This is a genomic window from Pseudoalteromonas sp. L1, from assembly GCF_021728095.1.
GTDB lineage: Bacteria > Pseudomonadota > Gammaproteobacteria > Enterobacterales > Alteromonadaceae > Pseudoalteromonas.
On sequence record NZ_JAKKCT010000002.1, the window covers coordinates 403,700 to 461,370 of the forward strand.

Annotated in this window: 55 protein-coding genes (2 of these 55 running past the window's edge); 17 read left to right on the plus strand and 38 right to left on the minus strand. The window is 40.7% G+C overall.

What is annotated here, in order from left to right; translation table 11 throughout:
• The 4 genes in view from glgX to L3V38_RS08015 are tightly spaced (at most 11 nt apart) and all read right to left on the minus strand, a layout consistent with a single transcriptional unit that may run on beyond the window.
• Window positions 1-1,185: the 5' portion of a glycogen debranching protein GlgX gene (gene glgX / locus L3V38_RS08000; RefSeq protein ID WP_130152300.1), read on the minus strand. 858 nt of this gene lie to the left of the window's left edge; 1,185 of the gene's 2,043 nt are visible here — the first part of the coding sequence; its start codon is at window positions 1,183-1,185; its stop codon lies off the left edge, out of view.
• A complete protein-coding gene (gene glgB, locus L3V38_RS08005; RefSeq protein ID WP_237119016.1) occupies window positions 1,175-3,406 on the minus strand; it encodes a 1,4-alpha-glucan branching protein GlgB in 2,232 nt (743 codons plus the stop codon). Before glgB ends, glgX begins: the two co-directional genes overlap by 11 nt.
• Window positions 3,407-5,383, minus strand: a complete 1,977-nt coding sequence (gene malQ / locus L3V38_RS08010) for a 4-alpha-glucanotransferase (RefSeq protein ID WP_130152302.1) — start codon at window positions 5,381-5,383, stop codon at window positions 3,407-3,409.
• 11 nt (window positions 5,384-5,394) lie between these two features.
• The gene (locus tag L3V38_RS08015) at window positions 5,395-5,694 is read right to left on the minus strand and encodes an isoamylase early set domain-containing protein (RefSeq protein WP_062567102.1); all 300 of its coding nucleotides are present in this window, start codon (window positions 5,692-5,694) and stop codon (window positions 5,395-5,397) included.
• A 592-nt stretch (window positions 5,695-6,286) separates the two neighbouring features.
• On the opposite strand from L3V38_RS08015, the gene L3V38_RS08020 reads away from it, so the two are divergent.
• Both L3V38_RS08020 and L3V38_RS08025 read left to right on the plus strand, forming a co-directional pair.
• A complete protein-coding gene (locus L3V38_RS08020) occupies window positions 6,287-8,173 on the plus strand; it encodes an EAL domain-containing protein (RefSeq protein WP_130152303.1) in 1,887 nt (628 codons plus the stop codon).
• A gap of 44 nt (window positions 8,174-8,217) precedes the next feature.
• Window positions 8,218-9,138, plus strand: a complete 921-nt coding sequence (locus tag L3V38_RS08025; RefSeq protein WP_130152304.1) for a hypothetical protein — start codon at window positions 8,218-8,220, stop codon at window positions 9,136-9,138.
• Between the two features lie 2 nt (window positions 9,139-9,140).
• Here the strand turns inward: L3V38_RS08025 and L3V38_RS08030 are convergent, their stop codons facing one another.
• Entirely contained in the window at window positions 9,141-9,569 is a 429-nt protein-coding gene (locus L3V38_RS08030) for an Lrp/AsnC family transcriptional regulator (protein WP_130152305.1), read from the minus strand.
• Window positions 9,570-9,773: 204 nt separating this feature from the next.
• On the opposite strand from L3V38_RS08030, the gene L3V38_RS08035 reads away from it, so the two are divergent.
• From L3V38_RS08035 to L3V38_RS08060, 6 genes are all read left to right on the plus strand, one after another.
• On the plus strand, window positions 9,774-10,979 hold the full coding sequence (locus L3V38_RS08035; RefSeq protein ID WP_237119017.1) for an aspartate aminotransferase family protein: 1,206 nt from the start codon (window positions 9,774-9,776) through the stop codon (window positions 10,977-10,979).
• Window positions 10,980-11,026: 47 nt separating this feature from the next.
• Window positions 11,027-12,061: an arginine N-succinyltransferase gene (gene astA, locus L3V38_RS08040; protein ID WP_237119018.1), complete on the plus strand. Its 1,035-nt coding sequence runs from the start codon at window positions 11,027-11,029 to the stop codon at window positions 12,059-12,061.
• An 18-nt stretch (window positions 12,062-12,079) separates the two neighbouring features.
• Window positions 12,080-13,552, plus strand: coding sequence for a succinylglutamate-semialdehyde dehydrogenase (gene astD / locus L3V38_RS08045; protein WP_237119019.1), 1,473 nt, complete (start codon window positions 12,080-12,082; stop codon window positions 13,550-13,552).
• Between the two features lie 40 nt (window positions 13,553-13,592).
• Window positions 13,593-14,396 (plus strand): DUF1338 domain-containing protein, encoded by an 804-nt coding sequence (locus L3V38_RS08050; RefSeq protein WP_062567109.1) that lies wholly within the window; start codon window positions 13,593-13,595, stop codon window positions 14,394-14,396.
• Window positions 14,397-14,451: 55 nt separating this feature from the next.
• A complete protein-coding gene (locus tag L3V38_RS08055) occupies window positions 14,452-15,282 on the plus strand; it encodes a hypothetical protein (RefSeq protein ID WP_237119020.1) in 831 nt (276 codons plus the stop codon).
• Window positions 15,283-15,542: 260 nt separating this feature from the next.
• Entirely contained in the window at window positions 15,543-16,760 is a 1,218-nt protein-coding gene (locus tag L3V38_RS08060) for a type III PLP-dependent enzyme (protein ID WP_237119021.1), read from the plus strand.
• Window positions 16,761-16,850: 90 nt separating this feature from the next.
• Here L3V38_RS08060 and L3V38_RS08065 read toward each other — a convergent pair whose 3' ends face one another.
• The 4 genes from L3V38_RS08065 to L3V38_RS08080 all read right to left on the minus strand — a co-directional run bounded on the left by L3V38_RS08065 (window position 16,851) and on the right by L3V38_RS08080 (window position 22,969).
• Window positions 16,851-17,321: a hypothetical protein gene (locus tag L3V38_RS08065; protein WP_237119022.1), complete on the minus strand. Its 471-nt coding sequence runs from the start codon at window positions 17,319-17,321 to the stop codon at window positions 16,851-16,853.
• A gap of 77 nt (window positions 17,322-17,398) precedes the next feature.
• Entirely contained in the window at window positions 17,399-20,368 is a 2,970-nt protein-coding gene (locus L3V38_RS08070) for a TonB-dependent receptor (RefSeq protein WP_237119023.1), read from the minus strand.
• A 374-nt stretch (window positions 20,369-20,742) separates the two neighbouring features.
• Window positions 20,743-22,023, minus strand: a complete 1,281-nt coding sequence (locus L3V38_RS08075) for a flavohemoglobin expression-modulating QEGLA motif protein (RefSeq protein WP_237119024.1) — start codon at window positions 22,021-22,023, stop codon at window positions 20,743-20,745.
• Window positions 22,024-22,102: 79 nt separating this feature from the next.
• Window positions 22,103-22,969, minus strand: a complete 867-nt coding sequence (locus L3V38_RS08080; RefSeq protein ID WP_276574287.1) for a redoxin family protein — start codon at window positions 22,967-22,969, stop codon at window positions 22,103-22,105.
• Window positions 22,970-23,158: 189 nt separating this feature from the next.
• Here L3V38_RS08080 and L3V38_RS08085 point away from each other — a divergent pair, with 189 nt between their 5' ends.
• The 5 genes from L3V38_RS08085 (at window position 23,159) to L3V38_RS08105 (ending at window position 27,895) form a co-directional block, all read left to right on the plus strand.
• The gene (locus L3V38_RS08085; RefSeq protein ID WP_062567116.1) at window positions 23,159-23,419 is read left to right on the plus strand and encodes a DUF3081 domain-containing protein; all 261 of its coding nucleotides are present in this window, start codon (window positions 23,159-23,161) and stop codon (window positions 23,417-23,419) included.
• Window positions 23,420-23,426: 7 nt separating this feature from the next.
• A complete protein-coding gene (locus L3V38_RS08090) occupies window positions 23,427-23,723 on the plus strand; it encodes a hypothetical protein (RefSeq protein ID WP_130152314.1) in 297 nt (98 codons plus the stop codon).
• 80 nt (window positions 23,724-23,803) lie between these two features.
• Window positions 23,804-25,399, plus strand: coding sequence for an AbgT family transporter (locus tag L3V38_RS08095; protein WP_062567118.1), 1,596 nt, complete (start codon window positions 23,804-23,806; stop codon window positions 25,397-25,399).
• Window positions 25,400-25,620: 221 nt separating this feature from the next.
• Window positions 25,621-27,357: an amidohydrolase gene (locus tag L3V38_RS08100; RefSeq protein WP_237119025.1), complete on the plus strand. Its 1,737-nt coding sequence runs from the start codon at window positions 25,621-25,623 to the stop codon at window positions 27,355-27,357.
• A gap of 19 nt (window positions 27,358-27,376) precedes the next feature.
• Window positions 27,377-27,895 (plus strand): protein tyrosine phosphatase family protein, encoded by a 519-nt coding sequence (locus L3V38_RS08105; protein ID WP_237119026.1) that lies wholly within the window; start codon window positions 27,377-27,379, stop codon window positions 27,893-27,895.
• Between the two features lie 22 nt (window positions 27,896-27,917).
• Here L3V38_RS08105 and L3V38_RS08110 read toward each other — a convergent pair whose 3' ends face one another.
• The 23 genes from L3V38_RS08110 to dapA form a co-directional block, all read right to left on the minus strand.
• Window positions 27,918-30,164, minus strand: coding sequence for a DUF5916 domain-containing protein (locus tag L3V38_RS08110; RefSeq protein ID WP_237119027.1), 2,247 nt, complete (start codon window positions 30,162-30,164; stop codon window positions 27,918-27,920).
• Window positions 30,165-30,367: 203 nt separating this feature from the next.
• On the minus strand, window positions 30,368-31,669 hold the full coding sequence (locus tag L3V38_RS08115; protein ID WP_237119028.1) for a DEAD/DEAH box helicase: 1,302 nt from the start codon (window positions 31,667-31,669) through the stop codon (window positions 30,368-30,370).
• 67 nt (window positions 31,670-31,736) lie between these two features.
• Window positions 31,737-32,168, minus strand: a complete 432-nt coding sequence (locus tag L3V38_RS08120) for an excinuclease ABC subunit A (protein WP_237119029.1) — start codon at window positions 32,166-32,168, stop codon at window positions 31,737-31,739.
• A 124-nt stretch (window positions 32,169-32,292) separates the two neighbouring features.
• Window positions 32,293-33,519 (minus strand): beta-ketoacyl-ACP synthase, encoded by a 1,227-nt coding sequence (locus tag L3V38_RS08125; RefSeq protein WP_237119030.1) that lies wholly within the window; start codon window positions 33,517-33,519, stop codon window positions 32,293-32,295.
• A complete protein-coding gene (fabG, locus tag L3V38_RS08130; protein WP_130152321.1) occupies window positions 33,519-34,244 on the minus strand; it encodes a 3-oxoacyl-ACP reductase FabG in 726 nt (241 codons plus the stop codon). The genes L3V38_RS08125 and fabG overlap by 1 nt, the downstream gene beginning before the upstream one ends.
• Window positions 34,244-34,696, minus strand: a complete 453-nt coding sequence (locus L3V38_RS08135) for a hotdog family protein (RefSeq protein ID WP_237119031.1) — start codon at window positions 34,694-34,696, stop codon at window positions 34,244-34,246. The genes fabG and L3V38_RS08135 overlap by 1 nt, the downstream gene beginning before the upstream one ends.
• A complete protein-coding gene (locus L3V38_RS08140) occupies window positions 34,683-35,846 on the minus strand; it encodes a beta-ketoacyl-ACP synthase (RefSeq protein ID WP_237119032.1) in 1,164 nt (387 codons plus the stop codon). The genes L3V38_RS08135 and L3V38_RS08140 overlap by 14 nt, the downstream gene beginning before the upstream one ends.
• A 2-nt stretch (window positions 35,847-35,848) precedes the next feature.
• Window positions 35,849-36,400 carry a DUF3261 domain-containing protein gene (locus L3V38_RS08145; RefSeq protein ID WP_237119033.1) on the minus strand — a complete coding sequence of 184 codons (552 nt, stop codon included), beginning with the start codon at window positions 36,398-36,400 and terminating at the stop codon, window positions 35,849-35,851.
• The gene (locus tag L3V38_RS08150; protein ID WP_237119034.1) at window positions 36,388-37,629 is read right to left on the minus strand and encodes an NAD(P)/FAD-dependent oxidoreductase; all 1,242 of its coding nucleotides are present in this window, start codon (window positions 37,627-37,629) and stop codon (window positions 36,388-36,390) included. Before L3V38_RS08150 ends, L3V38_RS08145 begins: the two co-directional genes overlap by 13 nt.
• A gap of 3 nt (window positions 37,630-37,632) precedes the next feature.
• Window positions 37,633-39,852 carry a transporter gene (locus tag L3V38_RS08155; protein WP_237119035.1) on the minus strand — a complete coding sequence of 740 codons (2,220 nt, stop codon included), beginning with the start codon at window positions 39,850-39,852 and terminating at the stop codon, window positions 37,633-37,635.
• Window positions 39,849-40,361, minus strand: coding sequence for an outer-membrane lipoprotein carrier protein LolA (locus L3V38_RS08160; RefSeq protein WP_237119036.1), 513 nt, complete (start codon window positions 40,359-40,361; stop codon window positions 39,849-39,851). The genes L3V38_RS08155 and L3V38_RS08160 overlap by 4 nt, the downstream gene beginning before the upstream one ends.
• Before the next feature lie 5 nt (window positions 40,362-40,366).
• Window positions 40,367-40,792 carry an acyl-CoA thioesterase gene (locus tag L3V38_RS08165; RefSeq protein WP_062567131.1) on the minus strand — a complete coding sequence of 142 codons (426 nt, stop codon included), beginning with the start codon at window positions 40,790-40,792 and terminating at the stop codon, window positions 40,367-40,369.
• Window positions 40,785-42,329 (minus strand): aromatic amino acid ammonia-lyase, encoded by a 1,545-nt coding sequence (locus L3V38_RS08170; protein ID WP_237119037.1) that lies wholly within the window; start codon window positions 42,327-42,329, stop codon window positions 40,785-40,787. Before L3V38_RS08170 ends, L3V38_RS08165 begins: the two co-directional genes overlap by 8 nt.
• A gap of 1 nt (window position 42,330) precedes the next feature.
• Window positions 42,331-43,299 (minus strand): acyltransferase, encoded by a 969-nt coding sequence (locus L3V38_RS08175; protein WP_237119038.1) that lies wholly within the window; start codon window positions 43,297-43,299, stop codon window positions 42,331-42,333.
• Window positions 43,299-44,036, minus strand: a complete 738-nt coding sequence (locus tag L3V38_RS08180; RefSeq protein ID WP_237119039.1) for a glycosyltransferase family 2 protein — start codon at window positions 44,034-44,036, stop codon at window positions 43,299-43,301. The genes L3V38_RS08175 and L3V38_RS08180 overlap by 1 nt, the downstream gene beginning before the upstream one ends.
• Window positions 44,037-44,039: 3 nt before the next feature.
• Entirely contained in the window at window positions 44,040-44,393 is a 354-nt protein-coding gene (locus L3V38_RS08185; RefSeq protein ID WP_130152331.1) for a thioester dehydrase, read from the minus strand.
• Window positions 44,377-45,735, minus strand: a complete 1,359-nt coding sequence (locus L3V38_RS08190; protein WP_237119040.1) for a class I adenylate-forming enzyme family protein — start codon at window positions 45,733-45,735, stop codon at window positions 44,377-44,379. The genes L3V38_RS08185 and L3V38_RS08190 overlap by 17 nt, the downstream gene beginning before the upstream one ends.
• Window positions 45,725-46,288, minus strand: a complete 564-nt coding sequence (locus L3V38_RS08195) for a septation protein IspZ (RefSeq protein ID WP_237119041.1) — start codon at window positions 46,286-46,288, stop codon at window positions 45,725-45,727. Before L3V38_RS08195 ends, L3V38_RS08190 begins: the two co-directional genes overlap by 11 nt.
• Window positions 46,289-46,297: 9 nt before the next feature.
• Window positions 46,298-46,543: an acyl carrier protein gene (locus L3V38_RS08200; protein ID WP_130152334.1), complete on the minus strand. Its 246-nt coding sequence runs from the start codon at window positions 46,541-46,543 to the stop codon at window positions 46,298-46,300.
• 25 nt (window positions 46,544-46,568) lie between these two features.
• Window positions 46,569-46,826: a phosphopantetheine-binding protein gene (locus L3V38_RS08205; protein ID WP_062567139.1), complete on the minus strand. Its 258-nt coding sequence runs from the start codon at window positions 46,824-46,826 to the stop codon at window positions 46,569-46,571.
• Entirely contained in the window at window positions 46,823-47,599 is a 777-nt protein-coding gene (locus L3V38_RS08210) for a lysophospholipid acyltransferase family protein (RefSeq protein WP_237119042.1), read from the minus strand. Before L3V38_RS08210 ends, L3V38_RS08205 begins: the two co-directional genes overlap by 4 nt.
• A complete protein-coding gene (locus L3V38_RS08215; protein WP_130152336.1) occupies window positions 47,589-48,299 on the minus strand; it encodes a beta-ketoacyl synthase chain length factor in 711 nt (236 codons plus the stop codon). Before L3V38_RS08215 ends, L3V38_RS08210 begins: the two co-directional genes overlap by 11 nt.
• Before the next feature lie 108 nt (window positions 48,300-48,407).
• Window positions 48,408-49,322: a 4-hydroxy-tetrahydrodipicolinate synthase gene (gene dapA / locus L3V38_RS08220; RefSeq protein WP_237119043.1), complete on the minus strand. Its 915-nt coding sequence runs from the start codon at window positions 49,320-49,322 to the stop codon at window positions 48,408-48,410.
• 160 nt (window positions 49,323-49,482) lie between these two features.
• Between dapA and L3V38_RS08225 the strand changes: the two genes are divergently transcribed.
• Complete coding sequence (locus tag L3V38_RS08225) at window positions 49,483-50,136, plus strand: DUF6058 family natural product biosynthesis protein (protein ID WP_237119044.1); 654 nt, start codon at window positions 49,483-49,485, stop codon at window positions 50,134-50,136.
• A 34-nt stretch (window positions 50,137-50,170) separates the two neighbouring features.
• Here the strand turns inward: L3V38_RS08225 and dkgB are convergent, their stop codons facing one another.
• Window positions 50,171-50,986, minus strand: a complete 816-nt coding sequence (gene dkgB / locus L3V38_RS08230; RefSeq protein ID WP_237119045.1) for a 2,5-didehydrogluconate reductase DkgB — start codon at window positions 50,984-50,986, stop codon at window positions 50,171-50,173.
• A 213-nt stretch (window positions 50,987-51,199) separates the two neighbouring features.
• Window positions 51,200-51,466 (minus strand): hypothetical protein, encoded by a 267-nt coding sequence (locus L3V38_RS08235; RefSeq protein ID WP_237119046.1) that lies wholly within the window; start codon window positions 51,464-51,466, stop codon window positions 51,200-51,202.
• Between the two features lie 209 nt (window positions 51,467-51,675).
• Between L3V38_RS08235 and L3V38_RS08240 the strand changes: the two genes are divergently transcribed.
• Both L3V38_RS08240 and ykgO read left to right on the plus strand, forming a co-directional pair.
• On the plus strand, window positions 51,676-51,927 hold the full coding sequence (locus L3V38_RS08240; RefSeq protein WP_062567146.1) for a type B 50S ribosomal protein L31: 252 nt from the start codon (window positions 51,676-51,678) through the stop codon (window positions 51,925-51,927).
• Between the two features lie 12 nt (window positions 51,928-51,939).
• Window positions 51,940-52,077 (plus strand): type B 50S ribosomal protein L36, encoded by a 138-nt coding sequence (gene ykgO, locus L3V38_RS08245; protein ID WP_062567147.1) that lies wholly within the window; start codon window positions 51,940-51,942, stop codon window positions 52,075-52,077.
• A 21-nt stretch (window positions 52,078-52,098) separates the two neighbouring features.
• Here the strand turns inward: ykgO and L3V38_RS08250 are convergent, their stop codons facing one another.
• Entirely contained in the window at window positions 52,099-52,485 is a 387-nt protein-coding gene (locus L3V38_RS08250; protein WP_237119047.1) for a cytochrome b562, read from the minus strand.
• A gap of 210 nt (window positions 52,486-52,695) precedes the next feature.
• Between L3V38_RS08250 and L3V38_RS08255 the strand changes: the two genes are divergently transcribed.
• On the plus strand, window positions 52,696-53,715 hold the full coding sequence (locus L3V38_RS08255; RefSeq protein ID WP_237119048.1) for a substrate-binding domain-containing protein: 1,020 nt from the start codon (window positions 52,696-52,698) through the stop codon (window positions 53,713-53,715).
• Window positions 53,716-53,758: 43 nt separating this feature from the next.
• Here L3V38_RS08255 and L3V38_RS08260 read toward each other — a convergent pair whose 3' ends face one another.
• The 3 genes from L3V38_RS08260 to L3V38_RS08270 all read right to left on the minus strand — a co-directional run.
• On the minus strand, window positions 53,759-55,417 hold the full coding sequence (locus L3V38_RS08260; protein WP_237119330.1) for a sugar phosphorylase: 1,659 nt from the start codon (window positions 55,415-55,417) through the stop codon (window positions 53,759-53,761).
• Between the two features lie 123 nt (window positions 55,418-55,540).
• Entirely contained in the window at window positions 55,541-56,761 is a 1,221-nt protein-coding gene (locus tag L3V38_RS08265; RefSeq protein WP_130152342.1) for a glycosyl transferase, read from the minus strand.
• Window positions 56,754-57,671, minus strand: partial view of an HAD-IIB family hydrolase gene (locus tag L3V38_RS08270; protein ID WP_237119049.1) — the 3' portion only. It continues 825 nt past the right edge of the window; 918 of the gene's 1,743 nt are visible here — the last part of the coding sequence; its start codon lies off the right edge, out of view — the gene reads right to left on this strand; it ends in the stop codon at window positions 56,754-56,756. The genes L3V38_RS08265 and L3V38_RS08270 overlap by 8 nt, the downstream gene beginning before the upstream one ends.

Sequence of the window (57,671 nt, forward strand, 5' to 3'; positions counted from 1 at the left end):
CCAAGGCGCAGGGAAAGCACCAAGTTGATAGCCTCCAGGCCCAATATCCCAAGGCTCAGCAATTAACTTTACTTTATTAAGTACAGGGTCTTGGTTTATTGCCTGTAAAAATGAATGAGCTTGATTAAAACCATGTGGGTTGCGCCCTAAGATAGTCGCAAGATCAAATCGAAAACCATCTACGCCCATTATTTCAACCCAATAGCGTAAACTATCGAGTACCAATTGTAATGTGCGTGGAGAGTCGATGTTGAGCGTATTGCCACACCCCGTATCATTAATATAATGTGATGGTTTATCAGCCACTGTTCGGTAATAGCCTAGATTATCTAAGCCTCGCAGTGATAATAAAGGTCCATCCGTGCCAGCCTCGGCAGTGTGGTTGTAAACAACATCTAAAATAACTTCAATGTCTGCTTTATGAAGGGCTGCCACCATATCTTGAAATTCACTGACATCATCTTTAACCAAGTAATCTTTGTGGGGAGTAAAAAAGTTTAAGGTGTTATAACCCCAATAATTTTGTAACCCTTTGGCAGTAAGAAACTGTTCACTAATAAAGGCTTGTACAGGCAATAACTCCAAGCAAGTTATGCCCAACGTACGTAAATGCTCAATGAAACGAGGATGGCTCAACCCTAAAAACTTTCCCTGTAATGATTTGGGAATGTCTGGGTGTCTGCATGTTGCCCCTTTAACATGACACTCATAAATCACGGTTTTGCCCCAGCTGTGATTTGGCCTTTTACCCGAATATGGCGTAACTTCTCCGACACGCGATTTTGGCATATCAATGGCATTATTCACTTCACTTAAGGTGCCTACCGGCATTTGCCCATAGTGGCGTTCACTCCAAGTGAATTCACCGTAAAAGTCCTGCGCATATGGATCTAACAGGAGTTTGTGTTTATTAAAAAACAGTCCTTTATCAGGTGCATATTCACCATCGGCACGAAAGCCATATAACGCCCCTTTTTTTAATGGGCTTACCAAAAGTGTCCACACACCCCCTTCATTCATATTCATCGGTAGCGTTAATACTTCCGAGTGACCACTACTGTCAAACAGGCACAGTGACATATGCTTTGCCTGTGGCGCGTACACAGCAAAGTTTACACCTTCTTCAACAACGGCTGACCCCAAAGGCTGCGTAGAACCGACTTCCAATCGTACACTATGACTCATGATTCACCTTTTTAAGGTAAATTGTGGCAAGGCCTGGTAAAGAAATACTCAAACTTTGTTTAAAACCATGGCTTAGCGTCATTTGCGTACTTATTGTTTGATTTACCTCGCCTGTCACCTCTACACCTGAGCCAAAATAATCTTGCTTATCGGTGTTAAAAATAACCTGATAATCACCCGCTTTTGGTACGCCAACGATGAAGTCATGATAGACCTGCGGGGTTAAATTGCTGATCACGATTACAAAATCATCGGCTTGTTTTGCATAGCGAATGAAACTAAAAATACTTTGCTTTGCATTGTTGCTATCGAGCCAAGCAAACCCTGCAGGGGTGGTGTCTTGTTCGTACAGTGCGGGCGTGTTGCGATAGAGCTCATTTAACTCTTTAATGGTTTGCTGCACACCACGGTGACTAATATGTTCAAGTAAGTGCCAATCTAATGATTGGTCGTGATTCCACTCGTTACGTTGCGCTATTTCAGCCCCCATAAAAAGGAGCTTTTTGCCTGGGTGAGCCCACATAAAGGCATAATATGCTCTTAAATTAGCGAACTTTTGCCAGTCATCGCCGGGCATTTTTTCAATAAGCGACCTTTTGCCATGTACAACCTCATCGTGACTGAGTGGCAAAATATAATTTTCACTATAGGCATAAACCATTGAGAAAGTCATTTCATGGTGGTGATGCGCACGGTATAGTGGGTCTCGCTGCATGTAGTGCAGACTGTCATTCATCCAGCCCATATTCCATTTGTAGCCAAATCCTAAGCCATCATGATCAACTTGGCGTGTAACACCAGGCCATGCTGTTGATTCTTCTGCCACCATCATGATGCCAGGATTATTTGCGTAGCAGCGCATATTCACTTGTTTTAAACACTCAATGGCCCCGAGATTTTCACGGCCGCCATATTGATTAGCAACCCACTGTCCTTCTTCACGGCTGTAATCTAAGTAAAGCATTGACGCCACAGCATCAACACGCAGACCATCAATACCAAATTCATGCAGCCAATACATCGCATTCGCAATCAAAAAACTGCGCACTTCAGCCCGATCATAGTTGTAGATATAGGTATTCCAATCTGGGTGAAACCCTTGACGAATATCTGCATGCTCATAAAGGTGAGTGCCATCAAAACAATGCAAACCATGCGGGTCACTTGGAAAATGCCCAGGCACCCAATCTAATATAACTCCTAAGTTTGCTTGATGACATTGATTAACAAAATAAACAAAATCTTCAAAGCTACCATAACGGCTTGTTGGCGCAAATAAACCTACCGGTTGATAACCCCATGAACCATCAAATGGGTATTCACTAATTGGCATTAACTGTAAGTGGGAAAAACCAAGCTCTTTGGTGTAAGGGATCAGACAATCTGCAAGCTCTCGCCATGTTAGATATCGATTATTATCTTGACGCTGCCAAGAACCTACATGCACTTCATATATACTTATTGGCGCATCAATACTATTGCGCTTGGCACGATTTGCCAGTGCGTGCTTGTCAAGGTGCACCTCTGCCTTGATACACTGTAAAACAGAAGCAGTTCCAGGTGCCTGTTGCATTTTGAATGCAAATGGATCCGCTTTTTCAAGTACTTCACCACTAAGAGTGGTAATCGCAAACTTGTAACATTGGTCTACTTTAAGTGCAGGAATAAATAACTCCCACACACCACTTGCAGGATGAAACCGCATAAAGTGGCGGCTGCGTTGCCAATAATTAAAATCTCCAATGACTGAGACACTCGCGGCGTTAGGTGCCCACACTACAAAACGGACCCCTTGTACACCCTGCTGATCTGTAAAATGAGCACCAAAGTGTTTATAAGCATGCTCAAGGCTTCCCTCATTGAATAAATACATTGCCTGCTCGTCGAGTGTACTGACAAAGCTATATTCATCGTACTGTTGCTCGCCCCCTTGCTCATAGTTGACGTCAAGTTTGTACTCAGGAGCAGACTCTGTTTGGATTGTCGCAACAAACAAATCACTCTGCCCTTGTCTGTGTGCAGGCACTGTAAGTGAGTCGAGCACAACGGATACTGTTTTTGCTCCTGGTAAAAAGCAACGTACCTCATAACTTTCACTATTCACTTTATGTGGCCCTAAAAAGCTGAATGGATCTTTAAAGCAGCCCGCAGTTAAAGCCGTGATCTGTGCCTGATAAATCAGTGGTTGTTCAATGTGCTCTTGGCGGACACGACTTTGCATTTATTGCTTCCTTATGGAGATTAAATTGGCTAACAATGATGCTTTAGAATCGATGATATGCTTTGTCGGACGTGACAATAAACGCCGCCAATTTGGGTATTCTTGATCAGTGCCTGGGATGTTTACGGGCAATACTTGCTCGTCTAAATCATCTATTTGAATGGTAAATAACTGTGCAGGAGCCTTAGCAAGACATGTCGCTAATGCTTCATACACTTCTTGTGCCTGTGCATTAGAGCTTAACTCCTTAGCACTTTGACGATTAATAAAATGCAACATCCTTTGCTTTTCAATGTCTCGCGCTGTAGTGAGTTCATAGCTCTCGGCCTCATCTATCAATCCATATTGCTGTTTTACAGTGATATCATAACCAGTCCACCAACCAGAAAATGGCGGGACATCATGATTAGCAATCATTAATAAACTATGCTGCGAAAAATGTTCAGCTGAGAGAAACTCCCCATCCTGATCTTTTTCAAAATAAAACAAACCATTTGAATAAATAGCACTTGCTGCAAGTGCCTCTCTTACTTCATTAGGGACAACCCCTAAATCTTCACCAATTACGACACACTGATTAAGATGAGATTCTATTTTTAAAATGGCAAGAAGGTGCTCAAATGGGTAATAAACATAACAACCATCTTGCTGTCCTTGACTCTCAAAACACCACCATAATCTGCGTATAGCCATAACATGGTCAATTCTCAGCCCGCCTACATCTTCCATATTGGCGCGAATTAAAGAACGGTAAAATGCAAAGTGATCTGTGCTGAGTTTTTGTGGGTCTAATGCAGGTAGCCCCCAGTTTTGGCCTTGCTCTGCCCAAGGGTCCGGTGGTGCACCAACATAAGCACCATGAGAAAATAACGCATATTGACTTTTAAACTCACTGCCATCTCCAGCGCAGCCCACTGCCAAGTCGTTTATTAAACCAATATCCATATAGCAATCAACTGCTAACTGTTGGCAAAAGTTTAGCTGAGAGTGCGCAAGCCACTGTAAGTAACTTGCGTATCGGCTATCTTCGGCATCCAGTGTTGCTAGGCTTTGGCTATGTACGTTACAAAACTCGTCGAATTGGGCTTTACGTTCGTCCGATGCGGTATTGCAAAAGTGTGCGTATAAGCAATTGAATACTTTATATTTAAAATCAGAGACTAAGGTGTAATCTATGAACTGTTCTGAGTTTATTGGCAGCTCAGCCATTAATTTTTCAAGCTCAGTATTGTGCTTTGCGTCCTCACATAGAGACACCGCTATATACAGCGGATTTAACAAAGCACGGCTGTTTGGGCTGTATGGACTTGCCCGCTCTGGGGTGTGTTCAAAAAGTAAATGTAGTGGGTTTAGTAAAATATAATCCATCCCATGGCTGGCCGCATCACGAATAAGGGAAGCCAAGTCAGCAAAATCACCAATACCAAAGCCTGCATGATTCACTAAACTGTAGAGCTGAATAGATAAACCCAAACGTCTTTTATCTTCAACTTGATAACATGTTTGAGGGGTTATCCAAAGTTGACTACAACCGTGTTGATCTGCCACAGATATATACGCATCATGATAACCAATAGGCATATGCGGCACAGGTAGTGCAACCTCAATATAACGAACACCATTTAAGCCATAGTCACCTAATACATCTAAACCTACAAAGCTTTCTCTGTGAGCGGTTACTCCGAGTGACGGGATTGATAGCTCACAATGATGCTCAAGTAAGCGCTCATCTATACGCACTTTTAATAGTCGGTTTTCAGCGTTAACAAGGCTTACCGGCGGCAATAAATTGAGCCAATTACCTGCATCAAGCGTAAAGTTTAGCTGTTCAATTGTATTTATGTCGTCAGTATGAATACCGCAGCAACGTAAGGCAGAAGCGCGAGTATTCTCATCGAAAACAACATGCTCACCTGTGTACTTTGTATACTCGTAGCCAATACCATAAAGATAAAATAACTGCGAAAGTGACTGCATTAATGCACCTATTAAGCGCGTTGAGTGTTTACAACACTATTCTCAGTACCAAAAACGTTAGGAGTATAAGCGTCAGCTTGATGGTCGTTATCCCAAACATGACCATTAATGAGGTAACGAAAGTGAAATTGTTTATCGAGCGGTAAACGCTGCTTGCACTTGAAAACCTGTTCTTTTTTGTTGTATTTCATTGGCACTGGCTGCCAATCTGTAAACTCTGCAACTAATTGCACATTTTCAGCGTCTGGGTGCTGAAATTCAAAAGTAACTTCGGTTTCGTCTTTGGTTTTAAAAAAACGTTTACTTAACATAGTGGGCTCCAATTCAACCAAATGGTTAATTAATCCTTGCCACAGTGCCGTGTTCAACTACTCAACAGTCGGGGCTGTGTATTACATGCGCTAAAAACTGCCTAAAAGAACATGTACCTTACTTAGTAAATCAAATCTTTGTTTACGCATTATGACAGTGCAAAATATTTGCATACGCACCATAGCAGTGCATAAAACAAACAAAAACATGATTAATCAAACTTCTAACCTTAAGTCAGCAATAAATGAACCAATTTGAGAGTTAAAGTTATTATTTACTCTTAGTACTAAACTTAAGTAATTTCTCAGTAAAAAGTAGTTAATAAGTAAAGGTTGGTAAAGTGAATAAAATTGAAGTTAACGATGCAATTAAAAGCATTTTCTAAACACTCAGGGAGCTTATTATTGCACTAAATAAGTACAACTTTTTTCTTGTTTAATCATTAACAATCTAATTACATTACAAAAGGTTTGTCTATTTTAGTGACAAGCCATATACTGAAAAAATTAACTTATGGGTTGGTAAACAATATAATAGTGCCCAGGACGGTAGTGAATAATGGCCAATGCTCTTCGTATAGTATGCAGTTGTATGATAACCATAGTAGCTTTCTTGTATGGTTTGAATATTTTATTAGTTAAACAAGTTAACGATCTTTCTTATCAACCAAGCACAACTGTGCTTTCAACTTTTGCAAGCACCTCATCGAATATAGAGCCTGCCCCTTGGTACAACATCCTGTTAAGTGGTCAATACACGCTCACTCATAACAACCAAAATTACGTTGTCGTTAAAGCCGACACACAAACAGTCACGGCAATTGAGACAAAGCAGCTCATTACTTCAACTTTGATGGCACCTATTAATATTATCATTTTGTTGCTGTTAATTATTGCTATCACATGGTTGGTCAGCCTAAGACGTCAAAGCGATAGCATGAAACAGACGATTAAAGAACTTAACATTCAAACTTCAGCCCTACTCTCCAGCCTAAACCTTACTAACACACATTCAGCTTCGCAATCTACCCTTTGTAATTTGCAAGCAAATGTTCATGCCTTGAGCGCGCACATTACCACCTACACTCGCGAGTCTCAGGCGAGTATTTGCCAAGACAAATTGACCCTACTGATAGACCGTCATGCATATTTAGAGCATTTAGCCAGACAACTAAGTGTTGCAGAGATAGATAAACTCAATTGTGCGCTTTTATTTATCGATTTAGATGGTTTTAAGCAGGTAAATGATTCATTTGGCCACAGCTTTGGCGATGAAGTACTTATTCAGGTAGCAGCTCGCTTAACGGGTGTGCTTCGCCATCACAAGCTCAATAATATTTCTGCCACCAGCCAGCTTGAACAAAACTTAGCTCGCTTGGGAGGAGATGAATTTTCTATCTTTATTAATCACCTGACCTCGAAAGAACAAGCACTTGAAGTTGCTAAAAATGTTTTAAAAGAAATCGAGAGGGATTTTGTACTCGGTAATAAGCTGATTAAGATCAGCGCAAGCATAGGCATTGCAACCTACCCTGACAGCGCAGCGACACCTCACGCATTACTGCAAATGGCTGATGTGGCGATGTATCGTGCCAAAACTGATGGCCGTGGTATTTTTAAAGTGTATTCGCCTGAAATGGGCAATAAAATGCGTCGCTATCATTACTTACTCGAGGAAATGCGCCTTGCAATTGCCTCTGAAAATTTTCATTTATTCTTTCAACCGATCGTAGATGTTGACGATTGCGCAATCGATTATTTTGAAGCTTTGGTACGCTGGGAGCATCCAGTTGAGGGCGCTATTTCACCTGTTGAGTTTATTCCTATTGCTGAAGAATCGAATCTTATTCTAGAACTCGGCGATTGGATCATGCTTGAATCATGTCGGCAGATGGCTGCATGGTATAACGCGGGGATGAAGAAAGTTAAAATATCGGTGAATATTTCTGGCATTCAGTTAAAACACCGTGCAATTTATGATTGGGTAATGGCCAAACTTTCTAAAACAGGACTGCCAGCAACTGCTGTTATGTTGGAAATAACAGAGTCGACATTAATCACCGCAAGTAAAAAAATTATCAACGACCTAGAAAAATTACGCCGTGAGGGTATCACTATCGCCATTGATGACTTTGGTACTGGTTTTAGCTCTTTAAGCACCCTTGCTGACTTACCGATTGATGTAATAAAACTGGACAGACTGTTTATTGCGCAAGCCAATGACAACCCAAAATATAATAAAATACTTCACTCTGTCAGTGAGTTAGGCCATAAACTGGGGTTAAAGATTGTGGCTGAAGGCGTTGAAGAGCTTGCACAATTTGAGCTAGTTAAATCAATGGGTATTAGAAGTGTGCAGGGTTACTTAGTTAGCCAACCAGAATCATCTTTTAATGTAGGCCATAAAGTACTCCAAGATAACGTCAATTTTATTGCAACAACAGGCACAAGTGTTTGGAATATACAGAGACAACATTAATAAGCTATAATCACATTTAATATCTAAATCCCAATTCCTTGTTAATGTTGAAAAAAAGCCTATTAATTACACTAACCCTGTGCGTGACACTTACCGGTATTTTTATCGGTACATCAATTTATACTTTATACAGTAAAAAACGCTTATCTGTTGATCCTAAAGTCAAAGAAATATCAGGGATAGAATTTGATAAAAAGCATCGCCTATGGGCAATTAACGACAGTGGCGACCAGCCAAAACTGTATCGTTTAAATGAGGATGGCTCAATCGCAAAAGAAGTGCTAGTCACCAATGCCAAAAACATTGATTGGGAAGATATGACTCAAAATAGGTTCGGGCATTTCTTTTTAGGGGATTTTGGCAATAATAACAATGACCGAAAATGGCTAACCATTTATAAAATAGAAAATCCTATTGATATAAAAGGCAATACAACACAAGCTGAAATCATAAAATTCACCTACCCTGAAATGGATGGCAGCCCAATCCTCCCCAATAAACGTAACTTTGACTTAGAAGCATTTGTTGCTTTTAACCATCATTTGTATTTATTTACCAAAAACCGTACCGAGCCATTCGATGGAATTACCAATGTTTATAAAGTAGGTGACCATGCAGCAAATTTCGATGCCGAATTAATTGACTCATTCAAAACCTGTACAACGATGGAAAAGTTATGCTGGGTCACATCTGCCGCATTAAGCCCTGACAGAAGTAAACTTGTTTTACTTGACTCGACCAGCATCTGGTTATTTGAAAACTTCAAAGGCGACAAGTTCTTCTCAGGTGATGTATCACGTATAGACTTAGGCATAGTCACTCAAAAAGAAGCCATCACATTTTACGATGACAACACCATCGTGTTTACCGATGAAGAATTTAAAGGTATTGGTGGCAATGCTTATGTGATTAAGTTAGACGAAGTTAAAAAAGTGATTATTAACAAAGCACCGTACTCTAAATAACCTTAACGTTTAAACTTCGTCTCTAAAATCACCGATGACGTTGTTCGCTCAACACCATCTAAGTTACCAATGTCATCTAGCAGGTGGCTCAGCTTTTCAAGGTTTTGCGCTTGCACAACGGCAATCAAATCAAACTCACCACTAATTGCATAGAGCTGTGAAATAGCATCAATCTGCTTTAGTTCAAGATTCGTTTTGGTGGTCAATTTTTGTTTCACTTTAATCGAAACGTGAGCCGATACCATTTGGCTCAAATAAGCATCACCATAATCTACGCTATAGCCTTTGATCACACCTGTTTCTTCTAGTTTTAACATTCGGCTTTGCACTGTTGAGCGCGATAAGTTAAGCGCCCTGGCAAGGTCTGAAATACTCGCACGGGCATTTGTTCTTAGTATAGATAATAGCTTTTCGTCTTGTGTCGTTATCACTTTGACTACTCTTTTCGTTAATTTGCTTTTTATTTTAGTCATTTTTCACAAAATAGCACTGCAAATTTAAGTTCCTAACCCAGATAATAGTAAAAATAGATAAGAAAAATAATTTCATCGTGCTTAATTAGGCAGGAACGGCTTAACTGACCTATTTTTTGCAATTTAACTTTTTTCATACTAAGCCATATTTAGGTGCAACAAATGCAAGTAACAAGAGAACTTTTTAACGACGTAATGGTACCAAACTACAACCCATCAGAGGTTATTCCTGTTCGCGGTGAAGGCTCACGTGTTTGGGATCAAAACGGTAAAGAATTTATCGATTTTGCAGGTGGTATTGCCGTTAACTGTTTAGGCCATTGTCACCCAGCTCTTGTCAATGCGCTTAAAGAGCAAGGCGAAAAAATTTGGCACTTATCAAACGTAATGACAAACGAGCCTGCACTGCGCTTAGCTAAAAAGTTAACGGACGCTACATTTGCAGATAAAGTGTATTTTGCAAACTCAGGTGCAGAAGCCAACGAGGCAGCATTAAAATTAGCGCGTCGCTGGGCATTAGATGTACACGGCGAGCAAAAGAACCAAATCATCGCGTTTAACAAAGGTTTCCACGGTCGTACATTCTTCACTGTTACCGTAGGTGGTCAAGCTGCTTACTCTGATGGCTTTGGCCCTAAACCTGCTGCTGTTGATCACTGTGACTATAACGATTTAGCTGCGTTTGAAGCACTTATCAGCGACAACACATGTGCCGTAATGATGGAGCCATTACAAGGTGAAGGCGGTATCATTTCGCCAACGAGCGAATTTATTAAAGGTGTTCGCGCGTTATGTGACAAACACAATGCTTTACTTATTTTTGATGAAGTACAAACAGGTGTTGGCCGTACCGGCGATTTATACGCATACCAAGGTTTAGGTGTAACACCAGATATTCTTACGACAGCAAAAGCGCTAGGTGGTGGTTTCCCTATCGGTGCGATGATCACAACGGCGAGCATTGCAGAGCATTTAAAAGTAGGCACACATGGTTCAACTTACGGCGGTAACCCACTTGCATGTGCTGTAGCTGAAGCGGCTTTTGATACTGTTAATAGCGAAGAAGTACTCGCTGGTGTTAAAGAGCGTGAACAACTTTTACGCGACGGTTTTGCTGCAATCAGCGAAAAATACGACGTATTTAGTGAAGTACGTGGTAAAGGCCTATTATTAGGTGCGGTACTTAACAGCAAATTTGAAGGCCGTGCACGTGATTTCCTAGTAGCAAGCACAAAACACGGTTTAATGAGCCTTGTTGCGGGTACAAACGTTGTGCGCTTTACGCCATCTTTAGTTATCCCTCTTGAGGATATCAAAGAAGGTTTAGCTCGCTTTGAAAAAGCGGTTGCAGACGTTGTAAACGGTTAATTCTAGTTGGCGTGCTGTTAAACCAGTGCGCCATCGGAGAGCAATGAATGCAAGTATTACGTCCTATCACAGCAAATGATTTTGCTGCGTTAAAGCAAATAGCGATGGAGTCTGGTCATGGGTTTACCTCATTACCTGTTGATGACACCTTGCTACAAGAAAAAATCGACCGCGCCGAGCAAAGTTTTGCAAAAAACATCAATAAACCACAAGACGAAACCTATTTATTTGTTTTAGAAGACAGTAAAACGGGTGACGTTATCGGCACTACAGCTATTGAAGCCGCTGTAGGTATGTCGGTGCCTTTGTATCATTACCATCTTGGAAAAACTGTTCACCATTCACGTACTCTCAACGTGTATAACACCGTTGATATTCTGAGTATGTGTAATGACTACACAGGCTGCTCAGAGATTTGCACCTTGTTCTTACGTGAGCAAAATCGCAAAGGTTTAACGGGTCGCTTTTTATCACGTTCTCGCTTTTTATTTATGGCCCAGCACAGTGAGCGTTTTGCTGACACTATCATCGCAGAAATGCGTGGTGTGAGTGATGAAGACGGTCATTCACCTTTTTGGCAGTGGTTACAAGAACACTTTTTTAGCATTGAGTTCCCGCAGGCTGATCACTTAGTGGGTTTAGGCGATAAAGTTTTTATCAGCGAATTAATGCCTAAGTACCCTATTTATGCCAACTTACTAAGCAAAAAAGCCCAAGCTGTGATTGGTAAGGTTCATGAAAAAACTAAGCCTGCACTTAAACTGTTAGAAAAAGAAGGGTTTGAGCACCGTGGGTATGTCGACCTATTTGATGCAGGGCCCACTGTTGAAGCAAAACTTGGCAATATTCGCAGTGTTCGTGAGTCACAAGTGTGCCCTATCACCATCGGTGAGCTTGCACACATTAATGAGAAAAGCTCAGATACATTAGCTATATGTAATCAAGGCGTGAATGACTTTAGAGCCACATTCACCAAACATGCTCATTATAACCACGCTAAGCACACGCTAATCATCAGCCAAGAAGTGGCAGATGCACTTAAATTAAAACAAGGGGATGCAGCACGGTTCTTCCGTTTGTAACCACTTAAGGAGTTTAAAATGAGTGTCACAACTCAACTTATCGATAACCAATGGCAAGCAGGCCTTGGTCATGATTTTAGCTCAATCAACCCAAGTAATGGCGAGGTTGTTTGGCAAGGTAAAACAGCCACTGCTGAACAAGTCGCTGATGCAATCAAAGCAGCTCGCAGTGCTCAGCTTGGCTGGGCTGATATGGCCCTTGAAAAGCGTATTGTTATTCTTGAAAACTTTGCGGCTCAGCTTAAAGAGCACAGCGAAGAGTTTGCAACCATCATCGCCCGTGAAACAGGTAAACCACTTTGGGAAACACGAACCGAAGTAGGCGCAATGACGGGTAAGATTGCCATTTCAATCAGAGCCTATCACGAACGTACGGGTACCACAGAAAACCCAATGCCTGGCGCTAAAGCATTTATTCGTCATAAGCCACATGGTGTTGTTGCGGTGTTTGGTCCTTATAACTTCCCGGGTCACTTACCGAACGGTCATATTGTGCCTGCTATTTTAGCGGGTAATACAGTTGTATTTAAGCCATCAGAACTAACGCCTCATGTTGCTGAGTTCACTTTAAAGCTTTGGCTAAAAGCAGGCTTACCAGCCGGTGTTATCAACCTTGTACAGGGTGAAGTAGACACAGGTATTGCATTGGCTTCTCATCAAGACATTGATGGCTTATTCTTTACGGGTAGCTCTAATACAGGCCACTTATTACATAAGCAATTTGCAGGTCACCCAGGTAAAATCTTAGCGCTAGAAATGGGCGGTAATAACCCACTGATCGTAAAAGATGTCGCAGATGTAAGTGCCGCTGTTCACGATATTATTCAGTCTGGTTTCATTACGTCTGGCCAACGTTGTACCTGTTCTCGTCGTTTATTCATTGAGAACTCGGCAAATGGCGATGCAATTTTAGAAAAATTAATTGCTGCAACAAAACACATTAAAGTCGCCGACAGCTTCAGCGAAGATCAACCATTTATGGGTGCAATGATCAGCGAAAAAGCAGCCTTAGGTATGGTTGCAGCTCAGCAGCAGTTACTTGATATGGGAGCAACCTCGCTTGTCGAGCTTAAGCATCTTGAAGCGGGTACTGGTTTTGTAAGCCCAGGTATTATTGATGTAACGGCTGTTAAAGACATGCCTGATGAAGAGCACTTTGGTCCGCTTATCAAGGTATACCGTTATACAGATTTCGATAGTGCGATTAATGAAGCAAATAACACCTCATTTGGTTTATCTGCTGGTTTATTAAGTGATGATAGCGATGACTACCAGCATTTCTTAAAACGTATTCGTGCCGGTATCGTTAACTGGAACCGACCAATTACAGGCGCATCAAGCGCTGCACCGTTTGGTGGTATTGGTGCCAGTGGTAACCACAGAGCGAGCGCTTATTACGCAGCTGATTACTGTGCTTACCCTGTTGCTTCTGTTGAAGCCGATAAAGTTAACTTACCACAGACCCTTGCGCCGGGCTTAATTATTGAATAATTGTTTGGCGGCCTCGCCGCCTTAATTGAAGGAATTAAACATGCACACAGATGTAAACGCCCTATTTGAAAACCTATGGGACAACTATTTATCAGTTACGCCATCAGCGGTTAAAGTACATGAGTTACTTGGCTCTACACAAAAAGATGACGTGATTAACGATCACATCGCTCTACGTACTTTTAACCATGAAAAAATTGGTTTAGAAAAACTAGCTGCGCACTTTTTAGCAGTTGGCTACAAAGAATGCGGCGAGTATCACTTCGAAGCGAAAAAGCTATACGCTAAACACTTCGAACACTCAGATCCTAAGCAACCTAAAGTTTTCATCTCTGAATTACTTGTTGAGCAATGCTCAGAAGAATTACAAGCTATCGTTAACGATATGGTTGAACAGATTGACGAAAACGCTGTAACAGCGGATAATTTCCTTTACTCAGGTACGCACTGGCAAGTAAGTTCAGACACTTACAAAAAACTGCTAGCAGAAAGCGAATATGCAGCATGGATGTCAGCGTGGGGTTACCGTGCTAATCACTTTACCGTGAGCATCAATGAATTGGCTAAATTCGATGATATCGAAAGTGTAAACCAAGCACTTAAAGATGCGGGTTTTGCGCTAAATACATCGGGTGGTGAAATCAAAGGTTCACCAGAGGTTTTACTTGAGCAATCTTCAACCCTTGCTGATGACAGCGAAGTTGAATTTAGCGATGGTGTTGTTGCCGTACCGAGTTGTTTTTATGAGTTCGCTCTGCGTTATGCAAAGCCAGATGGCGAGCTATACACAGGTTTTGTTGCAGCATCAGCAGACAAAATTTTTGAGAGCACCAATGCTCGATAAATAGCACATACCAATTCGCTTAGTGCAATAAGCGAGTTGGTACACAAGGAAATGTATGAGACTAATTGCGTTTATCGTAATTCTATTTACCCTAAACACAGCAACGGCTACAGAAAAACCCAAGCTTACAATTTGGTCTCATGCATATTTTGCCAGCGAAGCAGATAAACTCAGCATTAACCTCCACCTTGCTGCTGTCATAAAACCAGCGCTTTCAAAGACGTTTAATATAGAAGTTGAATTTACTAATCATGCGCGCGTAATTAAACACCTATCAAGTAATGAGCCCAGTTGCACCTTTAACGCAATCAAAACCCCTGAACGCGCAGAAAACATGGTGTTTTCCAAAGTTCCCACCTATATGCATTTGCAACGTCAACTGTATGCACTTAAAAGCACGTTGCAACCTAGCTCAGAGCCTATATCTGTAGCAGAGCTACTCAAAAATAAAGGCAGCTTCGGTATTATTGGTTCAACCAGCTACCGCGAGCTCGATGAAATTTTTGCAAATAAGCACCACAACGTTGCAGCTATTTATGGCGAAAATGCCTTTTTACAATTAAGTCAGCTCCTAATCAATAAGCGTATTGATTACATTATCGCGTACAAACAGGCGCTAGAGGCTCACATACCCGCCCACGAATTAGACTTACTTACTTCACGACGTATTGCTGAATACCCTGAGTTTATAAACGGCTTTTTTGCATGTAGTAAAACAACCATAGGTTATCGTGCTATTGCACTGATTGATAACTTTATGAAAAGTGCAGAAATGGCAGCCTACCTTCAACAATTACATCGTCAGAATAATCACCCAGATGATGCAAAAGCGATGCTTGATATTTACACACAAAGGTATGGAATACACTTTAAAAACAGTCACTAATCACACACCTTAAACTGAATAAAAATAAACCAAAAAAATTTTAAAATAATGCTTGCGCAAATAAAAAAGCAGATCTATTATCTCGCCGCTTCTTGATGATAGCCAATCCGAGTACATTACAAATCTAGTTTGTAGCAAGGCGATAGAGCAACTATCCAAGAGTGTATTTGATTGCACAGAACGTACTGTGCGCTTAATAACACTCAACTGACTTGGACTTCCATTTTTTCCGAGCAGTTGCTTTATTGCCGGAGAGTAAAATGGCTATTTCAACACTTACACAAGACTTAACAATCAAAGTACCTGCAGCGTCGGTTGCTGCAAACGAGTCTACTGCACAACCATCAAATCAATTTATTGAGCAACTTGTTGCACAACATGGTGCGCCATTAATGGTGCTAGATTGTGAATCTGTACGCCACCAGTACCGTGCATTAAGCCGTGCTTTACCAGGCGTTGTTTTACACTTTGCATTAAAGCCACTTCCTCATGCAGCAGTTGTTCGCACGCTTTTAGAAGAAGGTGCTAGCTTTGATTTAGCAACGAGCGGTGAAATTGACTTAGTTGCCAGCCAAGGTGTGCCAAGTGATCGTACTATTCACACGCACCCTATCAAGCGTGACCGTGATATTCGTGATGCCTTTGAATATGGTTGTAATGTGTTTGTGGTTGATAATATCAATGAATTAGAAAAGTTCATTGCATACAAAGACCACGTTGAGTTACTTGTTCGCTTGAGTTTTCGTAATGCAGAGTCATTCGCTGACTTATCGAAAAAATTTGGTTGTAGCCCCGCAATGGCTATTGAGATCATTACTTACGCGCAACAACTAGGTATTCGTATCAAAGGTTTGTCGTTCCATGTTGGTTCACAAACAGCGAGCCCAGCTAAATATGTAACCGCAATTGCTGCATGTAACCAAGTGATTAACGACGTAGCTGCATTGGGGTTACCTGCACTTAGTACGCTTGATATCGGCGGTGGTTTCCCAGTGCCGTACAATAAAGACGTGCTACCAATTGATGAGTTTTGTGCGCCGATTAATGATGCTTTAGCACAGTTACCAGAGACAGTTCGCGTCATTGCTGAACCAGGTCGCTTTATTGTTGCCAATGCTGTAACCAGTGTTGCATCGGTGATGGGTCAAGCTGTACGTGAAGGTAAACCTTGGTACTACTTAGATGATGGTATTTATGGCTCATTCAGTGGTTTAATGTTTGATGAAGCCGCATACCCAATAGAGTCGCTAAAACAATCAAACGAGCGTGTAGAATCAGTATTGGCAGGCCCAACTTGTGACAGCATCGATGTGGTGAGTGAGTCAATCATGCTACCAAAATTAAACAATGGCGATTTAATCATCAGTCGTATGATGGGTGCTTACACACTCGCAACCGCAACAGATTTTAACTTTTTCAAACGTGCAGAAGTTATCGTACTGAATGATGTGGTGCAGGTTGATGCACTCACTGGTTAACAATTTCCTCGACTAAAAGCATGTAAGGCAACATGCTTTTACATTACAAAACGCAGCTGCTCATTCCAGCTGCGTTTTTATTTAACGCAGTTAAACCGTACCTTCAAGGCATTGTTTTTTTCTTAGCTGATCTTCGATTACTAGAGGACGTTTTAGCTCCTTGGTAATTACTTCTGAGGCTTGATTACCCGTCTCTTTATCTGCGAACCAAATAGAAATTTTATCTCCCTTAACTTCACGGTTTAACGTGTAGTTTCCGCCTTCTTTAAAGTTCATATCAAATCGAGCAAAAGCATTCTTTTCAGAAGATGGGAAATCTCTTTCACTAATTACAGCTTTAACCCAAAGAACGTGCTCGCCAGCTTCGTACTGCCTTGCTTGCTCCCAAGCTGAAACAGACTTGCTATTACACATTAAGTACACATAATCTCTTTGCTTACCATGCTCATATTGAAAGTTTTCAACTCTGAACTTACCTTCATCTATATCCTTTTTAATAGGCAACGCACTACATGCTGTCATTAAAACTGCTGAAACTACTAGGCTTGAATGTTTAATCATATTTTTTCTCCATAAAAAAAGCGCCCTCTTATAAAGTAGGCGCTTTTTGTTTAAAAATCAAGCAATAAGCTTAAGTTTTAGAACGTCATGTTGAAAACCATTTCAACAGTACGTGGTGTCTGCCAAGAAACTGGTGAACCAAACTGTGCATTACCATTGAATGCAGCTTCTGTTTCAGCAACCTCTTCATAGTTCGTTACGTTAGTCGCATCAAACAAGTTTTCAATTTGAAGAGATACGAAAGCAGAATCAAACATTTCTAGATAACTAAGATCATACTTGAAGTTAACATCTACTGTCGCAGTCCAAGGAGTTCTACCAAAGCTACCACGTGAGAACTTAGTGTCACCTACATAGTAAGTATCACCATAGTGATAGCTTCCTTGATCTGGGTAGTAACCAGCACCCAGTGCGTTACGAGGACGGCCTGAAGTTAGACGCGTATTCATACCAACAACTAAGTTGTCTGATATAGCATATGAACCGAAGATTTTCAGTGAGTGGCGACGGTCATTAGGTAAGTAACCATTAGCACCGTCCATTAGGTAAGGGTAATCCCAGTCTGTTGTTAAACCAGCATCATCCTGACCGTTATCAGATTTCACATAACCTTCCGCATTACCATAGCTTTGTGACCATGTGTAGTTTGCTTTAAGCATCCATTGACCATCCCATGCTCTTTCAAGCATCAAGTCAACAGCGTTATAGTTACGTTTTGCTTCAGGGTAACCTAGTTGCTCTGCAGTGAAGTTATAGTCTTCTAAAACACCGTCACCGTCAGCGTCATATTGGAAAGATGCGCCTTTACCTGGGTTAAGTAGTAAGAAGTGATCATCATCAATACCGATGCTTTCAAATGCTTTTTCTGCACTCGCATCATCAATTACACTCTTAAGTTCACGACGTGTATATTTGATACCTGCTGACCAATCTTCATTGATCATACCTTGATAACCAATAATGAATTCGTCTTGATACATTGCTTCAAGGTTTGAAGAACGAACACTAACAGGGCTAGGTGCTGTACCATCACCAAATACAACTGTATCACCAAGCTTACCACCTAATTGTGGAACATCATCAGAGCCGATGCTGTCAATTTGGTAATAGTCATGAGTATAAAGCTCTGCGCCTGCTAAACGTACGTTAGTATTAGATGCCACTGGTAAGTGGTAACGACCCGCGTTAGCGTATACTTTGTGCTCACCATCAGCAAAGATGTCATATGCGATGCCTAAACGAGGAGCAAACTGGTTGCTCATCTCAACAAATGTCTCACCGTCAGCATTTAAGTTTTCGAAGCTCTCCCAACGGAAACCGATGTTTAGAGTTAGTTGGTCGTTTACATTCCAGATATCTTCAATGTAGAACGCTTCATTGTTAATATCGAATTCACCACCAACTTCGTAGTTACGTACACGAACATAACGGCCAGAGTCTTGGATTGTGTAGCCATTAGGTAGTACAGCACCTGCTTCATAGTTTTGGTATGCGTAGTAGATATCACCAGAAAGGTTTACAACACTCGTTGAAGTATTTTTCTCTGCATCATAACCAAAGCGCAAGTTGTGATTATCTGTTACTAACCAGTCAACATCAAAACGATATTGCTTACGTTCGTCACTGTTATCTTCAATAGTGAAAGACGCCCAACAACCTAGGTTTTGACCAGATGAAAGGTCATAAATTACTGGACAATCTGCGCCATCAGCCGTTGTAGTATCAGTAAACTCAACTTTACCAGCCATTGCAGAGATTGATAAGTAATCTGTGATGTTACCATTATAGCGAACAGACCAACTTGTACCACCAGATAGCGTTTCAGAATTTAAAGCCGTATCTTTTATGATATTGCCATCTTCATCTAAGTCGTAATCTGTAGTTGCTAGGGTGCTTTCGTCTTTGAACATCCATGCAGATAAAGAGTGATCTTCATTAATGTTCCAATCTAAGCGTGCCAAATAGTATGGGTCATCATCTTTACGGATACGCATACCGTTACCACGATTGATTAGATCTTCGTAATCATTGTCACGCATTTCATAAAGGCCATAGAAGAATAATGTATCTTCAATTAAGGCACCACTTGCAAAAATATCTGTTTTGCTTGTTTCACGTGCATCACGGCTGTTATCGGAAATAATATCACCAACACGGTTTGAACACGTTTCAACTATCTCACCATTTACAACATTTTGTTGGCAATCGTCGGCTTGATAATACGAACTAGGGCGATCACCATACAATGAACCTAAGTCTTGTCGGTGCTGTAGACCAAATTTAAACTCATTTGTACCTGACTTCGTTACAGAACTCACTACACCACCAGTAGAGCGACCGAATTCAGCTGAGTAACCACCGGTTTTAACTTGGAAAGATTCATAAGCTAAGAAAGGAATTGACGCACCACCAACACCGTTACGGAAGTTTGTCATGTTAAGACCGTTCACGTAGTAAACGTTTTCTGCTTGAGATGCACCACCAAAGCTTGCAAGTGAGTTACCTTTCGCATCTTGGAAACGAGAATCACCTAAGTTAACACCAGGAGCAAGTAACGCTACTGATGTGATATCAGGTGCAACTGGTAAACGGTTTAGTTCATCAGCAGAAATATTGAAAGAAGCCTCTGAGCTTGTTGTATCAACGCGTGCAATTCGGCTACCTGTAACAGAAATAACCTCTAAGTTACCTTCAGTCATCTCAACTTCAAGTGCTGCAACTTTACCGATTCCGATTGTTACGTCTTTAAGTTCAGATGTTTGATAACCGCTTTTTTCAATGCGGATGTTATAAACACCTACAGGAATTGAATTTAAATTAAATTGACCTTTAGAATCTACAACAAGTGTCTTTGTAAAACCATTCGTTTCATTGGTGATTGTAACTGTTGCACCTGCAATTGGTGCATCGCCTTGTTGCTGTGTTACTACCCCTTTAATTGCACCATCAACGTTACTTGCTAGTGATTGCGCACTATAAAGTGTTAAAGATGAGCATACGGCAACGCATAGAGCCGCTCTTTTGAAAATGTTGTTTTTATGTATCATAATTTTCCCTGAATTATTATTTTAGTTACTTTCGTACTTTCGATGTAACAAAATATTTTTACCATTAACACGTGGTATATACAAGTATTTATTGAAACTTTCTGATAACAATTTATTAAGAAAAAAACATACTGTATTCAACAACATCTTCAAAAAAAGCCATTTGTACCCATTAACAAAACAATGTCAAAGTTGTAAATATAAGGTTTACGCAAGGGGGCTTTTTAGGGGGTGTTTTAATGAAGTAGGTGTCACTTTATGCTTTAAATGACTTTTTAGTACATAAAGTTAACAATAATTTTTATAGCTTGAATTAAATAGACACTTGAAAGTGTGGAGTTAAATAAATTATTGTCGCTCCACATATACATAGATCAAATAAACAATGGTTTGTAATCGTTTTCTAATTGTTCAAACGACAAGTTACCAATAAAACGACCAAAGCTTAGCCAGGTTGCTAGGCCGCGTAAGTCTTTAAAGTGTGGTGGAATAAATTTAGGGTCTTCAATCACACCTAAGTCATGCAATTGCGATATCAATCTGAAATCATCGATTGAGATTTTACCAACCAATAGCAAGTGCAATTGATCAATTCGACCTAGCTGTATGGCAACACGAATAAGGTTATACACCAACACGAAACCTTTAATATAGGCGATATCTTTTGTAAAAGGTAAGCCTGTTGCTGTACTGCCTCTAAACACCCGTTGAGTAAGTGTATAACTGTCGTCTTTACTCAAACCTTGTGCTACATAGTCACGATAAATATCAACAAACTCAGCGCCATCAATAACCTTGGTAATTCCTTGAATACGGTTAACTAATTTTGCTAAACGTCGAGGCGTCGACTTTAAGGTAATAATTTCGGTCAACACCGCAAGGCCTTCTTGGGTAACCGTAGAGCTCGGTGTGCCTTTACTTAAACAAGTTAAATAAGGCTGCGCAAGACCATTTTGCGTGGTTCCGACATGGATCCAGCCTTCATGCACCTCAAGAATATCTAGCTCACGCTGAGAAAACTTAACATCTTGATTAAGTTTAATATTATTTGCACCTGCCGCAGCATCACTCACAATACCGTCGCTCAGAATAACCTCAACATCGATGCCCGGCATCGTTTGAGTCACTTGCGATGCTAAAATTTTCACTGCATCTTGCGCATCTATGTTTTTTGGATCATCCGGTAAAATATCGGCATCAAGCATACTCTTTAGTGGCTGCTCAAGCATGGTGGCAAGCTCGGCAAGTGAAGGCTCTCCAGCATGAAATAAATCTTTTGGATGACCAAATAGCTCAACAGAAAGATCATGAAATTCAGGCGTGCCACGATACTCAATCATACTAAGTACAGTTTTATATTCAGTACACATCTTGCTCATGTATTGGGCAATCGGATTGAGTTGTCCTAACTGGCTGATGATATCGCGATTTAAATCAGAAAACGCGCGGCGTAACTCGCTTGGCACAAAACCAAGATCACGTTGCTGGTAATAGGCTTGATCAACCGTTGGGTTTTTCTGGCATTTGTGCTTAAAAAACTCTTCTTTGATTTGTTTATCCCAATTGATCGCATCAAGAATACGAATGGGTGTTTGCAGTGCGATTAATCGGTCAGATAACTCGCGTGTTTTTGCTAATAATGCCTTATCTATCATGCTCTAGGCTCACTGTGTAATGAGCCTAGAGCATAGGCTAAATTTGTATAATTACAAAGCTAAATTAATCGGTTTTTAGCTAAAATTTAGCCTGTGTAGTGGCTAACTTTCCATCGTTGTAGATAAGTAAAGTTGGTACCGAATTAATGCCATTTTCGAGAAATAAATCGTTACCATAATCGATTGAAACCGGCATACTTGCAGAGAATTTATCAACATATTCTTGCACTGCACTTTGATCGGTCCATAGCTGGCTCACTTTAACCTCTACATCAATCCCTTGCTCTGCCAACTTATTAACATGTTGCTGCGCTAATACACACTGCTTTGCCATGGCAGGGCGAGTGTCGGCTAAGTACCAGTCGCACCACGTTGCGGTAAATAGTACTGCTTTTTTGCCTTTTTTTGGAATAGTCAATGGAGTCGCTTGGCCTTGTTTTTCGCTAAGCAGTCGTGCTTTTTCAACTTTGCCATTGTGTGATAACAAACGTAATGTGTTATCAAGCGATTTATCGGCTTCGTGGCCTTGAAAAATCACTTTCTCATCGCTATCAATTAACACATGAAAAGGGGTGCCCATAAACTCATAATGTTTCGCAACTTGGCCTGTGTGATCGGTAAATAGAGGCATGCTAAGTGAAAAACGTTCTTTAACCTTAGCAACAGCGTGTGCATCATCATTTAGGTCAATATTAATAGCTACAAATTGAATTTTATCGCCATATTGCTCATAAGCATGCTGAAAATGCGGCATCTGCTCCATACATGGCTTGCACCACGTAGCCCAAAACTTTAAGTAAACTGGTTTTTTGCCTAAGTAACTGCCAAGTTTAACAATTTGCCCTGCTTCATTTTCTAAAACGAGGGGGGTTGTATTCGCCGATATTCTTTGGCTTAAAAGTAACAAGCCTGTTAGCACTACCAAAGGAAAAAACTTATATTTCATTGTGCGATCCTCAAATAAAACTTAGCTTAAGCGTAAGGTAAGCCAAAAGATTGTAAATTTTCGACATCAGCCATGCTAATGTCATTTTACTGATTAATCGCAAAGTGAAGCTTATTAACACTCAAAACATTAAGAATAGCACTAAACTTTTTATAGGCAGTAAACGTATTACATCAAAAAGGAGTCATCATGAAAAACGAGTTAGACGGTAAATTAATTCTTTCTGTGTATGAGAAAATTATTCAACACGGTGAAGATCACGAAGACGGGAAACTCTACGAAGGTATTTGCGCTTTTTCAGATATTGATGGTTATACAGTATATCTAAAAGGCAGCGGTGTATTACTACGTTTTGGTTTTCACAATACCTATCACCTTGACTATCAACACGAAAAAAACAAAGAAGACTTTTTAAAGAAAGTGCTTTATATCGCAGAAAAGGAACTCTAAATACATAATGAAACGACGGGTAAAAGCTGAGTCAAAACAACAGGCTGTATTTATCAATGAGGTTATTAATGAACTTAAATCTAACCCAGATAAGTTAGATATCATACGCGATAATCTGAGTTACTATCGTGAGCAACAGTTTCTTAAGCGTGGTTTTCTGCTGGCAATTGAGCGCTTTGATTGGGTGTTTGAAGCAAGCAATGATGTAGAGCAAATTTGCGCGCAAATTCTAGCTGATGATTATATTGGTAAACGTTTGCGCCGCTACCCCTTGCTATACAAGGGTGTCATTGAGCGTACCTAGAACGATTCCCACCGCTAAAACATGATCTGTCCGGCAAAAAATGCTAGGTTAGCGCCATTTTGAAAATACGAGAACTGGACATGTCAAAAACAATAAACTCTCACAACACCCATGAGGGTGGCAATAATGGGTTATTTAACCGATTTTTAGCCACCGTTGAATTTCTGGGTAATATGTTACCCCACCCTATTACATTATTTGCAATGTTCTGTGTTGCGATCATCGTATTCAGTGGTATTGCCGATTGGTTTGGCCTAAGTGCCATCGACCCACGCCCTGAAGGTGCTGCAGGTCGCGACCCTGATGGTGTAATTGAAGTTGTCAGCTTACTCAGTGCCGAAGGCCTACAACGTATTGTTACTGGGCTTGTGACTAACTTTACCAGCTTTGCGCCGCTTGGTACGGTACTGGTTGCTTTGTTAGGTGTTAGTGTTGCAGAGCACTCTGGCTTACTTTCGGCAGCTATGCGTGGCATGGTAATGGGCGCATCTAAACGCCTAGTTACCTTTATGGTGGTGTTTGCTGCGATTTTATCAAATACGGCATCAGAGCTTGGTTACGTAGTACTTATTCCACTTGCTGCAATGATCTTCCACAGCCTTGGACGCCACCCCCTTGCGGGTCTTGCTGCCGCATTTGCGGGTGTTTCGGGTGGTTACAGTGCCAACTTATTATTAGGCACCATTGACCCTTTGCTAGCCGGTATCACAACGCCTGCAGCACAAATGATTGATCCGAACTACCAAGTTGGCGCTGAAGCAAACTGGTATTTCATGATGATTTCAGTATTTTTAATCGCTATTTTGGGTACTCTCGTTACTGAGAAAATTGTTGAGCCGCGGCTTGGCAAATACAACCCAGAAGAAGCTAGTAATGATTTGCCAAAAAACGACATTGCCGGTTTAACCGATAAAGAAAAGTCAGGCCTAAAGTGGGCTGGTGTTTCATTGTTAGTGGTTTCATTATTACTTGCATGGACAATTGTTCCTGACGACGGCATTTTACGTAACCCAGAAACAGGCCTTGTAGCACACTCGCCATTTTTAAAAGGCATTGTAGTATTTATCTTTGTGACTTTCGGTATCCCAGGGTTTGTTTACGGCCGCGTTGTTGGCACCATGAAAAACGATAAAGATGTCATCGATGCCATGAGTAAAAGCATGAGCTCGATGGGGATGTACATTGTGCTGGTTTTCTTTGCAGCACAGTTCGTTGCCTTCTTTAAATGGACCAACTTAGGCACAATTTTAGCCATTAACGGCGCTGCTCTATTACAAGCGCTAAACCTAACTGGTCCTGAAGTTTTCGTGCTATTCATTTTAATGTGTGCGCTAGTAAACTTAAGCTTGGGCTCTTCATCAGCACAATGGGCTGTCACTGCACCAATCTTCGTACCAATGTTAATGCTTATAGGCTATGCGCCAGAGACTATTCAAGCAGCGTATCGAATTGGTGACTCGGTAACAAACCTTATTACTCCAATGATGAGTTACTTTGGCTTAATACTAGCTGTTGCAACTAAGTATAAGAAAGACATGGGGATTGGTACACTGGTTGCGACCATGCTTCCTTACAGCATGATCTTCTTTGTGGGTTGGGTCGCGTTATTCTACTTGTGGGTGTTTGTACTGGGATTACCAGTGGGCCCTGAATCACCGATTTATTATCAGCCTTAATTAGCATCTCTTCAGAAGAAAAAGCCAAGCACTCGCTTGGCTTTTTCCCCCTGTGTAATTACCCTTGTGGTACTCAGCTTTATAGTAAAAGTCAGTTAGCAGCTTCGAAAATACAGTTTGACTTTAATCAAATTTAAGCCCATTTTTTAAACACAAGCTATGTAAACAGGCTATATTCTTATACTGCTCAAAGACATAATTAATAAACAAGGACGCTACACATGAAGCCTCACCTCGCACTCGCTTGGTCATTACTTGCCTTAACGGCTTGCGATAAAACCCCAGAACAAACAGCTAAAACACTGCCACTGCAAGTTAGCGCTGCAGATGTCATTTATTATGGTGGTGACATTCTTACTATGACTGGCGATAAACCAGAATATGCACAGGCAATCGCTACCCAAGGTGAAAAAATTATCTTTGTGGGTAATAAAAACAAAGCGCTTGAGCATAAGTTTGGCAAAACAAAGCTGGTTGATTTACAAGGTAAAACCTTAATGCCTGGTTTTGTAGATGGCCATAGCCATGTCTATGGTGTTGGTTTACAAGCCATGGTTGCCAATGTCCTACCTAGCCCAGATGGTGATGCCAATAGCGTTGAGCAAATAGTCAATATCCTCACAGCAGCACAAAGTAACCCTGACTACACTACATTTATCGAAAAAACGGGGGCAATTTTAGGCTTTGGTTACGATGATGCTGAGCTTGATAGGTATCCAACTAAAATGGATTTAGACCTAGTTAGTAAAGATAAACCAGTGATTATAATCCACGCCTCAGGCCACTTAAGTGTTGCAAACAGTAAAGCATTAGCCATGGCTGGCATTGATGCCAGCACTGAAAACCCTGATGGAGGACTGATACGCCGAATGCCTAACTCACAAGAGCCAAGCGGTGTACTCGAAGAAAACGCACACTTTGGTTTACTGTTTAAACTCATGCAGTCTTTTGATCCTGAGTTACAAGATATGATGCTTGAAAAAGGCCAGAAAATGTATACCAAATACGGCTACACAACGGCGCAAGAAGGCCGTGCAACCCAAGAAGCTTATGATTCAATGGTAAGAGCATCAAAAGCGAATAAATTCGTGATTGATGTGGTAGCTTATGCGGATATGGCTACGAGTAGCAGTTTCATGGACTCAACCTATAACAGTAAAAACTACACCAACCATTTTCGCATTGGGGGTGTAAAACTTAACTTTGATGGCTCACCGCAAGGTAAAACCGCTTGGTTATCTCATCCTTATTTAAAAGCCCCTGAAGGCCAAGACCAAAGCTATGCAGGCTATCCAACTTTTAATGATGCACAAGCTTTTGAATATGTTGAAACAGCCTTTGCCAATGACTGGCAAGTTATGACTCATGCGAATGGTGATGCCGCCATTGAGCAGTTTTTAAATGCTGTTGAAAATGCGAATAACAAACTTGGCAAAAAAGACCGTCGTCCTGTACTCATTCATGGCCAAACAATTCGTCAGGACCAAGTTAACCGCCTTAAAGAGTTAGGCGTTTTTCCATCACTCTTTCCAATGCATACTTTCTATTGGGGCGATTGGCATGTAAATTCAGTGCTTGGCCACCCCCGTGCAGATTTTATTTCACCCACTCATGCGGTTCGCGAGCAAGGATTAATGTTTAGCACCCATCATGATGCGCCAGTTGCACTGCCCAACGCTCTTCGCGTATTAGATGCAACGGTTAACCGCACTACTCGTACTAATCAAGTATTAGGTCCAGAGCAACGGGTTTCTGTGTATACTGCATTGCAAGCAATGACAACATGGCCTGCGTATCAACACTTTGAAGAAACCTCAAAAGGGCAATTAAAACAAGGGATGCAAGCGGATTTAATCATTCTTGATAACAATCCGTTGAAAATAAAACCTGAAGAGCTCCATAACTTACAGGTGTTAGAAACTATTAGCCGTGGTAAAACCGTCTACAGTAAAAATTAAATACATTTGAAGGAAAAATATGAACAAGTTAATACAATTAGTATTTACCGCTTTGCTGTCATTTTCAGTGCTGGCTACACAAACAGTCACCACAGAGTTGGATATTTTAAACCTTAAAGCTCAGTCTGAATATGTATTGACCTCAGGTCAGCCAAATCAAACTGATTTTGCAAAGTTAAAAGAGCTGGGGGTTGAAAACATCATTAACCTACGTGGAGATAATGAAACTAATTGGTCTGAGCAGGATTTAGTGACTGAGCTTGGCATGAATTATTACCATATTCCTGTGCAATCGAAAGCTGATATTACGATTGAAAATGCCACTAAGCTACAAAACTTGCTCAATGAACATCAACAGCAAACAACCTTGCTTCATTGTGCTAGCAGCAACCGTGTTGGTGCACTTGTTGCGCTTTACAATGCTATTACCTTGAAAAAGCCAATTGATGAAGCTGTCGAGATTGGAAAGCAATGGGGCTTAAAAAGCCTTGAAGGGGTTGTACGAAGTAAAGTAAACGAAGAAATTGGTCAGCCCTAAGCTGACCAACTTTTAAATGAAACTAAAGCTGCCACGCATAACTTAACTTTGTAAAAAAGGTTCGTTGGTCTCTTTCTAGTCCTTTAAGAGAGTCATCCTCATACCCTCTATCTGAGTAACCTAAGTAAAATAAAGTTTGGGCATTAATTTTGTAGGAATAGACCAGTTGACTACCATAGTCACGATTCGTTTGGCTTACATCATAAAGATAAGCTTCATGATTTCGATCCACATCTTCAAATTGTAAAACGAGTTTCAGCATCGAGCGCATATTAAATTTATAATAAACTCGCAGATCCGTTAAGTTAGCGGTATAAACACGGTCGTTTTGTTCGTTATCTAAATAACTGTAACTGTGCTCTAATTGAACCTGCCAATGGTCGTTAATGTCCCATGTCATTTCTGGTTCAATTCGTACCATGGTGCCAAGGGCAGCATTGCTATAATCTATTTTGCTACCATATTGCGCATACAATAAGAAACGCACGTCACGAATTGGCCTAAAACCACCGTAGATATAGCCAATATTTTGATTAAAGAACTCACCAGCATAAAACTCATTACGGTGAATAAAACCAACTTCTGTTTGTGACTGCATTTTGCCTTTAAAAGTAATAAAGCCATCGTACTCTTCTTCGAGTAAATCACCATTTTGCGCCCACGTTTTATCCCACTCAGCATTATAACTGTACTCAGTAATTACATCCTCAGCGTCACGATACCAAGTTTGACCTCCACCAAGTTGAACTTGCTCATAGTCAGCCTTTGCCTGATAACCTAGGTCAGAGCGATAGTCTTTGCCTATATTTTCATAGTTTGCGTAAAGCTCGTAGTCACGTTTATTGCGGCTAAACTCAATATTGTAGGCTTCGTCTGATTGATTTTTTTCAAGACCATACACATCAACTAAATAATCAGAGTTTTTCGTGTCTGTTGTTACAGCTTGGTATTGAATACTATCGGTTTGATTAAACCAATAGCTACCATCAAGGGATAAAACCGTGTTGTGATAATCACCACTTTCACGGTGTGTTGTCATAACCCCAATCGTCCCCTTTTGGCCTATATCAAGTTGATAACGTCCTACAGCTGAATGTGTTTTATCACCAAGATTGGCAAAACCAGAGCCTTGGTTAGTCGGTAGCAAAACGCTGGTATTTTCATCATCCGCATACATAAAGCCATAGCTATGCGTCCCTGTTTTACCTGTTAACTTAACACCGACTTCTGGCTCTGCAATGGTACGTGTATACAGTAATTCAAGTTGGTTAGTGTCAAAGTAAGACGCACCATCTAAGAAGAATGGACGTTTTTCGGCGTAGTAAATTGAATAAGTGGTATTCACATCAAGCTCAAGAGAGTCAGCCTCAACTTGCGAAAAATCAGGATTAATTGTAGCGTTAATGACCGCATCTTGAGTCACCCCCCAACGTAAATCAAGGCCAGCCTTAGTGTCGATATCTCCATTTTGCCAATCTCCTGGCACAGTGTCTTTCGTATCATGGCGAAGTGCTGTTAATGTCGGTGTGAGCTGAATATTTTTACTCTCACTCATATTCCTAAAACCAGTTAATTTATCAAATTGACAAAAACTGCACTTAACATCACGGTCAAAACCGACATTCGACATTTGATAAAATACGTCTCGCGGGTAGTTACGCCAAACAGCAAAGCTCCATGTTAATTGCTCTTGATTTTTAGGAAAACGTAATGCAGTAAAAGGGATCCGCATTTCCACCACATAGCCGTCTTCAGTGATCTGCCCTGCACTATCCCAAATTGCATCCCATGAAGGGTCTTCAACCCAATCATCAATGTCTGTCATACGCATATCCCCTTGAGCACCAAGCGGATTTACATAAAACTCATACCCTGTACGCTCGTCGTTAAAGGTATCGATCATTAAGGCGACATTGTCATCTTGCCACAACGTATCACGGTCCCGAAGTGCAGCACGAATTTGACTCGGATCATTATCTTTGGCAACAAATCCAACATACAAATACTTACCATCTTCATACATATAAGCATCAGTTTGTACAGGTGGCTCACCTTTTTCATTGGGTTCGTTTTGATATTTAAGAGGTATCTTGGTTGCGTGCTGCCAATGTGTTTCGTCCATGACACCGTCAACACGAATAGACTCATTGATATGAGCTAATGAAAATTCGACTTTATCATAAGCAACAGCTTTTAGAGGTACATGTACAAGGCTAAAAAAAATGCCAGGTAAAATAGCACGGGTAATTATTTTTCTTACGTACTGCATAAACATCCATTTAAATACAAGCGTGACCTTCACGCCATTTAATTTTATCGAAAAGCGATTGTAATTCAACGAGGTAGACTTGTTAATAATTTTGTCGATAAAAATTAACAAATACGCAATTTGTATTAGTTTTGAGCAGATAACAAAAAGCCCCGTAGCGTATTCGCGACAGGGCTTTTTAAAATTAACCAAAATTCAATTAGTTATTTTTTTAAGCTTAGTTTTCCGCCTTTTAACGACTTACGTACCTTGGCAATCCGCGAGCGATTCTTAGCACGTGCTTCGCCTGTCGCCTGACCAGACGCCTTGTTTGTACGGTTGCGGCGTAAATGCGATGGCTTTTTACCAATTTTATCAATCAGTACATCACGACTACTGACTTCATAGCCAGGCAACACAATACGTTTAATACGCTGGCCGATTAACTTTTCGATATCGAATAGGGTATTTTCTTCTTCGCGGCTAACGAATGAGATAGCTTGTCCTGGTTTACCAGCACGGCCAGTACGACCGATACGATGTACATAATCTTCAGCAAGCCAAGGCAGGTCAATATTAATAACACGTGGTAAGCCTTCTATATCAATACCGCGGGCTGCCACTTCTGTTGCAACTAATACGCGAACTTTACCTTCTTTGAACTCACGTAATGCACGACGGCGATTGCCCTGGGTTTTGTCACCATGACATACAACTGCAGGAATACCATCAAGGTTTAGCTCTTCAACAAGCTCATCAGCGGTTTCTTTCATGTTTACGAAAACCAAAACCTGTTGCCAATTTTTCTTACCAATAAGCTCAGACAACAACTCTTGTTTACGACGCTCTTCAACCGGATAAACCACGTGCTGAACGGTTTCGGCAGTACTATTAGTTTGGTCAACGCGGATGATTTCAGGTTGTTTAAGTATTTTACTTGCGAACTGCTTAATTGCGGCAGGGAACGTCGCCGAGAACAGTAAAATCTGACGAGCTTCATCACAGCCATTAATGACTGTTTGCATGTCATTAATAAAGCCCATATCAAGCATGCGATCAGCTTCATCAAGCACAAGGTGTTTAACACTTGCTAGGCTGATATTACCTAAACGTAGTTGATCTAATAAGCGCCCTGGTGTCGCTACGACAATATCAACACCTGCTTTAAGATCATTTGCTTGGCCGGCTAGGTTAACTCCACCAAATAAACACACTGTTTTTAACTCAGTGTATTTTGCAAATGCTTTAAAGTTATTAGCAATTTGCTCTGCAAGTTCACGAGTTGGCGCAAGCACTAAGGCACTCGGTGCATTATTATCACTCAGTGTGGTCTCTGACAGCTTTTGAATAAGAGGCAGTGCAAAAGCAGCTGTTTTACCCGTCCCAGTTTGCGCACTGACAAGTACATCTTTGCCTTTTCTTATTGCAGGAATAGCACTACGTTGTACGGGAGTAAGCGTTTGGAAATTAAGTTCTTCTAACGCCTGAAGAATCTCAGAAGAAAAACTAAATGATTTAAAATTCATGCTGTATAACCTGCGGCCATCTTATCAAGGGTCGCAAATTATACAGAAAAAAAATGGTTTTAGTTAGTTATAACTTAACTAAAGTGCCTTTTAATGCTACACCAGCGATAAAAGTACCCGCACCACACTGATATTCAGTCTCACTCACAAACTCGCGCTTTTTATAATAAGATTGAATATTCACGACTGCATTCATACCTTCACGTTTAGCACGCTCTTGTAGAGCCTTAAGCGCACTTAACATTACCCACTCACATGCTTCGCGGTCACTTTTGTTAAACGCATTGGTTTTTTTATTTGTTATCACTTCACCATAACTGCTTTTGATTTTGCTATGACTTTGACTAGCAAAATAAAGAGGAATATCAAGCAGCGCATTTTTTGCTTTCGTTGTTTGCAATAAAGCTTCAACTGGTAGCGTTTGCAGATCATCCCGCGCAGCGCTATTAGCAGAAAATAAACAACCGATAAGAGCAAAAGTGGTAATAATTAATTTCATTTAAAGTTCCTTTTGTGTGGTTTCCATGCAAGCTTTAGTGAAATAGAGTTGTTGTTATTCTGTTTTACTAAGACTTGCATATGGTTCGATGTTGTTGATAAATCTCATTTAACATTGCAGTAGGTTATGCCTGCCACTTCTTAAAAATCAGCGAAGTATTAATGCCACCAAATGCAAAATTGTTACTCATTATGTAATTAGTTTGTATGTCTCGGCCACAACCTTTTATGTAATCAAGGTCTGCACATTGGCTATCAACCTGACTCAAATTGATAGTCGGTGCAAACCAACCATCATTCATCATATTAATACTTGCCCACGCTTCAATCGCACCACAGGCACCTAATGTATGTCCTAAGTAGCTTTTTAGTGAACTAATCGGCTTTTTACCAAGCGCATTATAAGTTGCATGAGACTCAGCAATATCGCCTTTGTCTGTTGATGTTCCATGGGCATTGATATAACCAATATCATCTGCGGTAAGATTGGCATCGGTCATCGCCATATCAATGGCCACTTGCATTGTATCAGCAGTCGGTTGGGTTACATGCTGACCATCTGAATTACAACCAAAACCAACTAGTTCAGCGTAAATAGCTGCGCCACGAGCAATTGCGTGTTCATATTCTTCTAAAATTAATGTCCCTGCCCCTTCACCAATCACAAGACCATCTCTATCTTGATCAAAAGGACGGGGGGTTGTTTTCGCGGCATCATTTTTAGTACTGGTGGCATATAGTGTATCAAATACAGCCGCTTCGGTAATACATAGCTCTTCCGCACCACCAGCAACCATCACTTTTTGACGTCCATATTTAATTGCTTCATACGCATAACCAATGCCTTGTGAACCTGATGTACACGCTGAGCTCGTTGTAATAACACGCCCTTTTAAGCCAAAAAACACGCCCACATTAACCGGTGCAGTATGTGCCATCATTTGAATATAACTCGTTGCTGTCACCCCCGTCATTTCACCTGTTCGCATCATGTTTGCAAAAGCAAGTAGCGGCGGTGTTGACCCCGTTGATGAGCCAAAAGCGATACCCGTAGAACCGTCGGTTAAACTTGGGTGCTCTAAAAGTCCAGCCTGTTCAAGTGCAAGTTCAGTGGTGCGCGTAGACATCATGGCAACGCGGCCCATTGAGCGTACTTGCTTACGCTTATAATGACTAGGCTTTGTAAAGTGCGTTACAGGCGCAGCTAAACGTGTATTTAAATCAGCAGCACAATCCCATTGCGACATGTATTGAACTGCGTTCTCACCTTTTTTAAGCGCACCTTTAAACTCACCCCAAGTATCACCCAGTGCAGTAATTGCGGACATACCTGTAACAACAACGCGCTTCATTACACCATTCCACCGTTAACTGAAATAACTTGTCGAGTAATATACGCAGCATCTTCAGAGCATAAAAAAGAAACAGTGCCAGCCACTTCGCTCACCGCTCCCATACGCTTCAATGGAATCATTTTTAGCATTTCATCGACAGGTAAATCATCTGTCATTGCCGTTTCGATTAAACCAGGAGCCACACAATTGACGGTAATTTTACGCTTAGCAAGCTCTAGCGATAATGCTTTTGTGGCACCAATAATACCCGCTTTCGCCGCGCTATAGTTAACCTGACCACGGTTACCAGCAATCCCCGATACAGATGCCATAGTAACAATACGTCCCCCCTTGCGTGTTTGCACCATAGGCATCACGGTTGGATGAACCACATTGTAAAAACCATCAAGCCCTGTGCGAATCACTTTATCCCAATCATCGCCCTGCATCGCTGGAAATGCCATATCATTGGTTATCCCAGCATTACAGATCACACCGTAATAGGCACCATGCTCAGCTATATCTGACTCTATTTGTTCTTTTGCCAATGCTCTGTCACATACATCAAACTGTAATAAACTGGCATGCCGACCCAATGCGATAATCTCTTCGCACGTTTGTTTAGCTTCAGCCAAACCGCTTCGGCAATGTACGGCTATATCAAAGCCGTCGCCTGCTAATCGTAATGCGATTGCTTTACCAATACCACGGCTTGAGCCTGTCACTAAAATACGTTTTGTCATTAACTTTCTCTTATAAACTGCATTGGATCTTGTGGCTGAAACACATTGATTTTTGCTTCGGCTAATAGCGTTTCGTCGTGGTGAATTTGACACTCAAAGACGCTTAATCCTGACTCTTCTTGATACAACTTTGTAACCGTCACCTTAAGCGTTTGCCCTTTTGCAAAGACCGGTGCATAGGTTTTGTATTTACGCGTACCTATTAGAAAACCTATTTGTACATCGTTCCCTTTATCTTTTGCCAGAGCACCCGCATATGCGGCAATGGTTTGTGCCATATACTCACAGCCAATATAACTGGCAACCCCTTTTAAAGACGCATTGTAAAATGGACTCTGAGGGCTAATATCCACCTCACAACAAGCACTCTCGTCAGTATAATTGGCAAGACGATTGAGCAAAATCATAGGCGCACTATGAGGTACAACCTGCTCAATTTTATAATTCTTCATTCAGATGTCCTAGTACTACACTGACATTATTGCCACCAAAGGCAAATGAATTTGATAAACAATGGCTAACCTTTACGTGTGTAGGCTGAGTTATCAGGCCAATATCGGCTAGTGTTTCGTCAATTTCGATTTGATTAAACACCATACTCGTAAATTCAGGATGCGCTAAGTAGAGCCAACAAAGGCCTGCTTCTAGCGCACCGGCAGCACCTAATGTATGGCCCGTTAGATGTTTTGACGAACTAACCAGCGTATTGTTGCCAAACACATCATTGATTGCAAGTGACTCCATGGCATCATTTTGCGGTGTTGCAGTGCCATGAGCATTAATATATTGAATATCTGAGGGGGTAATACCCGCATCAGTCAATGCTGCTTTCATTGCTGCTATGGCGCCTGACCCATCAGGGATCGGCGCTGAAATATGATGGGCATCAGAGCTCTCACCTCCCCCTAAAAAAGCAACACTGTGATCACTGAGTTTTTCTTTACTCATTACAAATAATGCCGCAGCTTCACCAATATTGATGCCTTTTCTACCCTTGCTAAATGGTTTACAGATGCCATCACTGATTGAAGACAGTGAATCAAAGCCATTAATAGTAAGCTGGCAAAGACTGTCTACACCACCACATATCACCACATCAGCTAAATCTGCACTCAATAAAGCGCGAGCACTTATCATGGCTTTTGCGCTTGAACTACAAGCTGTAGAAATACTGTAATTTGGGCCTGATGCATTTAGTTTTTTTGCGATATAAGTGGCAGGTGCAACTAAGGCCTGATCATAATAATCAAATTGGCTTGGCCACTGCCCTTTTTCAGCATGTACTTTTCTGGCTCTTTCGCCTTCTTGTATAGCAGCTGTACTGGTACCAATTACCACAGCAATACGTTCATTTGGGCACATGATTTTTGCTAAAGTATCGGATAACTGCTCAAGGGCTAAGTCAATTAACTTATAAAAACGCATCGATTCAGATAAAGGTATCTCATTGACTAACCCCACACAGGTAGGTCGCTTTTCAAATGCCAGTGAAGTAACTTCTGTTAGTGTTTGCTTAGGTTGAGCATACACACTTTGCATAGTTTGCTCTTGCCCTACGCCCATCGCGCTAACAATCCCTAAGTCATTTAGCCAAAATGGCATAATTAATTAACCCTTTGAAAAATTATTGAGTAGTCTCGCTCGTAGTTAACAAGCTTGGTTTGACTGTCTAAAAATTGAATTTCGCTGATCAGCCGTTTTCCTTGGTAAAGGCGTCGTGTTGCCCCTTGCTCATCAATTACCAGGCCATAAAGCTGTGAATTAAGTACATCTATAGGCCAATGCACAAGCATGATGTCAGCTAAAATATAGCGTGGATCAACCGCACCAATCGGCAACATTCTTTCACTTTTGACCGCTCCTAATGGCGCTTTTTCGAGTTGAAAAATTGGCATTCCTTGCACCGTCATTACAACTAAATTTATACCCCTTTCACTGCTCAAATTTAACTGTGCTAACAGGGTATGCTGCTCTGCATCATGGGTTACTTGAAGCACTTGCTGCCAATTATCAAGGTCTAACGAAACAGGCGGATCCGATAAATAAATACCAGCATTTGGTGCAAGCTCAAGCCCTGTTTTAACTGCATACTCACTGGCACAGCTGACTAAAAATAAGCTAAAAACTACAATTACATAACGCATTATTGCTGACATAACTCGACCAAGGTGTTTAAACGTTTATCGCTTTGTTTAACAAATGGATTATCAAGATCCCACGCATAACCCGCTAGAATAGCACTGATCATTTCACGTATTTGTTGATTTTGTTCACTATAAAAAATGACATCCTGAAATGAACCATCATACCAAGCACTCACATAGGTTCTAAAGCAATTGACGCCTTGTTGTAAAGGGGTGCTGTACTGCTTTTCAAAATCAACTTTTTCACCCCGCAAATAGCTATCAACCAAAGGAGCCACCAACGAAGCTGATTTTAAAGCGATAGTGACACCAGATGAAAAAACAGGATCTAAAAACTCCCCCGCGTTCCCCAGTAACGCAAAATGCTCACCATATAAAGACGACACATTCGCTGAATAACCTTTAATGGCACGCGCCTCACCCTTTGCCACACGATTTGCTAGTAATTTGCTTAAGTAAGCATCTTGTTCAATAAACTGATTTAAGCAAGTTAATGGTTCTTGCGGCTCAAACTGATTCGGTTTGCCAACCACACCGATGCTTGCTGTGCCATCGCTAAATGGAATAAGCCAATACCAAATATCTTTAAATTCGGGGTGAATATTAATGAGTATTTTCTCGCGGTCAAACTGCTCGTCACGAATATTATCCTCAAAATGACTGAAAAAAGCCCAGCGCACCGGAAAGCTTGATGGTGTTTCTAAGTTAAGTAGTCTTGGTAACACTCGACCAAAGCCACTGGCATCGAGCACAAATCGGCCTTTAATTTGATACCTTTGCTGATTTTCATCAATAACGCTAAGTAGTGCACCATCTTCACAATCTGTGTAAGCTGATACGCTATGTTGGTAGCGAATTTCTGCCCCTTGTTGCATCGCACCATCGGCCAAGCATTTATCAAAATCAGCACGTTTTACTTGAAACGTTGTGCCTGGGCCTGCACTGAATTTTTCTGTAAAGTCGATATGTGTATGCTGGCCACGGCGCTGAAACGCCGCGCCGTTTTTAAACTGAAAACCTAAATCTTGAGCCTGCGACTGCACAGCCTCTTCAAGGTTTGCTTCAGCTAAAAAGCTCATGCATTGGGGTAACAAGCTTTCACCTATCGAAAAGCGAGGGAAAACTTGTTGCTCTAATACCACAACACGCCACCCTTTTTTAACCAATAAACTGGCTGCCACGGCTCCTGATGGGCCCGCACCAATGATAATCACATCTGCCTGTTGAATTTGCGTATTCACCTATTATTTTTCCTTATTATTAGGTAATGCAACACTAAGTGGTGCGAGTATATAAATACACATTAGCCCCACTAAAACCGTTAAACCAAAGCTAAAAATGGCTGGTGTTTTTGACACTGCGAGCATACCAAATACCCACATTGATGATGCTGCTGACAAACTAATTGCCAAAACATTACTCGGTACCAGTTTATTAATTTGATAAAATACGAGGTAATCAATTGCTAACGCTAAAATCAATAAACAGCCCAATAAGTTAAAAATCGATAATTGGCTTTGTATCAAACTGCACAACAATAATACTGCGGTTAAAGTTAAAGCGAGTATCAAGCCTTGCTTACATGCTGTTTTAAACCCAAACTTAAAGGTAAATAACAAAACAGCGAAGGTCATAGCAATCAGTAATGTGACTAATAATGAATGTGAGTAATGACTCAGCCCCTCAGTGATCAGCGCAACTTTATCATACACAATTAAATCGCTGTCGGCGGCTGCCCACTGCTTTAATTGCTGTTTTTCAACGCCAGTTACCATGAACCAACTGGCCAAAAATGAGTTGTTTATAAACACTTGATTATGTATCAGTGGTGCTAGTGCTGAATCAAGTGCGGTCTCTAAAGTTAAGGTCGACTGGCTAAACTGCACTGGATTGGCGGTCATTTGGCTAACGATATTTATAGCAGCTTGATGGGTTAATAAATCCGCTTTATTCTCGCGTTGTCGATGAGTACTTGGTACAAGATCACTGAGCATCACAGCCTTGCCTTTATACTCATTAATTTTGCTTTTTAACGTTTCTTGCTTTTCTAAAAGTTGCTGTGCATTTTCAGCAAACAAAATCATTATCTGGCCATTGTCTTTTCCTAGCAACGCCATGTGCAGTGCTTCGTTATCCATCAATGCTTTTGGGCTTGCATTTAATAGTTTTACATCATCATTTACTACTGGAGGTTTAAGTAGTGTAAATACACTTAACAGCACTAATAGTCCTATTATTAGTGCTGTTTTATACTCGTTAACCTTCTGTAATTGCTTGCTAAGAGATAACGTAAGATGATTAGCACTTTGAATCACTGTTAACTTATTTTGCCAGTGGGGTAGTAAAAATCGCGTGCTAAACCATGCAGTTACAAGCCCTGCAACAACAAACACACCGACTTGAGTTAACAGCTGAACGGGCGAGAAAAATAAACTTGCATACCCCATCGTCGTAGTCAGTAAAGAGAGCGCTAACGCAAGCTTGAGTCCACGACTAAAACCGCTCTTATGCTGCGTTAAATCAAGCATGCCATGAAATGCATAATCAATAGCGATGCCAATCAGTGTGACCGCAAACACAAGCGTCAGTACATGGATCTGATTAAACAAGCTAACGAGCACTATCGAGCCACCAAGTGCAGCACTGACCACAGTCACCGAGGCAAGCCACAATGCATTTACTGATCTAAATACCCACACAACCATTATAAACAGTGCAACTAAGCTCAAGGAGCCAAATAAAGTCATTTCAAATTTTGCTTGTTTAGCATTTGCAGCGGTATGAAATAAAGCCCCTGAATAATGGACAGTTGTATTTGGGTACTGACTTTCTAATTGGGTGAGTTTAGTTAATATTTCATCATTTAAAGCGATTGCCTTATTAATCGAAAAGGCATTATTGGTGCTGTTAACAAACAAAAGTAAGTAATCTTCGCCTTGGTAGTTAGCAGTTATTCGGCCATCTTGTAATTCAAATTGTTGTATATTGGCTAAAACATGCCTCAAAAAACTTGCGGTACTAAGCGTAGGATCTTGATTGATGGTGCTAGATACGAAGGGATCAGCAATTTGGCTCAATTGCCCCAAATAGTACTGCTCGAAAACTTTAGGTTCACGTAGGCTTTGTTGGTACTCGGGTGCCAACAAGTAACCCGCGTATTGGCTATAAAAATCGGCAAGAGTCTCAATCTTCGGCAGTGTAAAGCGCGGTTGAATATTTTTGCCAGCTAACCAACTCAGCATTTCGTCATAAGCTTCGGTATTATTTTCACCGCTAAATGAAAAGCTCAGTTGTTGCTTGTTGGCTGAAAAAAAGTGCTCTTCTACCTGTTGTAACCTTGGCTCAGACTTGGGCAGCAAGGCTAAAATGTCATTATTTAAAGCCGGTTGTTTTACCACAAAAGCAACAACTAACATAACAGTGAGTAAAGTTAGCCAAGATAATGTAATTGCCCACGCTTTCACTTTTGCTGCTCATTTTCAGTATATGAGAAACGCAATAAGGTAAAATTCTCATTTGGCTCTTGTAAGCGCACGGTAACCACCTTATTCGCATCAAAACAAAGTTCAAACTGGCTAAAAACTTGTTTTAGTAATGCTTGGTTAGGCAACAGGATTTCGCAATTAGGCTCAACGCTTTTATTTATTGTAAATTGCTCTGCTAACGCCGCTTTGTCGTGTCTTAAAATTGCTCGTAGCAGGCTCACATAGGGCTCAGCCCCTTTTTGTAATTGTTCGTTTCCTTGACTGTCAAGAGTATAAACTTGGCCCTGTTTAATAAATAAAGTGCTTTTTACCGGTGATTGCACTTGCCATGTTAAGCTCTCTTCATTAAGTTCAAAAATGCCTTTTGAAATAAAGGGCTTGCTAAAGCCCTTAAAGTGTTTTTCTTGGCTGAATGAGCCATGCTCTATCACATTCTTAGCAAGAGCCGGCGTTATAAAAAACATACTACATAGTAGAAAAATGCTCATTCGCATTAGATCACCTTTTGTAATTTCTCATGCAGTACAGGCGGTGATACAAATTGCATCTCTTTGTTTTCTATATCAACCGCCACCTGAATAGTCGTCGCTTTCGTCAACTTTTTGCCCGTCGCAACATCGCTGATAATATAATCAATACGCAATCGCGTTTCATATTCTTTCAAATATGCATCAATCCGTATCTTTTGCGTAAATAATGCAGAACCCACATATTTAATATGCATATCAATAATAGGCCACGCATAGCCAGACTCCTGCATTTGCCCGTAATCATAATCAAATAAACGCAGTAATTCGCAACGTGCCACCTCTAAATAACGTGGGTAATTACCATGCCATACCACGTTCATAGGATCACAATCATGAAAAGGGATTTCAATTTCTACATAAGTACTCAATAAAGAGCCACGACTATGCATATAAACTCCAACGTTTAGTTTGAATAGCATCAACGGTAAAACGTAACACCGCCTCAAGTGGGCGATCTTCATCAAGCTGTGGGAAAAACTCACTAATATCTTGATACATACTCTGCACTTCAGGGGTTAAACTTGCGTAGTCAAGCTCACCGTTATTAATACGCAAACGTAAACCTTGTATACAAGCTAACAGTGTACTGGCAACGACTTGCTCGGTTAACTGGAGCACACGTAAACAATCACGTGCCGCAATAGTTCCCATGCTTACTTTGTCTTGATTATGACATTCGGTTGAGCGCGAAAATACACTAGCAGGCATGGTCAACTTTAGTGCCTCAGCGGTATAGGCACTGGCACCAATTTGCACCGCTTTAAAACCGTGATTAATGTAACGACGTTCATCTGTGCTTGCTGACAAGTTTGAAGCTAAACCATTGTTATAACGAGTATCTACAAGTGAAGCGATTTGCCTGTCTGCTAAATCAGCTAAATTAGCCACCGCCGTTTTCATACTATCCATAACCATTGCAATGTGGCCACCATAGAAATGACCGCCATGCAATACGTGCTCACCTTCACCATCGATGATTGGGTTATCATTCGCCGAATTAAGCTCATTTTCAATCATTTGCCTAAACCAAGGGAGGCTATCTTGTAATACACCAATGACATGTGGCGCACAGCGGATTGAATATCTATCTTGTAAGCGGTCAGCATTACGTGGGTGCTCTACATGGTTTAAGTCACCACGGATCCACGCAGCCACTTGCTGTTGGCCTGGGTGAGGTTTTACCGAAAACAAAATATCATCAAAATGATGACTATTACCTTTTAAAGCAAGACTGGCAAGCGCTGTAATTCGGCTGGTTAATTTAGCAAGGTAGTCGGCTCTATCGAAAGCAAGGCATGCCAAAGCAGTCATTACGGCAGTACCATTCATCACCGCAAGCCCCTCTTTAGGGCGAAGCTTTAATGGCTTTAAGCCAAGTGATTGCATAACTGCTAAACTGTTTTTAATTTCGCCTTTGTAATACACATCACGCTCGCCAACCATAGCCCCCGCGACATACGAAAGCGGTGTGAGGTCACCACTGGCACCCACAGAACCTTCTTCGGGAATAACTGGCACGATATTGTGATTTAAAAAATCACGTAATAAATTAAGCATATCCCAGCTAACGCCTGAGTATCCTTGCGACAGTGAAGCTAGGCGAGTCGCTAAAATAGCGCGTCCTTGAGTTAAGTTAAATGTATTGCCCAGACCACAACCATGAAATCGAGTGAGGTGAAGAGGAAGTTCATTAACCAAATCAAGAGGTACTTTTACAGTCACCGAGTCACCATAACCTGTGGTGACACCATAAATTACGCCATCGTCTTCTAAGAGTTTATCTAAAAATGCTACGGCACTGTCGATTTTTTTGGCAAATTGGTGATCTGAGGTTAATGCAACAGCCCCTTTCTGCAAGGCAATATGAACAATATCTTCAATAGATAAACGTTGCTCACCAAATAATGTAGTCGTGTGCTCTGACACTTTAGTTCTCCTTGTTTTGGTCGCGAGACACTTGCTCGTCATTTTGCCAAAAATCATAAAAATTAAACCATTGATATGGATAGGCAGCCGCGTAATAGCTCAGCCTTTGTGCATAATCGCTCACAATTTTTTGTAATGTTTGCTGCCTAGTTTTGCGTGGCAGCGTAAGTTTGTCTGCGTATTTTTCAAACACCACCCGATAAACCCTCTTGCCTTCTGCCGACTTATCTTTTAAACAGAATAAGTGAAAAACAGGGCAATCTAATAAGGCTGCTAATATAAAAGGGCCCTGTGAAAATGGCGCTGGTTTTCCTAAAAAGTCAGCTTCAACCACACGCCCAGCCGTTGTAGTACTGGTTCTATCTCCTACAATGACAACGATTTCGCCCTGCTCTACTTTATCTTTGAGCATAATCGCCATGTCTGGCCCAAGATCAGTGACTTGAATTAAGTTAATGCCTACATCAGGGTTTATGCTTTTGAGTAATTTATTAAATTCAACCGCATGATGAGTAAATACCAATACATTGATAACTTTACGATAGCGATGTTGACTAAGTGCACGACAAACTTCTAAATTACCCAAGTGTGAGCCAATAAAAATGGCCCCTTGCTGTTGCTCGTCAAGCTCTTTAAATAGTGCTTCATTTGTATAGATAATATCGCTTTGCTGAATACGACCAAGCCAAGCATCAATTTTATCAAACGCACTGTCAGCAAAAGCGCGAAAGTGGCGAAAACTATCGCGCCATGTAACCGCTTTATGGTTACCATTTACCTTACGTGCTTGAGTTAAAAATGCATAAGATGCTTCACGGGCTGTTTTTCCTGTTAAAAACAAATAAAACACGACTGGAAACAATACGAGCCATAAGCCTGAACGGCCAAAAACACGATAGCAAATTAATAAAATTTGCATGCCGAGCCAATTACCACGCTCTTGCATTTTAGACCAGTGCTTAACAGCCATCAGCCAACCACCTTACGCCAAAGTAACTTAGGTGAGCGCAGTAACATGCCAAAGAATAAACGCGTATGCAGCCAAGAAATACCCACATTATCGTGTAAGGCTCGAAAGTGAGATACGCCATTTTCAGGGTAGATCACTTGGGTTGGCAAGAAAGTAACCTTCACACCTTGCCAATATAGCCTAACTAGAATTTCGATATCAAAGTCCATGCGTTTGCCTAACGCCTGTTTAGACATTAATTCTTCAACAGCCGAAAGAGGATAAACGCGAAAGCCACACATCGAATCGACAATATCAAAGCTTAAAGTTTCAACCCACACCCAAAAATGAGTAATGTAGCGACTTAAATAACGGTGTTTTGGCACAGAGCTATCATAAATAGGACAACCACTGATCACATTATTGGGAGCGCAGTGACTTAACTCAATTAACTTTGTAATATCATCGAGTGAATGCTGGCCATCGGCATCAACTTGAATCGCATGACTAAAGCCCTGCTTATGTGCATACATTAAACCGGTTTGAACAGCACCACCCTTACCTTGATTTTGAGCATGGGTGAGCAAAGTTAAAAAATCGTACTCGGCGTCAAGTGCTGAAAATACTTGTTTCGCACTTTCGTCACTGCCATCATCAACCATAATAATCGGCAGTTGTAATGCCTTTAACTCATCAAGTACCGCAGCGATAGCATGGATGTGATTGTAATTTGGAATAACAATACAAAACTGGTTCATTGTTTAATCACAAAATACGATTCGGCCAGATGCATGCTGACCTTTATCAGAGGAATAACTAAATAAGCATTTGCCTTTTGCATTGCGTTCTAAGCTTAAGTTAACCGTCATATCAGGCGTAGTAACCACTTGAAATTTCAATATTTCTAGGTCTTGCACTAAAGAACCAAAACCAAGGTATTGCTGCGCATATTTAACAGCCCAATCTAACTGTACGACCCCTGCTAAGATAGGCGCATCAGGAAAGTGTCCCCGAAAATAATCTAAATCAGCCGTAATCGTTAACGCTAAGCTGACGCTGTCTTTTGCTTGTGATAAAACGCTCACCTGTGGCGTAACATTATTCAGACTTGGCAAAGTACTGCTCCAATATTTTGATGCTTAATTTAGCTTGGCTGTTAAAAGGAAGCGCATCGATATAGCGCCATTTACGTGGCAGGCATATGCGTTCAAACCGATTAGATAAATAATTTTGTAAAGTACGGTTTATAATTAGTTTCCCTTGTTTAAGGCGTTCACTATTTCCATCATCTGTTAATACAACAACAGCACCTATTTGTACTCTTTTCGCAGGTAAGACGACAACTTTAGCCTCTTTCACCCAAGTATGACTTATTAAGTAATTTTCTAAGTCGTCTAAATTTAGGCGTTTTTCTTCAATTTTAATGGTTCTATCAATACGTCCTAATAATTTAAATTGGCCATTGCTGTGCACATGTGCCCTGTCATCTAGCGCAAAGCCAGATTGCTCTAGAATATAAGAGTCGAGTATTAAACGACCTTCTTGATTAATTGATAAATAATTACCGCTAAAAGGCTGCCATGGAACCTCAACCGCTGCTTGAGTAACTTGCCTATAAGCAATGCCGCCCGTTTCTGTACTGCCAAAAACTTGTGTGACTGGACGAGCCAATTGATTGAAAAGCGTCTCTGCGTGCTGATTATTTAACGGACCACCCGATGAAAAAAGCCACTTTATGCGTGCTCGCTCAGGTATCAGTACATTGTCTAAGCATAAGCGTCCAAGCTGTGCGGGGCTCGAAATCAATACAGCTTGTTGAATCTTTTTCAGCTTTTGCACTATGTGCTCTGGGTACTGGATTTGTGTACTATCAATAATGTGCCCTTTCGCCAAAGGCCAAAGTAACCTGAATAACAACCCATAAATATGCTGATGTGACACTGTTGCTAAAAATGTAAATTGCCCCTTTAAATCAAAGGCCATAGATAACACTGACAGTTCACGATTTAACACGCGCCATGGCTTTACAATCGGCTTGGATTGCCCAGAGGAACCTGAGGTATAAAAAATCACCGCGGTGTTTGTAGGCCACTGGAGCTGAGTTAACGGTGTAGGCGCACAAGATGCTTGCTGCTCAAGGTTCGTAATAGAAAACTGCGTATCTAAATCTACAGTATCTCCTGCAAATACAGGGGCTTGAGCCAACAACAAGCGTAATGTTTCAGGTTGTCCATTGGGCGGTAAAATGACATTATGCCCAGCACAAGCAAGTGCAAACAACCGAACAGCAAATTGATAAGTATCAGGGTGAAATAAAACAACATGACATGGGCTTTTTAACGTATGTAATTTCGCTTTAAAGGCCGCTATGTCAGCAAAAAATTGCTGGTGGTTAACGATTTTATCTGAGACAACAAAAGCACCGCTTGGGTGAAATTGTAAGTTATTAGCCAACATTATTTTTTACCTTTTGTCGGATCAACCACTCAACTAGCATAAAACCAGCGATAAGTATGTATGCGATTAAACCATTGTAAAGCGTCCACACTGATAACGAGGTGAATAGACATGTATATAAAGCCACTGAGGCGTTAAGCAGGAAAAATACACTCCATGCTTTCGTCACTTGACGCGTGTAACGTACACCGTTTTCATCGAGCTCACCTTCCTTTAACCGCGCTAAACTCTCAATGACTGGAGGCCCCTTTTTTAGCGAATATAAAAAAGTAGCTGCCATGACGCTGTTAATAATCACAGGATAAAGCTTTAATCCTAATTCGCTATTAAAAACCTGTGTTACCACTAACGCCACAATTGCTAGTAAAGAGGCTGGTTTTATCCATGGCATTTTATTCGCTAAGCGCTTGCTAAGTATCAATCGTAAAATTAATAAAGCAATCAGTACTAGACTAACCTGCTTAATTGAACTGTGCTGCAAACCAAAATACACAATGAATGGGTATAAAGATAAGCCGATGATAATTAACGTAGTGGTAATTGCTTTAAGCATGTTGCTAAATTAAGAAACTAGTTTTTCTACTTCGCTAACAACATCTTGCACTGTGCGTACTTGCTTAAACGCATCCGGCTCAATTTTTTTACCCGTAATTTCGCGTAATTTAACGACCAAATCAACAGCATCAATACTATCAAGGTCAAGATCTTGATATAAATTTGCATCAAGGCTGATGTCATCAGCATCGATTTCAAACTCATCAACTAAAATGCCCTGTAAAACGGTGTAAATTTCGGCAGCGGTTTTCATGCTTTTTCCTACTTCTAAGTCTATATTACGATTTGTTTTGATTAATAAAATCAGCAAGTGCATCTACTGAAGCAAAATGCGCTTTTGTTTGTTCAGAGTTCGCGTCAATTTTCACATTAAACTCTTTCTTGATGGCTAAACCTAGTTCAAGCGCATCAATACTATCCAGCCCTAAACCATCAACGAATAACGGTTGGTCATTCTCGATATCATCAATGCTAATGTCTTCAAGGTCTAAGCTGCTAATGATTAATTGTTTTATTTGATTCTTTAGTTCAGTCATAGTTGCCTGAGTTCCTCTGTAAAATAATGCTGTAAATCACGGGTTAATTGTCGCGCTTGCATTGCAGGTTGCTCACCTTTAAATGAGCCTGTGTATGTAAATTGTTGATTAGCAAAACGCATCATAAAATGCGCTTTCGTGGGAGCGACTTTATACCAAGGTGTGTCTTTAGTTAGTGTACTTGGTTTCATGCTAATCATTACCGTCGTTATGGGTGCTCGACAACGCGTTGCAATATTTGCCGCACCGCGTTTGAATTTTAGTGGTTCGTTAGGCGTTGTTCTCGTTCCTTCAGGAAAAATAATTAAATTATGACCTGATGAGAGTGACGCCGCACATTCCTCTAATAACTCTTGTGGATCTTCGTTACTAATATAACCCGTTCCCTTTATAACTCCACGCATAAACGGGTTTTTAAATAAGTGTGCTTTAACGACACAATCTGCATTTTTAATGACTGATATGAGCACTACGACATCAATCAAAGATGGATGATTAGCCAACACGAGTTGACCTTTAAGTTGTTTAAAACGCGCCCTATCATGCACAGAAAAATGAATAGCGCCTGTGTAGTGCATTAAAGCAACAAAAAACTTAAATGTGTAATGCACTGTGATACGTGCTTTTTGCTTTTGTTTAAGGGCCGAGGGCTCAATACAACGCTGCAACGGAAATACCAGCAAAGTTAAAACAATGCCACCAATACCGAAAACAGTAAAACAAAGCCCTGTTGCAAAGATACGCCACGCTTTGCCCAGTGAGTTAATGAGCATGGTATTGAAGCATCCAAGCCGACTGTTGATGTACAAGCACTGTTTTCGGTTCCTTGCGAATAAACGCATCTGCAAGTTGTACGCTCAATGGTAAACAATCACAAGAATGAGACACATCATGATTTGATAACTTGTTTAGTTCAAAATATGCATCGTTACCAAGTTGTGTTGAAAGCATAAACGACACACTATGATCAATCTGCAACTCATCTGCAAAGCAAAGGTATTCCTCAGGTAGCACACTGTCTGTATGGTTGATTAGAATTTGACTTTCAAGACCTGATTTTACGCGGGCATAGCCATCTGTGATTGCATCAATGATACTCTCTGCACCGCCGGCAATAGCATTCATTGCTGCCCTGTTTTGACCCGTTATCGAGAAAATCCCCGTCGTCGCATTATGCACACTTAACCCGAACGCAGTCGGAGATAAAGGCGCTTGTTCAACAAGGGTGTTAAGTAACTTAGCTGTTTTAGGCAAGTCACCATGACGTGATGAAAAATTTACAGCAACCTGGGAATGTTCGGCTTGTGCACTACGTAGGGTATGCAATGCCATTTTCATGTAAGGGCTTAACCTACGGCGTTGCATGGCTGGGATCCAGCTTAAATCAAGTTCGCTGGAGCTTGGTACTAATCGTTCAGGTATTTGTTGCCCGGGTGCAACCCATAAACACACATTATTAACAACAAATTTCACAAACGTTTATTCTTTTTAGCGCTAATCGATTGCTAATTTTACCCATTGTCCACAAAAAAGTAAAACTTTGACACTTAATTGTAACCAGAATTAAGTGTCAATTCAGTTTTATCGTAAGATAACCGCTTTTTCGTCTAAAAGTTGAGCTTTATCGCCTACAATATCAGCAACATTAAGCTCATTAATAAGGCGTTGACCAAGCGTTTGTTGTGCTTGCGTTAACGGCACATAAGGTAAACGGAAAACGCTATTTACTGCGCCGGTCATCATTAAGGCAGTATTAATTGCAATTGGGTTTGGCTCACAGAATAACCACTGCATTAACGGCTGTAACTGAGTGTTAAGGCTATCATTTTTGTTATCCATTAACTGACGGAACAAGCCTGGAATTAAGTTGGAAGTTACTGAAATAACACCATGAGCGTTATGGATATGGCGAGCATCATGACTTTCATCATCATTACCTGACCAACACGCAATACCTTGTTGTTCATAATGGGCGATTCGCTCATTTCCACCACACTCTTTAACACCAATAAAATTTTCATGCGCTGCTAAAGGTTCGATAATATCAGGCGTTAGATCTTGGCCTGTGCGGCCAGCCACGTTATAGATAAACGCAGGTCCGATATCTAATAAACGTTTAAAATGCTCTTTCACCCCAAGAAGAGAAGTACGACCATAATATGGATTAATTTGCAGCGCGGCATCCATACCTGTTGCAAAGCCATATTCGGTAGCTTTAATAGCTTCACGGGTATTATTACTACCTGTGTTACCTATAATGACTAGACGATCTGAAAATTTACTTACACTATGTGCAATAAGCATCAAGTGCTCTTCCCAATTCATTAGTTGGCCTTCACCTGTGGTACCACCAACAATAATCCCATCGACTCCTGCTGAAATTTGTTGTTCAACAAGCTCATCGTAACAAGCCAGATCAATATCACCGTTGTTGAGATAAGGTGTTTTAATTGCTGTGATCAAACTTGCTTGTTTAATTGTTTCTAGGCTGCGCATAACTATTTTTATGTTTGGAAAATTTGCGCTAGTTGTAACATAAATGCAGGCATTTTCCGAGTAGTACATGCTAATAAATAAAAATACTTGATAAAATGTTTAGGGTAAGCCAGAATTGAATACTGTATAAATAAACAGTATTTATTGCGAGTAATTGATAATGCAACTTTCAAAATTTTTGGCTAATTACTTTTACACCACAGAGGAGCTTTGTCATGCACTATCAATTGATGAGGAAACACTAACTGATTGGCAACAAAAAGGGCTATTCCCAAAACCAAGTTACTGCTTACAAAGCCAATTAGAATGCAGCTCTTACTCAGGAATTTATCAATGTGAGGAATATCAAGACTTTTATCCTCGTGGTGCGTCTAGCTGGGGACAGCACATTATTAAACATGATGTAAAATCATCATGCCAAGCCTTCAATCATTTTGCTCAACAATATTCAACTCAACTTAGTAAGCTAGCCGAGCAAGGTTACCCCCTTAATGAAGACTTATTTGGTTCTGAGATTGACGAACATTTACAACAAGTTTGGCAGCAGTTTTTATGCAGCAAATATGGGGTGTTAACCCAAAATGGGTTGATTGAAGAAGCCGTGCAACTTGATGTAGCGAAACTACTCATTGATGATATTACCGAACTTCGTACGAAAACAGGCTTAACAGTCGATGAGCGCCAAGCACTCCACAAAGCTTTAAAACTTATGAACAAAGCATTGAGTCACGGTACTGGCAACGAAGGTAAAAACACCCTGCGTCACAAATATATTGAAGAAGTTGTCTGCAAATATGATCTATCTGTAAAATAAACAAAGCCGCCAAATGGCGGCTTAACCTTATTATTTATTGATCCCACTGTGGTGCAAAATCAGGGTTCGCTAAACGTTTGTTTTGGTCTAACGCATTAATTCTATCTATGTCTTCATGATCAAGTTTCACTGAATCATCAAAATTATCAGCCAAATTTTCTCGCTTAGTTGATGAAGGAATTGTCGTCATCTCGTTTGCATTTACCCAAGCAAGTACGATTTGCGCAGGTGTGGCGTTATGTTTTTTCGCTATATCCAATATCACATCGTCTTTGAGGGCTTCACCTACGGCAAACGGCATATAGGCTGTAACATGGATATCATGTTGTCCACAAAAAGCACGCAATTTAGTATTGGTAAGATACGGATGAACTTCAATTTGATTGGTGAAAATTTCTCTCGCGTCGATCGTTTGCATCGCCTCTTTTAAGTTGGCAATGGTAAAGTTTGAAACACCAATGTGTTTTGCTAAACCAAGTTCTTTTACTTTTTTGAGTTCAGTTAAATATTCACTCATTTTTTCTCCATTACTGGGAGAAGGCCAGTGAATAAGTAACAAATCAACATAATCTAGTTGAAGCTTTTCAAGGCTCTGTTTAACACTATCAACAAACTTGGCTTTGTTTAGTTTGTCATTCCAGACCTTGGTAGTAATAAAAATTTCACTGCGAGGCACAGAGCTGTCTTTAATTGCTTTACCAACTTGCTCTTCATTACCATAAATTTGCGCTGTATCTATGTGTCTAAAGCCAATATCAAGCGCCATTTGAACTGAATTGTAAGCTGTCTTTCCTTCTAGGCGAAATGTACCAATACCTAAATCTGGCATTTCAATAACATGTTGTGACATAACCTCTCCTTTTGAAGTAATTCGTTATAAGCTTACTTACTTCACTGAGGCCAAATTTTAGAGTTTCAAGGAGGGATTTAAAATAAGTTAACTTTACAGGAAATTTTTCACCGTAAATAAGTACTTCCTAAATTGCTCAAGATTACCTATAAACATGTATGTAGATAATACACACGCCCTCATTGCGAGTTTAATACACCTCTATTTGTTAAATTAGTCTAAGTGCTCATAGTGACCGCGGTACACTTCAAAGGTTTTCACTACCGTATGCTGCTCTTTAGTGAGATTATCAAACCAAGTATCAAAACGCTCATCATCATCTTGCTCACCCAGAGCAAGGTACTGTGCTAAGAGTTCAATTATATCATTGTGACTGAAGCTTAAAGTATCGACATGGCTCGCAAGTGTTGAATGATCTTTATCACGAAGCGTATTCATTACATTTTGGTCCAATTGCTCAGTTTGAATTTCATCGTTCACTGCCTTACTCCTTCTTATTATATGAGCACACATACCTAGTTATAACAGCCTTATTAACAATAGCCAGCTTTTTGAATTTAAGTGGTCAGAGTTTGTTCAGACTGGCTAAAATCGAACCACAAACATTAAATAAGAATTATTTTTATCTTGATCTTAGTAATCTGAACGATTACCATTTGATACATTATCACATAGCAAAAGGTTATATAATGAAACCGAATATACACCCTGATTACCAGCAAGTCGCCTTTCATGATACAGCAGCAGATAGCTACTTTATTATAGGTTCAACAATTAAAACATCGCGAACAGTAGAGCTTGAAGGCAAGACCTATCCCTATGTGCCTATCGATGTATCGAGTGACTCACACCCTTTTTATACTGGTAAACAAAAAGCTGTGGCAAGTGATGGTCGAGTTGCTGCGTTTAATCGCCGCTTTAAAAATTTAGCGAGCAAATAAAAGGAGAATTAAATGAAAGTATTAAGTTCCTTAAAAAGCGCAAAAAATAGACCTGGGTGTCAGATCGTAAAACGCAAAGGGCGCGTGTACGTGATTAACAAAGAAAACCCACGCTTTAAAGCCGTACAAGGGAAAAAGAAAAAACGTTAAAAAGGTGCAAAAGCACCTTTTTTATTTGCCAAATAGTAGCTCCCAAAAACCGGGTGGCTCATGAAGTTCATGGTACTTTTTGCGTAAAGTATCAATTTCTTTTAATGGTGCCTTTGCCGCTAGTATCCCCTGTTTATTGGCGAGCTTTTTAGCATCTTCTGCTTTATGAATAACTTTATCAATACCCTCAATGGAAGCAGATTGATGCTGTTTAAAGTCAGCCGTTTTTGCTTTCTCTAATAGTTGAATAAACTCATCAATTGCGTGGTTAAACTCGCTCAATTCACTCGCTTGCACAGCATTTTTGTATGCTAACCCCATATTTTTCATGTTAGCTTCCAAATCAATACCTTTAGCAAAGCTAGATAAAGAGGTAACGAAAAAAAGGATACTCAAAACAACTTTCATACTACATCCACTTAAAACCGACTTGCCGTTAATTATATCCTTTTTACTGGTTGGAAACGAATAAATTAGCCTGCAATCGAACACTCTTTAATATCTATCTCAAATCACTACAAAAGCTGAGCCAAGCTATTTTATAAGCCAAACAGCTAATCGAAACTTCTGCCAATAAGCGCTATACTCACTTCATTGTTGTATTGTTTTTAGTTGTTTATGCCAAAGGCCCTTTCTTTTTTATTTTGTTTATTTTGCATTCCCAGTGTTTTAGCACAGCATAAAGTTATTTTTATCAATCCGGGTTACGCCGATACCAATACCACAGGGCCATTTTGGTTTGAAGTATCTGAGCTCATGCGCGATGCAGCAGATGATTTAGATATAGATTTAACAATTGAGTACGCTAATCGTAATCATATTTTAATGAAATCGCTTGTTGTTGAAGCGATAGACACTAAACCTGATATGCTGATTTTAGTGGATGAAAAAAGTGTACTCAGCCAACTACTATTAGATCTGCCAAAGTTTGATACCCCGATATATTTTTTACTAAATCGTCCTACTGACGATGAACTTGCAGCCTTAAGTAGTAAAGGGCTTAATATTTCGGGCAGTGTTGTGCCAAACAATGTTCAAGCAGGAAAGTTGTTAGCTCAAAAGCTCGTAGAAAAAAATAACGGACAAGCTAACATTTATGCAATTCATGGTGACTATACAACTCACGCATCTATTGATAGACAACAAGGCATAACTGATTATATTTCAAAAGCAAATAACGCAAAATTAGTCGCACAAAGTGTTGCCAATTGGTCTGCAACGCAAGCTTACCGCCAAAGCATTGGCTTTTTAAATCACCAAAAACAAATAAACATTATTTGGAGTGCTAATGATGCGATTGCACTTGGAGCGATTAGCGCACTCAATGACAATAAGATACGCGATAAAGTCTTAGTAGGCGCGATTAATTGGCCACTCAAAGCCGCGTCAGAAAAAATCGACATTTGTATCGGGGGGCATGTCACACTTGGTGCTTTAGCAATGGTAAACATATATGACATATTCCACCAACAGCCTTTGGAGCTACATCAAAGCATTGCTATTTTTACGCCTCACACAGCTAAAACAGTCACATTCGTTGAGCAAATTCATAGCAATAGTTTAGCGATAGATTTTAAGAAATTTAGTAAAACTGAGCAGAATTCTGAGCTGTTCTCCATAGCAGCACTCCTCCCCTAGCCTTCAAAAGTAAGCTGTAAAGGGCATTTACAGCTTATAAACACTACTTATTACTTAGCCAAATAGCTTGATAAGGTGACAACACTATATTTCGCGTGTTTTCTTCTATAACTTGCCCTGAAATCAAATCTTTCCAGCTTTCAGTTTCAATCAGATTTAGATCAGCTAATGTAAGGGTCTTTGATTCATCAGTAATGTTATAAATACAAAACATGCTCTGTGAACGATTAATACTTTGTCGCCAAAAGCCAAATAGCCCATCACTAATGTGCAAGGTGTATTGCGTTGCATTAGGATGAAATGCGCTTTGCGCCTTACGAATAGCCATCAGGTTTTTCATTGCTTTAAACACGGTACGATGATGGGCATTTTCATTGCTAAGTTTTGCCAATAGATCTGACTCTTGCCAGCGATGGCGGTTAATCGCTCGATTATGCTGGCTATTTTCAAAGCGCTCGTAATCGTTGGTAGTGCCAAGCAAACTATGAATGTATAAACCAGGAATTCCTTCAAGCGCAAACATTATGGCATGCGCACATAAAAAACGTTCAACGCCCCATTTGTCTGGTCCTTGATGCGTACCTTGCAATGCATCAAATAAAGCGATGTTTAATTCATAAGGGGTATTGGTGCCATCTGGTGCAGTTCGTAATGACACTTTACCACCATATTTAGCGGTCGTACTGACCATTTCAGCTATTTGTACTTGATCAAGCAAGCCTTCAACAGGACGTAAGCCAATACCATCGTGAGAAGCAATAAAGTTGAAGTAAGCCGTTCCGTGCTGAGCTGGCGGCATACTCATCATCCAATGTTTTAGAGCGGTGCTGTCACCACTGAGTAAAGTATGTAATAACAGCGGTGGCAATGAAAAATTATAAATACAGTGCGCTTCGTTGGCATTACCAAAGTACGACAGGTTTTCTCGGTTAGGTATGTTGGTTTCTGTGATAATAATCACGTTAGGTTCAACGTGCTCTATAAGAGTACGAAGCAACCTGATCACCTCGTGAGTTTCGGGTAGGTTAATGCAGCGGGTATTGAGCTTTTTCCATAAAAATGCCACGGCATCAAGGCGAAAAATACGCACACCATTGTCTAAGTAATGACGAATAATGCTCACAAATTCATTGAGCACATCTGGGTTGGCAAAATCAAAATCGACTTGGTCATGACTAAAGGTACACCACACATGTTGCAAACCGTCTTTAGTTTCAATCGCTTGTAAAAGAGGCGATGTGCGCGGGCGAACAACTTGAATAAGATCATCACTTGGGCTCGCTGTTTTAAAGTACCCTTTCCCAGGCTCTTTGCCTTGAATAAAGTTTTCAAACCAGACACTGCGGCTAGAGCAGTGATTGATCACCAAATCAGCCATCAACCTGACATCCGCTGAAATGTCACGAATATGTTGCCAATTGCCAAGCGCTTCATTTACTTGAACATAGTTCATCACCGCAAAGCCTTCATCTGAGCTGTACGGATAAAATGGCAAGATATGTAGTGCATTAAGTTCAGGCAAACATTGGTTTTTAACAAAGCGATGCAAGGTATGCAAAGGCGGCTCTTCAGGCTTAGCAACTGCGTCATCCGTATTAGCATGACGAATAATTGAATCACCGTAGGCAATTAAAATCATATCTTGCTCATCCCAACGGTTTTTATGGGGCGTCGGGTCTCGGACAGGATCATCACCTTGCATGGTGTTGATCAGCCTGTCTGCAAGTTGTTCAAGAGTTGTTGGTAGTTCAACCTCAGCATAAATACAGGTTAAATGCTGTATAACCCGTTGTTGTAAAAGCTCTAAAGTCACGTGCCTTCCCCGTTAAATATAATCTTTATTATCAAGCTCTACAGCTTCTTCTAAGCGAGCAAACACATCAGGCATGGCAGAGGCAACACGGTTCCAACTTGGTACAAACGGTGCTTCCATTGGGTTCTCTAAAAAGTGCTGACCTGCATTCATAATATTCTGTGCAAACATTTCAACGGCCTTTTCTTCATGGTGAATATCAAGCGTTAAGCCATTCATGAGCGCATCGTTGTGATAGGTTTCGATAAAATCGAGTGCAATACGGTAATAGGTTGCTTTTAATGAACGAATTGTTTCTGTTGTAAAGGTAACCCCTTGTGTAGCCAGCTTTCTAAATAAGGCTTTGGTGATATCAATCGACATTTTCGACAAACCGGTTGCTTGATTCTGTAACGATAAATCTTGGTGTTTATGATCGTAATTATCTGCAATATCGACCTGACATAAACGGTTATGCGAGTAGTTGCGATACATCTCTGATAGCACGCCAATTTCTAAGCCCCAATCACTTGGAATACGAATATCGTTGAGTACATCACGGCGAAACGAAAACTCCCCCGCTAAAGGATAACGAAACGAATCCATGTATTCTAAATAATCGTTGCTGCCTAAAATTGTTTTAAATGAACGCAATAATGGGGTTACCAGCAAACGTGACACGCGGCCATTAATTTTGCCCTCAGCGGTGCGTGGGTAAAAGCCTTTACAAAATTCATAGTTAAAACGAGGGTGAGCAACGGGGTAAATTAAGCGTGCTAAAAGCGCTCTGTCGTAAGTCAAAATATCACAGTCATGCAGTGCAATTGACTCTACTTTTGAGGTTGCCAGCTTATAACCCATGCAATACCAAACATTGCGACCTTTACCTAGCTCTCGTGGCGCAACACCGAGTTTTTGGAGTTCTTTATCGAGCGCTTGTAAACGCGGGCCATCATTCCAAAGTACCTTATGAGGCTGATCAAGCTCAGCAAAAAACTGCAGTGCATGGCGATATTGGCTTTCGTCGGCGCGATCTAGGCCAATGGTAATTTGCGATAAATAAGGCACATGTTTGAGCTCAGCAATAATATTTTGCAAAGCAGGCCCTTCTAACTCACTATAAAGCGACGGTAAAATCAGGCCCATTGGACGTTGTTTTGAAAAGTCCAACAACTCTTTTTCTAGCTCTTCTACTGGGCGGTCAGCAATATTGTGTAAGGTCGTGATAATGCCATTTTGATAAAAATCAGCCATGAGATTGCTCCTGTTTTGCTGCAAAACGCGCTTTGATGATAGTTAACGCAGAAACTTCTTGAACCCAACCTGCTGGGGCTGGTTTTTCGCTGAGCTGCCAGGCTTTTTGTAATATTTGTGATTGCACTTGGCTGCCAGGGTTATTGATTAAAATAGCGGTGTCGGCCGCTTTTAACATGGCTACATCGTTTTGACTGTCGCCGAGGGCTATCACAGTAAATGGATTGCGATAGGCTTTTTTAAACTGATTTAACAGCCATTTTTGTGCAAGACCTTTATTGTTACCTTTGGTTAAATGGATAAAACGTCCGCCAACAAGCACTTCGTAGCCTGCTTGGCTCATAGTATCTATCAAACCTTGCTTTTCTTCATCACTGCCCGAGAAACAAACCGGATCTGAGTACTGGCGCTTTAGAGCCAGTTCACTTTTATCGACGGGGAGTCCTGTTAACTCGGCTATTTCATGTGCACTAAATTGACTAAATAAGCGCACACAATGGCTATAGTCACTCGCATATTGCTTAAGATCTTCATGCAATTTATCGGTACTTTGTGTCATAGCAAAGCGCCAATAACCGTGATATTCATCACAGCCAATCGGCTTTGTTTTAAAATAGTCTTTTGGGATATAAACGGCCGCGCCATTTTCAACAATAAAAGGTTGGTGGTGATTTAACCCTTTTTGAATATCAGTCACTTCAGCAAAAGTTTTACTGGTGTTAAAAATGACATTAACACCACTGTCATTCAACTTTGCCAAAAAAGGTTTAATCACCTCACACTCGTAACTATCGTGATCGAGTAATGTTCCGTCTAAATCAGTAAAAATTAGTGGTTGAGCAATTTGGTCAGCCAATAGTTCCATCTTGGTAATATCACGCTCAGTATCAAGCAATAATAACGCATCCAC

Bases quoted from the DNA above. Each gene is read 5' to 3' on its own strand.
- glgB (WP_237119016.1), bottom strand. From the start codon at position 3,406: ATGCAAAGTCGTGTCCGCCAAGAGCACATTGAACAACCACTGATTTAT.
- malQ (WP_130152302.1), bottom strand. From the start codon at position 5,383: ATGCAGTCACTTTCGCAGTTATTTTATCTTTATGGTATTGGCTACGAG.
- L3V38_RS08015 (WP_062567102.1), bottom strand. From the start codon at position 5,694: ATGTTAAGTAAACGTTTTTTTAAAACCAAAGACGAAACCGAAGTTACT.
- L3V38_RS08020 (WP_130152303.1), top strand. From the start codon at position 6,287: ATGATAACCATAGTAGCTTTCTTGTATGGTTTGAATATTTTATTAGTT.
- L3V38_RS08025 (WP_130152304.1), top strand. From the start codon at position 8,218: ATGTTGAAAAAAAGCCTATTAATTACACTAACCCTGTGCGTGACACTT.
- L3V38_RS08035 (WP_237119017.1), top strand. From the start codon at position 9,774: ATGCAAGTAACAAGAGAACTTTTTAACGACGTAATGGTACCAAACTAC.
- astA (WP_237119018.1), top strand. From the start codon at position 11,027: ATGCAAGTATTACGTCCTATCACAGCAAATGATTTTGCTGCGTTAAAG.
- astD (WP_237119019.1), top strand. From the start codon at position 12,080: ATGAGTGTCACAACTCAACTTATCGATAACCAATGGCAAGCAGGCCTT.
- L3V38_RS08050 (WP_062567109.1), top strand. From the start codon at position 13,593: ATGCACACAGATGTAAACGCCCTATTTGAAAACCTATGGGACAACTAT.
- L3V38_RS08055 (WP_237119020.1), top strand. From the start codon at position 14,452: ATGAGACTAATTGCGTTTATCGTAATTCTATTTACCCTAAACACAGCA.
- L3V38_RS08060 (WP_237119021.1), top strand. From the start codon at position 15,543: ATGGCTATTTCAACACTTACACAAGACTTAACAATCAAAGTACCTGCA.
- L3V38_RS08065 (WP_237119022.1), bottom strand. From the start codon at position 17,321: ATGATTAAACATTCAAGCCTAGTAGTTTCAGCAGTTTTAATGACAGCA.
- L3V38_RS08070 (WP_237119023.1), bottom strand. From the start codon at position 20,368: ATGATACATAAAAACAACATTTTCAAAAGAGCGGCTCTATGCGTTGCC.
- L3V38_RS08075 (WP_237119024.1), bottom strand. From the start codon at position 22,023: ATGATAGATAAGGCATTATTAGCAAAAACACGCGAGTTATCTGACCGA.
- L3V38_RS08080 (WP_276574287.1), bottom strand. From the start codon at position 22,969: ATGAAATATAAGTTTTTTCCTTTGGTAGTGCTAACAGGCTTGTTACTT.
- L3V38_RS08085 (WP_062567116.1), top strand. From the start codon at position 23,159: ATGAAAAACGAGTTAGACGGTAAATTAATTCTTTCTGTGTATGAGAAA.
- L3V38_RS08090 (WP_130152314.1), top strand. From the start codon at position 23,427: ATGAAACGACGGGTAAAAGCTGAGTCAAAACAACAGGCTGTATTTATC.
- L3V38_RS08095 (WP_062567118.1), top strand. From the start codon at position 23,804: ATGTCAAAAACAATAAACTCTCACAACACCCATGAGGGTGGCAATAAT.
- L3V38_RS08100 (WP_237119025.1), top strand. From the start codon at position 25,621: ATGAAGCCTCACCTCGCACTCGCTTGGTCATTACTTGCCTTAACGGCT.
- L3V38_RS08105 (WP_237119026.1), top strand. From the start codon at position 27,377: ATGAACAAGTTAATACAATTAGTATTTACCGCTTTGCTGTCATTTTCA.
- L3V38_RS08110 (WP_237119027.1), bottom strand. From the start codon at position 30,164: ATGCAGTACGTAAGAAAAATAATTACCCGTGCTATTTTACCTGGCATT.
- L3V38_RS08115 (WP_237119028.1), bottom strand. From the start codon at position 31,669: ATGAATTTTAAATCATTTAGTTTTTCTTCTGAGATTCTTCAGGCGTTA.
- L3V38_RS08120 (WP_237119029.1), bottom strand. From the start codon at position 32,168: ATGAAATTAATTATTACCACTTTTGCTCTTATCGGTTGTTTATTTTCT.
- L3V38_RS08125 (WP_237119030.1), bottom strand. From the start codon at position 33,519: ATGAAGCGCGTTGTTGTTACAGGTATGTCCGCAATTACTGCACTGGGT.
- fabG (WP_130152321.1), bottom strand. From the start codon at position 34,244: ATGACAAAACGTATTTTAGTGACAGGCTCAAGCCGTGGTATTGGTAAA.
- L3V38_RS08135 (WP_237119031.1), bottom strand. From the start codon at position 34,696: ATGAAGAATTATAAAATTGAGCAGGTTGTACCTCATAGTGCGCCTATG.
- L3V38_RS08140 (WP_237119032.1), bottom strand. From the start codon at position 35,846: ATGCCATTTTGGCTAAATGACTTAGGGATTGTTAGCGCGATGGGCGTA.
- L3V38_RS08145 (WP_237119033.1), bottom strand. From the start codon at position 36,400: ATGTCAGCAATAATGCGTTATGTAATTGTAGTTTTTAGCTTATTTTTA.
- L3V38_RS08160 (WP_237119036.1), bottom strand. From the start codon at position 40,361: ATGAGCATTTTTCTACTATGTAGTATGTTTTTTATAACGCCGGCTCTT.
- L3V38_RS08165 (WP_062567131.1), bottom strand. From the start codon at position 40,792: ATGCATAGTCGTGGCTCTTTATTGAGTACTTATGTAGAAATTGAAATC.
- L3V38_RS08175 (WP_237119038.1), bottom strand. From the start codon at position 43,299: ATGGCTGTTAAGCACTGGTCTAAAATGCAAGAGCGTGGTAATTGGCTC.
- L3V38_RS08180 (WP_237119039.1), bottom strand. From the start codon at position 44,036: ATGAACCAGTTTTGTATTGTTATTCCAAATTACAATCACATCCATGCT.
- L3V38_RS08190 (WP_237119040.1), bottom strand. From the start codon at position 45,735: ATGTTGGCTAATAACTTACAATTTCACCCAAGCGGTGCTTTTGTTGTC.
- L3V38_RS08195 (WP_237119041.1), bottom strand. From the start codon at position 46,288: ATGCTTAAAGCAATTACCACTACGTTAATTATCATCGGCTTATCTTTA.
- L3V38_RS08200 (WP_130152334.1), bottom strand. From the start codon at position 46,543: ATGAAAACCGCTGCCGAAATTTACACCGTTTTACAGGGCATTTTAGTT.
- L3V38_RS08205 (WP_062567139.1), bottom strand. From the start codon at position 46,826: ATGACTGAACTAAAGAATCAAATAAAACAATTAATCATTAGCAGCTTA.
- L3V38_RS08210 (WP_237119042.1), bottom strand. From the start codon at position 47,599: ATGCTCATTAACTCACTGGGCAAAGCGTGGCGTATCTTTGCAACAGGG.
- dapA (WP_237119043.1), bottom strand. From the start codon at position 49,322: ATGCGCAGCCTAGAAACAATTAAACAAGCAAGTTTGATCACAGCAATT.
- L3V38_RS08225 (WP_237119044.1), top strand. From the start codon at position 49,483: ATGCAACTTTCAAAATTTTTGGCTAATTACTTTTACACCACAGAGGAG.
- dkgB (WP_237119045.1), bottom strand. From the start codon at position 50,986: ATGTCACAACATGTTATTGAAATGCCAGATTTAGGTATTGGTACATTT.
- L3V38_RS08240 (WP_062567146.1), top strand. From the start codon at position 51,676: ATGAAACCGAATATACACCCTGATTACCAGCAAGTCGCCTTTCATGAT.
- ykgO (WP_062567147.1), top strand. From the start codon at position 51,940: ATGAAAGTATTAAGTTCCTTAAAAAGCGCAAAAAATAGACCTGGGTGT.
- L3V38_RS08250 (WP_237119047.1), bottom strand. From the start codon at position 52,485: ATGAAAGTTGTTTTGAGTATCCTTTTTTTCGTTACCTCTTTATCTAGC.
- L3V38_RS08255 (WP_237119048.1), top strand. From the start codon at position 52,696: ATGCCAAAGGCCCTTTCTTTTTTATTTTGTTTATTTTGCATTCCCAGT.
- L3V38_RS08260 (WP_237119330.1), bottom strand. From the start codon at position 55,417: ATGCAAGGTGATGATCCTGTCCGAGACCCGACGCCCCATAAAAACCGT.
- L3V38_RS08265 (WP_130152342.1), bottom strand. From the start codon at position 56,761: ATGGCTGATTTTTATCAAAATGGCATTATCACGACCTTACACAATATT.